This window comes from Polycladidibacter stylochi (assembly GCF_001562055.1).
Classification (GTDB): Bacteria; Pseudomonadota; Alphaproteobacteria; order Rhizobiales; family Stappiaceae; genus Pseudovibrio; species Pseudovibrio stylochi.
This window is the reverse complement of the sequence record NZ_LLWE01000030.1, coordinates 1-57,671: the sequence shown is the minus strand read 5'-3', so window position 1 is coordinate 57,671 and position 57,671 is coordinate 1. Positions and strand designations below refer to the sequence as shown.

General features: G+C 46.9%; 55 protein-coding genes and 2 tRNA genes (1 of these 57 running past the window's edge). 31 read left to right on the top strand and 26 right to left on the bottom strand.

The window, feature by feature from the left end; genetic code table 11:
* The 3 genes in view from AYK67_RS13635 to cysG are tightly spaced (at most 57 nt apart) and all read right to left on the bottom strand, a layout consistent with a single transcriptional unit that may run on beyond the window.
* Positions 1-701: the beginning of a nitrite/sulfite reductase gene (locus AYK67_RS13635; protein WP_068087860.1), read on the bottom strand. It extends 958 nt beyond the left edge of the window; only the first 701 of its 1,659 coding nucleotides appear in the window; its start codon is at positions 699-701; its stop codon lies beyond the left edge, outside the window.
* A gap of 57 nt (positions 702-758) precedes the next feature.
* Positions 759-1,058, bottom strand: coding sequence for a DUF2849 domain-containing protein (locus AYK67_RS13630; RefSeq protein WP_068087857.1), 300 nt, complete (start codon positions 1,056-1,058; stop codon positions 759-761).
* A gap of 11 nt (positions 1,059-1,069) precedes the next feature.
* On the bottom strand, positions 1,070-2,515 hold the full coding sequence (gene cysG / locus AYK67_RS13625; RefSeq protein ID WP_068087991.1) for a siroheme synthase CysG: 1,446 nt from the start codon (positions 2,513-2,515) through the stop codon (positions 1,070-1,072).
* Between the two features lie 577 nt (positions 2,516-3,092).
* Between cysG and AYK67_RS13620 the strand changes: the two genes are divergently transcribed.
* The gene (locus tag AYK67_RS13620) at positions 3,093-3,986 is read left to right on the top strand and encodes a hypothetical protein (RefSeq protein WP_068087854.1); all 894 of its coding nucleotides are present in this window, start codon (positions 3,093-3,095) and stop codon (positions 3,984-3,986) included.
* Between the two features lie 75 nt (positions 3,987-4,061).
* On the opposite strand, the gene AYK67_RS13615 is transcribed toward AYK67_RS13620, so the two are convergent.
* Together AYK67_RS13615 and AYK67_RS13610 are read right to left on the bottom strand one after the other, a co-directional pair.
* Positions 4,062-5,228, bottom strand: a complete 1,167-nt coding sequence (locus AYK67_RS13615) for an acetyl-CoA acetyltransferase (RefSeq protein WP_068087988.1) — start codon at positions 5,226-5,228, stop codon at positions 4,062-4,064.
* A gap of 101 nt (positions 5,229-5,329) precedes the next feature.
* The gene (locus tag AYK67_RS13610) at positions 5,330-6,391 is read right to left on the bottom strand and encodes a substrate-binding domain-containing protein (RefSeq protein ID WP_068087852.1); all 1,062 of its coding nucleotides are present in this window, start codon (positions 6,389-6,391) and stop codon (positions 5,330-5,332) included.
* A 469-nt stretch (positions 6,392-6,860) separates the two neighbouring features.
* Between AYK67_RS13610 and AYK67_RS13605 the strand changes: the two genes are divergently transcribed.
* The 8 genes from AYK67_RS13605 to AYK67_RS13570 all read left to right on the top strand — a co-directional run bounded on the left by AYK67_RS13605 (position 6,861) and on the right by AYK67_RS13570 (position 18,962).
* A complete protein-coding gene (locus AYK67_RS13605) occupies positions 6,861-8,123 on the top strand; it encodes an ABC transporter substrate-binding protein (protein ID WP_068087850.1) in 1,263 nt (420 codons plus the stop codon).
* 144 nt (positions 8,124-8,267) lie between these two features.
* A complete protein-coding gene (locus AYK67_RS13600; protein ID WP_068087848.1) occupies positions 8,268-9,224 on the top strand; it encodes a carbohydrate ABC transporter permease in 957 nt (318 codons plus the stop codon).
* Positions 9,225-9,226: 2 nt separating this feature from the next.
* Positions 9,227-10,054, top strand: coding sequence for a carbohydrate ABC transporter permease (locus tag AYK67_RS13595; RefSeq protein ID WP_068087846.1), 828 nt, complete (start codon positions 9,227-9,229; stop codon positions 10,052-10,054).
* A 5-nt stretch (positions 10,055-10,059) separates the two neighbouring features.
* Entirely contained in the window at positions 10,060-11,730 is a 1,671-nt protein-coding gene (locus AYK67_RS13590; RefSeq protein ID WP_068087844.1) for an alpha-glucosidase family protein, read from the top strand.
* A 16-nt stretch (positions 11,731-11,746) separates the two neighbouring features.
* Positions 11,747-12,868 carry an ABC transporter ATP-binding protein gene (locus AYK67_RS13585; RefSeq protein WP_068087842.1) on the top strand — a complete coding sequence of 374 codons (1,122 nt, stop codon included), beginning with the start codon at positions 11,747-11,749 and terminating at the stop codon, positions 12,866-12,868.
* A 199-nt stretch (positions 12,869-13,067) separates the two neighbouring features.
* Positions 13,068-13,856, top strand: a complete 789-nt coding sequence (locus AYK67_RS13580) for a glycosyltransferase family 2 protein (protein ID WP_068087840.1) — start codon at positions 13,068-13,070, stop codon at positions 13,854-13,856.
* Positions 13,857-14,146: 290 nt separating this feature from the next.
* Complete coding sequence (locus AYK67_RS13575) at positions 14,147-16,279, top strand: GGDEF/EAL-containing response regulator (RefSeq protein ID WP_068087836.1); 2,133 nt, start codon at positions 14,147-14,149, stop codon at positions 16,277-16,279.
* Between the two features lie 379 nt (positions 16,280-16,658).
* A complete protein-coding gene (locus tag AYK67_RS13570) occupies positions 16,659-18,962 on the top strand; it encodes a response regulator (protein ID WP_162265113.1) in 2,304 nt (767 codons plus the stop codon).
* A gap of 75 nt (positions 18,963-19,037) precedes the next feature.
* On the opposite strand, the gene AYK67_RS13565 is transcribed toward AYK67_RS13570, so the two are convergent.
* Positions 19,038-20,015, bottom strand: a complete 978-nt coding sequence (locus AYK67_RS13565) for a crotonase/enoyl-CoA hydratase family protein (RefSeq protein WP_082735824.1) — start codon at positions 20,013-20,015, stop codon at positions 19,038-19,040.
* A 404-nt stretch (positions 20,016-20,419) separates the two neighbouring features.
* Here AYK67_RS13565 and AYK67_RS13560 point away from each other — a divergent pair, with 404 nt between their 5' ends.
* The 8 genes from AYK67_RS13560 (at position 20,420) to rirA (ending at position 26,655) form a co-directional block, all read left to right on the top strand.
* Complete coding sequence (locus AYK67_RS13560; RefSeq protein WP_244266928.1) at positions 20,420-21,625, top strand: FAD-dependent monooxygenase; 1,206 nt, start codon at positions 20,420-20,422, stop codon at positions 21,623-21,625.
* A 378-nt stretch (positions 21,626-22,003) separates the two neighbouring features.
* Positions 22,004-22,216, top strand: coding sequence for a cold-shock protein (locus tag AYK67_RS13555; protein ID WP_068087827.1), 213 nt, complete (start codon positions 22,004-22,006; stop codon positions 22,214-22,216).
* Positions 22,217-22,530: 314 nt separating this feature from the next.
* On the top strand, positions 22,531-23,103 hold the full coding sequence (locus AYK67_RS13550) for a TetR/AcrR family transcriptional regulator (protein ID WP_068087820.1): 573 nt from the start codon (positions 22,531-22,533) through the stop codon (positions 23,101-23,103).
* A gap of 91 nt (positions 23,104-23,194) precedes the next feature.
* On the top strand, positions 23,195-24,373 hold the full coding sequence (locus AYK67_RS13545; RefSeq protein WP_068087817.1) for a BaiN/RdsA family NAD(P)/FAD-dependent oxidoreductase: 1,179 nt from the start codon (positions 23,195-23,197) through the stop codon (positions 24,371-24,373).
* A gap of 328 nt (positions 24,374-24,701) precedes the next feature.
* Positions 24,702-25,022: a DMT family transporter gene (locus AYK67_RS13540; RefSeq protein WP_068087815.1), complete on the top strand. Its 321-nt coding sequence runs from the start codon at positions 24,702-24,704 to the stop codon at positions 25,020-25,022.
* 23 nt (positions 25,023-25,045) lie between these two features.
* Positions 25,046-25,423 (top strand): DMT family transporter, encoded by a 378-nt coding sequence (locus AYK67_RS13535; protein WP_068087814.1) that lies wholly within the window; start codon positions 25,046-25,048, stop codon positions 25,421-25,423.
* A gap of 97 nt (positions 25,424-25,520) precedes the next feature.
* On the top strand, positions 25,521-25,943 hold the full coding sequence (locus AYK67_RS13530) for a MarR family winged helix-turn-helix transcriptional regulator (protein WP_068087812.1): 423 nt from the start codon (positions 25,521-25,523) through the stop codon (positions 25,941-25,943).
* Positions 25,944-26,199: 256 nt separating this feature from the next.
* Complete coding sequence (gene rirA, locus AYK67_RS13525) at positions 26,200-26,655, top strand: iron-responsive transcriptional regulator RirA (protein WP_082735822.1); 456 nt, start codon at positions 26,200-26,202, stop codon at positions 26,653-26,655.
* Between the two features lie 32 nt (positions 26,656-26,687).
* Here the strand turns inward: rirA and AYK67_RS13520 are convergent, their stop codons facing one another.
* From AYK67_RS13520 to AYK67_RS13500, 5 genes are read right to left on the bottom strand one after another with little or no spacing between them, the layout of a single operon-like run.
* Positions 26,688-27,560 carry an energy transducer TonB family protein gene (locus AYK67_RS13520; RefSeq protein ID WP_068087810.1) on the bottom strand — a complete coding sequence of 291 codons (873 nt, stop codon included), beginning with the start codon at positions 27,558-27,560 and terminating at the stop codon, positions 26,688-26,690.
* A 2-nt stretch (positions 27,561-27,562) separates the two neighbouring features.
* Complete coding sequence (locus AYK67_RS13515) at positions 27,563-27,952, bottom strand: ExbD/TolR family protein (RefSeq protein WP_068087809.1); 390 nt, start codon at positions 27,950-27,952, stop codon at positions 27,563-27,565.
* Positions 27,953-27,968: 16 nt separating this feature from the next.
* Positions 27,969-28,349 carry an ExbD/TolR family protein gene (locus tag AYK67_RS13510; RefSeq protein ID WP_068087806.1) on the bottom strand — a complete coding sequence of 127 codons (381 nt, stop codon included), beginning with the start codon at positions 28,347-28,349 and terminating at the stop codon, positions 27,969-27,971.
* Positions 28,339-29,076, bottom strand: coding sequence for a MotA/TolQ/ExbB proton channel family protein (locus AYK67_RS13505; RefSeq protein WP_068087805.1), 738 nt, complete (start codon positions 29,074-29,076; stop codon positions 28,339-28,341). Before AYK67_RS13505 ends, AYK67_RS13510 begins: the two co-directional genes overlap by 11 nt.
* A 38-nt stretch (positions 29,077-29,114) precedes the next feature.
* A complete protein-coding gene (locus tag AYK67_RS13500) occupies positions 29,115-29,546 on the bottom strand; it encodes a hypothetical protein (RefSeq protein ID WP_068087803.1) in 432 nt (143 codons plus the stop codon).
* A 263-nt stretch (positions 29,547-29,809) separates the two neighbouring features.
* Between AYK67_RS13500 and hemP the strand changes: the two genes are divergently transcribed.
* Complete coding sequence (hemP, locus tag AYK67_RS16955) at positions 29,810-29,983, top strand: hemin uptake protein HemP (RefSeq protein ID WP_082735821.1); 174 nt, start codon at positions 29,810-29,812, stop codon at positions 29,981-29,983.
* Positions 29,984-30,121: 138 nt separating this feature from the next.
* On the opposite strand, the gene AYK67_RS13495 is transcribed toward hemP, so the two are convergent.
* The 5 genes from AYK67_RS13495 to AYK67_RS13475 form a co-directional block, all read right to left on the bottom strand.
* Positions 30,122-31,318 carry an ABC transporter substrate-binding protein gene (locus tag AYK67_RS13495; protein ID WP_068087801.1) on the bottom strand — a complete coding sequence of 399 codons (1,197 nt, stop codon included), beginning with the start codon at positions 31,316-31,318 and terminating at the stop codon, positions 30,122-30,124.
* 43 nt (positions 31,319-31,361) lie between these two features.
* Entirely contained in the window at positions 31,362-32,366 is a 1,005-nt protein-coding gene (locus tag AYK67_RS13490) for a branched-chain amino acid ABC transporter permease (protein ID WP_068087798.1), read from the bottom strand.
* 9 nt (positions 32,367-32,375) lie between these two features.
* Positions 32,376-33,248, bottom strand: coding sequence for a branched-chain amino acid ABC transporter permease (locus AYK67_RS13485; RefSeq protein WP_068087797.1), 873 nt, complete (start codon positions 33,246-33,248; stop codon positions 32,376-32,378).
* A gap of 1 nt (position 33,249) precedes the next feature.
* On the bottom strand, positions 33,250-33,939 hold the full coding sequence (locus tag AYK67_RS13480) for an ABC transporter ATP-binding protein (RefSeq protein ID WP_068087978.1): 690 nt from the start codon (positions 33,937-33,939) through the stop codon (positions 33,250-33,252).
* A gap of 76 nt (positions 33,940-34,015) precedes the next feature.
* Positions 34,016-34,789, bottom strand: a complete 774-nt coding sequence (locus tag AYK67_RS13475; RefSeq protein ID WP_068087794.1) for an ABC transporter ATP-binding protein — start codon at positions 34,787-34,789, stop codon at positions 34,016-34,018.
* An 806-nt stretch (positions 34,790-35,595) separates the two neighbouring features.
* Between AYK67_RS13475 and AYK67_RS13470 the strand changes: the two genes are divergently transcribed.
* Positions 35,596-35,979: an NUDIX hydrolase gene (locus AYK67_RS13470; RefSeq protein ID WP_244266927.1), complete on the top strand. Its 384-nt coding sequence runs from the start codon at positions 35,596-35,598 to the stop codon at positions 35,977-35,979.
* A 120-nt stretch (positions 35,980-36,099) separates the two neighbouring features.
* On the top strand, positions 36,100-36,624 hold the full coding sequence (gene mog, locus AYK67_RS13465; RefSeq protein WP_068087792.1) for a molybdopterin adenylyltransferase: 525 nt from the start codon (positions 36,100-36,102) through the stop codon (positions 36,622-36,624).
* 55 nt (positions 36,625-36,679) lie between these two features.
* Here mog and AYK67_RS13460 read toward each other — a convergent pair whose 3' ends face one another.
* A complete protein-coding gene (locus tag AYK67_RS13460) occupies positions 36,680-37,270 on the bottom strand; it encodes a nitroreductase family protein (RefSeq protein WP_068087789.1) in 591 nt (196 codons plus the stop codon).
* Positions 37,271-37,429: 159 nt separating this feature from the next.
* On the opposite strand from AYK67_RS13460, the gene AYK67_RS13455 reads away from it, so the two are divergent.
* Positions 37,430-38,251 carry a M55 family metallopeptidase gene (locus AYK67_RS13455; protein ID WP_068087975.1) on the top strand — a complete coding sequence of 274 codons (822 nt, stop codon included), beginning with the start codon at positions 37,430-37,432 and terminating at the stop codon, positions 38,249-38,251.
* A 144-nt stretch (positions 38,252-38,395) separates the two neighbouring features.
* Here AYK67_RS13455 and AYK67_RS13450 read toward each other — a convergent pair.
* The 5 genes from AYK67_RS13450 to AYK67_RS13430 form a co-directional block, all read right to left on the bottom strand.
* Positions 38,396-38,472, bottom strand: a tRNA-Arg gene (locus AYK67_RS13450).
* A gap of 56 nt (positions 38,473-38,528) precedes the next feature.
* Positions 38,529-38,605, bottom strand: a tRNA-Arg gene (locus AYK67_RS13445).
* A 162-nt stretch (positions 38,606-38,767) separates the two neighbouring features.
* Positions 38,768-40,228: a sensor histidine kinase gene (locus AYK67_RS13440; protein WP_162265112.1), complete on the bottom strand. Its 1,461-nt coding sequence runs from the start codon at positions 40,226-40,228 to the stop codon at positions 38,768-38,770.
* A gap of 138 nt (positions 40,229-40,366) precedes the next feature.
* Positions 40,367-41,839 (bottom strand): dihydrolipoyl dehydrogenase family protein, encoded by a 1,473-nt coding sequence (locus AYK67_RS13435; RefSeq protein WP_068087784.1) that lies wholly within the window; start codon positions 41,837-41,839, stop codon positions 40,367-40,369.
* Positions 41,840-41,842: 3 nt separating this feature from the next.
* Entirely contained in the window at positions 41,843-42,610 is a 768-nt protein-coding gene (locus AYK67_RS13430) for a TVP38/TMEM64 family protein (protein WP_208976303.1), read from the bottom strand.
* Between the two features lie 552 nt (positions 42,611-43,162).
* Here AYK67_RS13430 and rpmH point away from each other — a divergent pair.
* From rpmH to argB, 5 genes are all read left to right on the top strand, one after another.
* Positions 43,163-43,297, top strand: coding sequence for a 50S ribosomal protein L34 (rpmH, locus tag AYK67_RS13425; protein ID WP_068087778.1), 135 nt, complete (start codon positions 43,163-43,165; stop codon positions 43,295-43,297).
* Positions 43,290-43,805 carry a ribonuclease P protein component gene (rnpA, locus tag AYK67_RS13420; RefSeq protein ID WP_208976302.1) on the top strand — a complete coding sequence of 172 codons (516 nt, stop codon included), beginning with the start codon at positions 43,290-43,292 and terminating at the stop codon, positions 43,803-43,805. The genes rpmH and rnpA overlap by 8 nt, the downstream gene beginning before the upstream one ends.
* Positions 43,795-45,594: a membrane protein insertase YidC gene (gene yidC / locus AYK67_RS13415; RefSeq protein WP_068087776.1), complete on the top strand. Its 1,800-nt coding sequence runs from the start codon at positions 43,795-43,797 to the stop codon at positions 45,592-45,594. Before rnpA ends, yidC begins: the two co-directional genes overlap by 11 nt.
* A 169-nt stretch (positions 45,595-45,763) precedes the next feature.
* A complete protein-coding gene (gene yihA / locus AYK67_RS13410) occupies positions 45,764-46,414 on the top strand; it encodes a ribosome biogenesis GTP-binding protein YihA/YsxC (RefSeq protein ID WP_068087773.1) in 651 nt (216 codons plus the stop codon).
* 253 nt (positions 46,415-46,667) lie between these two features.
* Complete coding sequence (argB, locus tag AYK67_RS13405) at positions 46,668-47,555, top strand: acetylglutamate kinase (RefSeq protein ID WP_173645122.1); 888 nt, start codon at positions 46,668-46,670, stop codon at positions 47,553-47,555.
* A 164-nt stretch (positions 47,556-47,719) separates the two neighbouring features.
* Here the strand turns inward: argB and AYK67_RS13400 are convergent, their stop codons facing one another.
* Entirely contained in the window at positions 47,720-48,496 is a 777-nt protein-coding gene (locus tag AYK67_RS13400) for a pentapeptide repeat-containing protein (RefSeq protein ID WP_068087772.1), read from the bottom strand.
* Between the two features lie 277 nt (positions 48,497-48,773).
* Between AYK67_RS13400 and AYK67_RS13395 the strand changes: the two genes are divergently transcribed.
* Positions 48,774-49,466 carry a pyrimidine 5'-nucleotidase gene (locus AYK67_RS13395; RefSeq protein ID WP_068087769.1) on the top strand — a complete coding sequence of 231 codons (693 nt, stop codon included), beginning with the start codon at positions 48,774-48,776 and terminating at the stop codon, positions 49,464-49,466.
* A 65-nt stretch (positions 49,467-49,531) separates the two neighbouring features.
* On the opposite strand, the gene AYK67_RS13390 is transcribed toward AYK67_RS13395, so the two are convergent.
* Positions 49,532-50,776, bottom strand: a complete 1,245-nt coding sequence (locus AYK67_RS13390) for a calcium-binding protein (RefSeq protein ID WP_068087766.1) — start codon at positions 50,774-50,776, stop codon at positions 49,532-49,534.
* A 464-nt stretch (positions 50,777-51,240) separates the two neighbouring features.
* Between AYK67_RS13390 and AYK67_RS13385 the strand changes: the two genes are divergently transcribed.
* The 3 genes from AYK67_RS13385 (at position 51,241) to AYK67_RS13375 (ending at position 53,833) form a co-directional block, all read left to right on the top strand.
* The gene (locus AYK67_RS13385) at positions 51,241-52,137 is read left to right on the top strand and encodes a LysR substrate-binding domain-containing protein (protein ID WP_068087763.1); all 897 of its coding nucleotides are present in this window, start codon (positions 51,241-51,243) and stop codon (positions 52,135-52,137) included.
* 285 nt (positions 52,138-52,422) lie between these two features.
* A complete protein-coding gene (gene dapD / locus AYK67_RS13380) occupies positions 52,423-53,274 on the top strand; it encodes a 2,3,4,5-tetrahydropyridine-2,6-dicarboxylate N-succinyltransferase (protein WP_068087761.1) in 852 nt (283 codons plus the stop codon).
* 130 nt (positions 53,275-53,404) lie between these two features.
* Positions 53,405-53,833: a DUF4265 domain-containing protein gene (locus AYK67_RS13375; RefSeq protein WP_068087758.1), complete on the top strand. Its 429-nt coding sequence runs from the start codon at positions 53,405-53,407 to the stop codon at positions 53,831-53,833.
* A 44-nt stretch (positions 53,834-53,877) separates the two neighbouring features.
* Here AYK67_RS13375 and AYK67_RS13370 read toward each other — a convergent pair whose 3' ends face one another.
* A complete protein-coding gene (locus tag AYK67_RS13370; protein ID WP_068087757.1) occupies positions 53,878-54,495 on the bottom strand; it encodes an HAD family hydrolase in 618 nt (205 codons plus the stop codon).
* A 382-nt stretch (positions 54,496-54,877) separates the two neighbouring features.
* Between AYK67_RS13370 and AYK67_RS13365 the strand changes: the two genes are divergently transcribed.
* Positions 54,878-56,308 (top strand): MATE family efflux transporter, encoded by a 1,431-nt coding sequence (locus AYK67_RS13365; protein WP_068087756.1) that lies wholly within the window; start codon positions 54,878-54,880, stop codon positions 56,306-56,308.
* A gap of 79 nt (positions 56,309-56,387) precedes the next feature.
* Here the strand turns inward: AYK67_RS13365 and AYK67_RS13360 are convergent, their stop codons facing one another.
* A complete protein-coding gene (locus AYK67_RS13360) occupies positions 56,388-57,584 on the bottom strand; it encodes a hypothetical protein (RefSeq protein ID WP_068087754.1) in 1,197 nt (398 codons plus the stop codon).
* Between the last annotated feature and the right edge of the window lie 87 nt (positions 57,585-57,671).

The window sequence follows — 57,671 nt, the reverse complement described above, 5'->3', positions numbered from 1 at the left end:
ACAATGGCCTCGCAATAGGCCAGCAGGTGCTCTTGTGGCAAAAATTCGCGCACCAAGCGGCCAATCATTGGCGTGCGACCCAAACCGCCACCGACAAACACCTTAAAGCCAACTTCACCCTGCGCATTTTTGGCAAGTTGTAGGCCGATATCGTGCACTTGTACGGCGGCGCGGTCGTGCACGGCACCGGTAATGGCAATTTTAAACTTGCGCGGCAGGAACGAGAATTCGGGATGCAGTGATGACCATTGCCGCAAGATTTCGGCATAGACGCGCGGGTCGGCAATTTCATCGCCCGCAGCACCTGCGAAATGATCGGAGGTAACGTTGCGAATGCAGTTGCCCGAGGTCTGGATGGCGTGCATTTCCACCCCCGCCAGTTCTTTCAAGATTTGCGGGGTTTGTTCCAGCGTCGGCCAGTTGAACTGGACGTTTTGGCGGGTGGTGAAGTGGGCATAGCCTTGATCGTACTCACGGGCAATATGAGCCAGCTTATGCATTTGGCGTGCGTTGAGGCTGCCATAGGGGATTGCCACCCGCAGCATGTAGGCATGGAGTTGCAAGTACAGCCCATTCATGAGGCGCAGCGGTTTAAACTCGTCTTCGCTCAATTCGCCGGATAGACGGCGGCTTACCTGGTCTTCAAATTGTTTTACCCGCTGATCTACAAAGTCGCGGTCGAATTCATCATAACGATACATTTTTTATAACCTTCCAGATTAAAGCTTGCTGCCTTATCGCCACTTAAAGGCTCGGCTTTACAGCTGGTGGGATGATGCCTGTTTGCCCAAATCTAAACGGGTGGTGGGGCCTTGGGCGCGTATTACTTCTTTCAGTTGAACCGGCTTGAACTCGCCCGCTTCCATACAGACCTCAATGGAGTATGCACCGAGCACCAGTTGATTGTCGCTATCGGCTTGTGCCCGTTTTTCGGCTGCTTCCAACTGCTCTGCGGTTTCTAGCGGGGTGGCCTTTGTGAAGCTTGAAACCCACTGCCCCTCTGCGCCTAACCAGACGACTTCGCCATTTAATAAACGATTGGCTGTGATTAATTTCATGGCTTGTCTCCCTAGGCAGCAACGGCATTTGTGCTGCCTGTAATTGGCGATTGTTGTTGTGCTGTTGCCGGCACTATTTCTTGATTGAGCGGTAAGGCGTTTTCGATGTGCGCATGCGCGACAGCTTCTCCGATAATGATTAAGCTGGGGCCGGTGACGCTTTCGTTACCTGCAAAGATTGGTAGATCAGCCAGTGTGCCGGTAAAAATACGTTCGTTGTGCTGCGAGGCATTTTCTACAGCCATGGCTGGTGTATGGGCCGCGACACCGCCCTTGATGAGCTTTTGCGCGATTTGCGCCCCTTTGGTTTTACCCATGTAAATGGCCAGTGTGGCACCGCTTAGCAGCTGCGCCTGCCAATTTTTCAAGGTTTCGCCGTTTTGATCGTGACCTGTGACCGTAATAATCGAGCTGGAAACGCCGCGCAGTGTTAGAGGCAAGTTGGCGCTACTGGCTGCTGCTGCCATGGCCGTGATACCAGGTACAACGCTGTAGGTGATTTGGGCTGCTTGAAGGGCTGCCATTTCTTCACCAGCACGGCCAAATATGAGTGGATCGCCTGCCTTGAGGCGCACGACGTTAAGACCCTTTAGGGCTTTTTCAACCAGTAATTCATTGATTTGTTGTTGTGACAGCGCGTGGTTGCCCTTGCGCTTACCCACATAAACGCGGGTGGCATCGCGCCGCCCCATAGCAACGACGGCTTGCGGCACCAAGGCGTCATACAAAATAACATCGGCCTCTTGCAGCACCCGTTGGGCGCGTAGTGTGAGCAAGTCTTCGGCCCCCGGCCCCGCGCCGACAAGATAGACATGGCCTGTTTGTTGTTGTTCGCCATTAAGCAGGCGCTGTGCTTGTGATCTTGCGGTATTTTCATCCCCCGCCAACATGGCCTGAGCCACAGCACCTTTAAAGAAGCGCGCCCAGAAATGGCGACGGGCTTTTGCTGTGCCGATAACTTTGCCCACAGTATCGCGCAGGCTATGGGCCAGTGTTGCCAGACGACCGGCCGCGGGCGGTAACAGTGCTTCGATTTGTGCGCGAATGTGGCGGGCATATACAGGCCCGACACCCGTTGAGGTGATGGCAACCGCAACCGGTGCCCGATTGACCAAGGCACCCACATAAAAATCGCAGAGGTGGGGACGGTCCACCACATTTACTGGAATATGCATGGCTTTGGCTGTTGCGGCGATGTGAATATCTTGCGCTTCATCTTCTGTTACCACGATCACCAGAACAGCGCCTTGCAATTGGGCGGCTGTGAAGTTTTGCGGGTGAATTTTCTGGATATCTGCGGAGGTTTCACCCAGTAACCTTACTTTCGCCGCAGCTTCATCGCCATGGCCAACAACAACGACTTTTTTCCCGCGTACCAGCGGGAAGATGGGGAACACGTCGAGCTTATCTTGCTTTATCGCTGATTGGGCTGCATTTTTCGTGGGGGCACAATTCATGGCTGGCTGCACGGCATTTTGAGCGTGCTTTAGTGCGCTATTGCTGTTTTCGGCCTTGCCAACTTGCATTTTCTTTTCTCCTGCCCAACCTGCTTCGCGATGCGCTGTTTCAAGATACAGCTGTCATGCTCCTTCTCAGGTGCGGGCAGAATAACCAAATTGAGCAGAGAACTCGTGATAAGGTTTTCCAAAGCAATCCAGAAGTATAGAAAAGAATTTCAGTTACCCGTTGACCGGTGTTTTAAGGGGCTTTTTTCTAACCAAATGGTCTGGAAGAAAATATAAGTTTAAGAAAACCTCAGGAAAACAACCAGCAAAGCGGCTCATAGCCAAAACAAGGTCATTGTTTATAATTTTAAACAAAAAACTAATAATTTCAGATAAATATTAGGTCATATAAATAGTTTTGCAATATCAATTTAGTTTGCATAAGAATGTAACTTGTTGATTCAAGCTGATTGCCTTTTATAATTTAAGGTAATCACATTTTAACTGTAAATTATCTCTAATTTTGGCGGGGCGCCTAGTAACTTAGAGAGATACGATATTGTTATCGATAGTCATTTAGAGGGTTTACATGGGTGCACAGGTTTTTGCTTTAGATCATGAACGGTTTCGTGACATGGATGGCAATTTGGATCTGGGTGAAGTGCCTTCTTTTTTAATGCGCAGCCTTGAGCCTAGCTTTGAAGCCTTAGCAGAAACCGAAAAGGCGATTGCCGCAACTATTAAATCGCTTATTCAGCTCGACGGCGTGCTTGAGCCATACATTGAATTGCACAAGCAATTTTTACAGGACAGAAAGCGCATTGGGCTGCACCGGGCAAAGGTTAAAAAGTCGAATAAACGCCAGGCAATCAAAGCTCAGAAAAAGCTATTGCAGCAACAGCAGCTCACAGCCAATGACCGGCATTCGCCTGAAGATAAGTCGCTTGCTGTCATTGAGCAGCGCTTGCAGAATTTGCGTAGTCTTTCCAAGGGCGGACAACATTTATCCGATAAATTTCAAGAAAGGGCCGAGGCTCTTATCTCTCACATAGAAGAAGCGGATATGAACCACACAGTAAAAACAAATAACCGCTTTTTATGGGGCAGCATGGCAGCCGTAAGCGTTGCGATTGCGCTTTCGCTGGGGCAGTTTTTATACAGCCAGTATTATTCCACCGATTATTCTACAGAGGCGGATGCTGGACGCATTGAGGAACTGCAAGTGACCCTTGCCAATTTGCAGGAAAAACTGGATGCACAAAACACACTTCCCGCAAAGAACAACCAAGAACTTGCGGATATGGAAGAAAGCATCGCAATTATTAAAAGAAACCAGCTTTCTATTGCCTATCAACTCGCCTTTGCCATTAACAACAATAATCGAGATACCCAAAAGACGCTTGATAAGATTGAAGAATTAATCCGTCAACAAGGAGGCGGCACTAGCTTTGATATTCGTGAAGCTGAGGAGTCGCGCCGCTAAAAGACACCTGCATTTCATGGGGGAAGCTTATTCCCCCATTTTATTTAGGTTTATGCAGCTCAAGAAGTCACAGGCCTAACGCAAGCGCTGTAGGATCGACACATAGTTGGCCACCGCTGCACCGCCCATGTTAAAAATACCTGCCAGTTCGGCATTGGGCACCTGAATACCGTTGGCTGTACCGGTGAGTTGCATCGCTGCAAGCACATGCATGGAAACACCTGTTGCACCTATGGGGTGGCCCTTGGCTTTGAGGCCGCCGGAAGGGTTGACCGGTAATTTACCGCCCATTTGTGTCCAGCCTTCAAGTGCGGCAACCGCGCCCTGCCCCTCTGGTGTTAGCCCCATCGCTTCGTATTCAATCAACTCGGCAATTGTGAAGCAATCATGGGTTTCGACAAGGGAGAGATCGGTTATTTCAAGGCCTGCTGCACTGAGCGCCTCATGCCATGCCGCTTTGCAGCCTTCAAACTGCAGGATATCGCGCTTGGAGAGCGGGAGAAAATCTTGCTTGTGGGCACGAGCGCGGAAAGCAACCGCCTTTTGCGCGGCCAGTGCCGTTTGATCGTCACTTAACACCAGCGCTGCGGCACCATCTGAGACCAGCGAGCAATCGGAGCGCTTCAAAGGCCCAGCCACGAACGGGTTTTTTTCACTTTCATTAAGGCAAAAATCAACGCTCAACTCTTTGCGCATTTGTGCGTACGGATTGTTCATGCCGTTTTTATGCGCTTTACTGGCGATGTGGGCCAGGGCCTCGCTTTGGTCGCCATATTTTTGGAAATACAGCCCTGCAATTTTGCCAAATACACCCGCAAAGCCAGCGGGCGTGTCGCCATCTTCTGGCAGGTAGGAGGCTTTGAGCAGATTTTCGCCGATTTGCGGTCCCGGAGTTGTGGTCATTTGCTCAACACCCACCACCAGTACATGGCGAGCCGAACCCGAATCGACTGCACGCGCCCCTTGGTGGACCGCAGCGGAACCGGTAGCACATGCATTTTCGACCCGTGTCGCCGGTTTGAAACGTAGTGCATCACTGGCCTGCAATACAAGGGATGCGGTAAAGTCCTGCTTGGAAAAGCCCGCATTAAAGTGGCCCAAGATAATTTCGTCGATCTCTTGCGGCTCTAAGCCCGCGTCGGCAATTGCCTCACGCGTGACCTTTGTGATTAGGGTTTCAACGGTTTCTTCGGCATGCTTGCCAAAGGGGGTATGCGCCCAACCGGTTATTGCGGCCATGATATCCTCCCACTGCCAGGAATTAGGTGATATTCCATAGTGACGCAATGGTTTCACTGCTTGCTTGCAAGTGCAATAGGATACTAGTTGAAGTGTATCTGCCGCTACACTTTATAGGGCACCGCAGCTATGGAGGGTCGATAAACGAATTCAACCCTCCACTTTTGTTGCAATTCCTCTATTGGCGCACCGTCCAGCATACGTTGCGCCATTTGCGCGACCTCTTTACCCGCCTCACGCAAGGATGACCTTGTGGTGGCTAAGGGAGGTTCAAATTGCTCGACATCAAATGTGGGTAGGACATCATCGTGAGCAAAAACGGAAATATCGCGACCAACCACCTTACCCGCCTTGCTACAGGCTCTATAGACCCCCTTTGCCATAAGTACATGGGAGCAAAGAACCGCAGTTGGCGGCTCTTTGAGAGCGAGTAGCTTTTTCATATGCGCGTAACCAAAGGATTCGGACATTTCCGAATGATATTGCAGCTCCGGATCGGGCTGGATATCGCGCTCTTCCAAAGCGCTTTGGTAGCCATTACGACGGTCAATCGCAAAGGTTCTATCGCGCTCACCATTGAGTATGGCAATGCGCTTGTGCCCGAGCCCGAGCAGTAGTTTTGTGGGCTCATAGAAAACACTATAATTATCGATATCAAGATAAGCATAGCTATAGCTTGAAGGTGCCGTACCATGAACAATAAAGGGCAAGCCAAGCTGTTTAAGCCGGCCAATGCGCTCCTCTGATAGGTAAATATTGGAAAGCACGACCAGATCTACCGAGCCTCGCAGAGCAAAACGTTCGTAAACATCGCTTTCAAAACCGGTGGTGGCCGAGATCATAATATCAGCATCATTAGCGGCAGCATTTTCTGAAAGCCCTGCTAAAAACTCCATAAAATTGGGTTCTACCAACAAGCTATGCTCGGTCGGAAAGGCAATACCGATCACATTGGAACGCCCTGTAGCCAAACGCCGGGCACTTGCATTGGGGCGATAGCCTAGCTCTTCGGCCGCTTTGCGCACTCTTTCCTTTGTGGCTATGGAAACATCGGAATACCCATTCAATGCTCGTGACACGGTTGTTTGCGATAGGCCCAAATGGTTGGCAAGCGACTTTAAATTAGTCACTTTTGGTTGGGAACTTTTACGCTGTTGTGTCTGCATTGATATTTATCCAAAATCTTCAGGAGCTAGATATACCAAACGCGGCGGGTTGTCCTGCAACTTTCTGCGAAAGTTGTTAGCCAGTGTAAAACTTTCGGGCAAATACCCAAAGCGCTTCGGATTATGAGCCAACTTCAACAACACGTCTAGATAATTCTTAGGCTGCACCATTACTTGTCAACACTAATATATCATAGTGATACTACTTATTAAAATTGAAATACCCTATTGATTAGTAGGTTTTATCACATATTCTCTGCGCATATTTCACTCAGTAAGCGACAGTTTCCCCCTTGACAGCTTGTAGTTGCTGAGTCAAAGATTGTTTCCGAAGCGCTTTGGATATTACAGATGACAATATTTTTTGCCGCTTAAAGTGCCCCTGTGTTAAGCAGGGATTTGCAATGATATCGCTGCCACCGGAGGACAGCTGGCAGTGAAAATTGAGTTACTAAAGGGAGGTATCTCGATGAAGATTCGCGCAACACTTCTAGGTACAGTATTTGCCGTTGCAGGCTTTGGCGCAGCCAATGCTGCCGAGGTTTCAGTAACCTGTGATACTGTTGGCCAAGGTCACGACCTGTGCGTTAAACAAGTAAAAATGTGGGAAGAAAAAACTGGCAATACTGCAAAGATCGTCAGCGTTCCCCAGTCTTCGACAGAACGCTTGGCCCTATACCAACAGATTTTGAGCTCCGGTTCTAACGATATTGATGTTTTCCAGATTGATGTGATTTGGCCTGGTATTTTAGGCAGTCACTTGTTGGACCTGAAGCCTTACTCCAAAGGCATTGAAAAAGATTACTTCCAGCCGATTGTTGCCAACAACACCTACAAGGGCAAGCTGGTTGCCATGCCGCAATACACCGACGCCGGTTTGTTGTTCTACCGTAAAGACTTGCTCGAAAAATACGGCAAGGAAGCTCCGAAATCCTGGGAAGAACTGACTGCAACTGCAAAAGAAGTTCAAGATGGCGAGCGCAAAGCAGGTAACGATAAAATTTGGGGTTTTGTTTACCAAGCAAAAGCCTATGAGGGATTAACATGTGACGCCATTGAGTGGGTTGACAGCTTTGGCGGTGGCGGCATCGTGAACCCAGAGGGTGACATAACCATTAACAACCCGAATGCGAAAAAAGCTCTTGAGCTGGCAGCCAGCTGGGTTGGTAATATTGCCCCTGAAGGCGTATTGAACTACATGGAAGAAGATGCACGCGGCGTTTTCCAGTCTGGCAATGCCGTATTCATGCGTAACTGGCCATATGCTTGGTCTCTAGCACAGGGCGCGGATTCTCCTATTAAAGGTAAAGTTGGTGTTGCTGCACTTCCCAAAGGCGGTGACAACGGTAAGCAAACCGGTGCCTTGGGCGGCTGGCAGATTGCTGTTTCCAAATACAGCAAAAATAAAGATGCCGCAGCCTCTTTGGCATTGTGGCTGACTTCAAAAGAAGTTCAGAAAATGAACGCACTTGAAGGTTCCTATAACCCGACTATCCCTAGTCTTTATGCCGATAAGGATGTTTTGAAAGCCAACCCATTCATGGGCGAGTTGCTGGATACCTTTAGTAATGCGGTTGCCCGACCATCTCGCGCAACAGGGGCCAACTACAATAAAGTTTCCAACGCATTCTACAACGCTGTGCACACCGTTATCAGCGGTAAAGCAACTGCTAATGCCTCACTGACCAAACTTGAAAAAGACCTGAAGCGCATTAAGCGCAAATCCTGGTAAATAAATACCTCCAGACTTCCCGTCGGAGTGATCTGGCGGGGAGTTGGCTATAACAATTGACTTGAACAGAACTATTGCTGTTTCGAACGCAGTTTGAATTAGTGTTAATATATCTTCACTATTCACTCTGCCAGGATTGATAGTATGTCAACTGCACCCAACTCTTCCCCCCCGTTGACCAAAGTCAAGCGCTCAAATTTGACTGCGAGCCGATTACGCGCCGCGCTTCTCTTTCTGGCACCTATGCTTATTGTGCTTGCCGCTGTTGCCGGCTGGCCTTTAATACGCACAATTTACCTGGCTTTCACCGATGCGAACCTGACGGATTTATCTTCAGCGCAATTCATCGGATTTGAAAACTTTTACGCTGTTTATGATGGCGAGACCTACGGCTTGCTCGTAGACCCCGAATGGTGGAATGCTGTTTGGAATACCGTTAAATTCTCGCTGATATCTGTTAGCCTTGAAACCATATTTGGTATGGCCGTGGCGCTTGTTCTCCATGCCAGCTTTAAGGGCCGTGGAATTGTGCGGGCTGCTGTACTTATTCCATGGGGTATTCCAACAATCGTTTCGGCCAAGATGTGGGGCTGGATGCTGCATGACCAGCTGGGCATTATCAATGGTATGCTCATGAGTGTTGGGCTTATTCATGAGCCAATTGCCTGGACCGCCAACCCCGACACGGCCATGTGGTCGGTGATTATGGTGGATGTTTGGAAAACCACTCCATTCATGGCACTGCTGATTTTGGCGGGCTTGCAAATGTTGCCAAGCGACATTTACGAGGCGGCGAAGGTTGATGGTGTACATCCTGTGAAGGTTTTCTTCAAAATAACCCTACCGCTCATTCGTCCGGCCTTAATGGTGGCGATCGTTTTCCGCGCTCTAGATGCACTGCGAATTTTCGACTTGATTTACGTACTCACTTCCAGCTCGACCAATACCATGTCGATGTCGGTATATGCCCGCCAGCAACTGGTGGATTTCCAAGAGGTTGGTTATGGCTCTGCGGCCGCAACACTGCTGTTCCTCATTATTGCCCTGTTCACTGCTGTGACCTTGACAGCTGGCAAAGTCAAGCTCTCTGAGGAGGCATAGGGATGCATAAGAAAATTAAAACATCATTGTTCTATGCGCTGGTTGCTCTGATTGTGGTGGTTTCGGTATTTCCGTTCTACTACGCTATTATCACCTCGTTTCGCGGCGGCACAGAGTTGTTTAGCGCTTCAGTCTTGCCCAATTCGGTTAACATTCGAAACTACATTTCGATTTTTGAAGAGCAGCCGTTTGGCACCAACATTCTCAACTCTATTCTTGTTGCAACGACTGTGGTGACTATTTCGCTAGCTCTTGCTGTGACCGCTTCCTATGCCTTGGCGCGTATCCACTTTAAAGGGCGCGGCCTGCTGCTGATGACCATTCTTTCGGTATCCATGTTCCCGCAGGTAGCGATTTTGTCGGGCATGTTCGAGCTGATCCGTGCGCTGGGGATTTATAACTCCCTGCCGGGCCTGATTGTACCAAACACCGTGTTGACCTTGCCGTTTACGGTTTGGGTGCTGACCACTTTCATGAAGGAACTTCCAAAAGAGCTTGAAGAAGCTGCGATTGTTGATGGCGCTTCCCCGTTTGTGATTGTGCGCCGGGTTTTCTTGCCCCTGATGTGGCCTGCACTGGTTACCACAGGCTTGCTTGCCTTCATTAGTGCCTGGAACGAGTTCCTGTTTGCACTCACTTTCACCCTTGTGAATGAAGTACGCACCGTACCTGTGGCAATTGCCCTGATGTCTGGTGCCAGCAAATACGAATTGCCATGGGGTAATATTATGGCGGCATCTGTGGTGGTGACCGTGCCGATTGTTGCTCTTGTGCTCATTTTCCAACGTAAAATCGTTGCCGGTCTGACTGCCGGCGCTGTTAAAGGATAATAATAATGACTGTCGCTGCAAAGATTGATGCTCCTGAAATGGAAACACGGCTGGTTAATGACCCTGATTGGTGGCGCGGTGCTGTGCTCTACCAGATTTACCCACGCTCTTTTGCCGATAGTAATGGCGATGGGGTTGGCGACTTACCTGGTATTATCGAGCGCCTGCCCTACATTGCCAACTTGGGTGCAGATGCTATTTGGATTTCACCTTTTATGAAATCGCCAATGGACGACTTTGGCTATGACGTTTCGGATTACCGTGATGTTGACCCGATGTTTGGCACACTGGATGATTTCAAGCAATTGCTGCAAGAAGCTCACAAACAAGGGCTGCGGGTGCTGATTGACTTGGTCATTTCACATACTTCTGAACAGCACGAATGGTTTGTTGAAAGTCGCCGCGACCGCACCAATGACAAGGCCGACTGGTATGTTTGGGCAAACGCAAAGGCTGATGGCAGCCCCCCCAATAACTGGCTTTCTATTTTTGGCGGCTCAGCTTGGCAGTGGGATACCCGCCGCTTACAATATTACTTGCACAACTTCTTGCGCTCGCAGCCTGATTTGAACTTCCACAATGAAGAAGTGCAAGCTGCTGTGTTGGATGCTGCTCGTTTTTGGCTGGAGTTGGGCGTGGACGGTTTCCGCCTTGATACTGTGAATTTTTACTTCCACGACCAGGAACTGCGTGACAATGGCCCCAATGAAGATTTAAGCCAGCTGAACACAGCGCCGCTCTCCAACCCTTATTCCTACCAGTACCATACCTATGATAAGTCACGCCCTGAAAACCTTGCTTTCCTAGAAAAGCTACGGGCGGTGATGGATGAGTACGATAACCGCATGTTGGTGGGCGAAATCGGCTCTGAAGAAGACCCTTACGGGTTGTTGAAGGAGTATACCGAGGGCGACAAGCGTCTTCATATGTCTTATGTGTTTGATTTGCTCTCCAACGAGCCGACACCTGATTACATTACACAGGGCGTGCGCAACCTATATGAACAAGCCCCAGGTGGTTGGCCTTGCTGGGCGATGTCGAACCACGATGTGAAACGCGTGGTTTCGCGTTTGTCTCCTGAAGCTGACAAGCGGGCTGCTGCCTCTTGTTTGCTGGCCTTGACTTCATCGCTAAAAGGCAGCCCTTGCCTTTACCAGGGGGAAGAGTTGGGCTGGAGCGAATCCGAGGTTCCCTATGAGTTGCTGCAGGATCCTTATGGCATTGAAATGTGGCCGGACTTTAAAGGTCGTGATGGTTGTCGTACTCCTATGGCATGGCGTTACACCGAGCATGGCGGCTTTACTTCTGGCACGCCCTGGTTGCCTGTTGATGAACAACACATTGCGGAAAACGTTGAAAAGCAACAACAAGACCCACATTCACCACTGCAAAAAAGCATCGCCTTTTTAAACTGGCGTAAAGAGATTAAAGCCCTGCAAAAAGGCGCGTTTGAACTGATTGAAACCGGACATGATAAAGTTTTCGGCTTTAAACGCGAATTAGACAGTGAAACCGTTGTTTGCCTGTTCAATTTGAGCAACGATTTAGCAGAGGTACACCTTGAGTTGCTTGATGGATGTGAAGTTCTTAGCGATAACGGTTTCTCATGCAGCTTGAACGGTTCCACTGCACAACTGCCCGCTTGGCAAGCTGGCTACTTTCGGCTGAACAAGTAATTTCGGGGGCAATATAATGGCTGATGTCAACTTAAGAAACGCCATAAAAGAGTTCGGTAAAACCCGCATTATCCATGGGGTTGATCTGGACATCAAAGACGGTGAGTTTGTGGTATTTGTGGGGCCTTCGGGCTGTGGCAAGTCTACCCTGTTGCGGTTGATTGCCGGACTGGAAGACATTACCGCTGGCGAGCTTTATATCGATGGTGAACTGGTAAACCAGAAAAGCCCGAAAGAGCGCCAGATTGCTATGGTGTTCCAGTCTTATGCGCTGTACCCGCATATGAACGTTTATGAGAACATGGCTTTTGGTCTTGAGCTATCCGGTGGTAGCAAAGAAGAAGTCAAGCAAAAGGTCATGGAAGCTGCGCGTATTCTCGAGCTGGAACCGTTGCTTGAACGCAAACCCAAGCAGCTTTCCGGTGGGCAGCGGCAGCGTGTGGCCATTGGCCGGGCAATTGTTCGCAATCCGAAAGTGTTCTTGTTTGATGAGCCGCTTTCTAACCTTGATGCAGCATTGCGCGTACAGATGCGTATTGAAATTGCTAAGCTGCACAAGGACATGCAAGCCACTATGGTGTATGTGACCCACGATCAAGTGGAGGCCATGACCCTGGCGGATCGGATTGTTGTGTTGAATGCGGGACGGGTTGAGCAAGTGGGATCTCCGCTTGAGTTGTACCACAAGCCCCGTAACAAATTTGTAGCCGGTTTTATTGGTTCTCCCAAGATGAACTTTTTGGAAGGGACGGTTGTAGACGCCAGTGCCACATCAATTACTGTGCAGCTGATTGACGGGGCAAGCGTGTGTGCCAATGTGGACGGCAGCAAAGCGGAAGTTGGCCAAAAAGTAAGCCTTGGCATACGCCCTGAGCACTTGAGTGTGACTGAAAGTGGCGGCTTTAGCGGCCATGTTGATGTGATTGAAGAGCTGGGCGAGAGCCACTTTCTTTATGTGCGTACCCAAAGCGGTGAGGTTATTACCGTTCAAGGCACGGGTGATGCCAAAGCAAAAAGAGGCAGTACATGCCAGCTCGCTGTGCCAAGTGATTTGGCACATGTTTTCGATGAAAACGGCTTGGCGTTTTCGCGCCACTTGAAAGACCTTGCAGCAGAGAAACTTGCAGCGCAGGCATAAATATCTGGGCGTGAAGCATTTGCTCACGTAGACTTGGGGAAGGCTCTGCTTTCCCCTTTTTTTGCCTTAGTTACTATACGTTATTTAAAATTTAACCAGCATAAATTCTTAGTGCATAATTGGTGCCCATTTAGCAAGAATTTACTGCAAACCCATTCTCTCGATATTGATTATGAAACATAACAGGTGACACCAGTAAATGGTACATTTACCTATTTCTGTATTCATAATTGCCTTGAATGAAGCCGATAGAATTGGGCGTTGCATCGAGAGCGTTCGCGGTTGGGTTGACGAGATCATCGTTGTTGATAGCGGCTCAACGGATGGTACGCCTGCCGTTGCCGAAGCCAAAGGCGCAAAAGTCATCTTTAACGCGTGGCCCGGCTATGGAGAACAAAAGCGCTTTGGCGAAGATCTGTGCCGAAATGACTGGATTTTGAATATTGATGCCGACGAAGCCGTTTCCCTTGAGCTTGCTCTTGAAATACAAAAACTCTTTGACGCAGGAGTTATTACCGCCTGCGATTTTTGGACTGTTGATATTCGCGATGTTTGGGCACATGAAGTGACCCCTGCCAAGCACGCATATGGTTATAAGCAAATTCGTTTGTATAACAGGACAATTGGCCGTTTCTCAAAGAGCACTGTACACGATACAGTTCGCCCCCCTAAGGGTGCCCAAGAAAGGCATTTAGAGGGAATAATCGAGCACCGTTCTATTCGCTCTATAGAATTCCAAGTAAACAAAATGAACCGCTACTCCACGATGCAGGTCGCAGACTTAAGAAAGCGTGGCCGTGTATTGCCTAGGTTCCGCCTTCTTAGCGAGTTCCCAATAGCTTTCTTGAAGGCCTATTTTATACGTAAATATTGTTTGTATGGCTGGTGGGGTATCGTTATCTCCACCAATTATGCCTTTTCCAGATTTTTACGTGTGGCGAAGGCACTTGAGGCCGAATTAATTGCAAGTAAAAATAAGTCAATTTAACAAAAGCAGTAGTTTTTCTTTAGCTTTAAACTGCTTCTCCAACGCACTGAATTTATTTAATTAGTTTTATTTCAAATTTGTTTTATGTTTTTAAAAAGAACGCGTATTATTGCAAAATACTTCTTGTGTTCTTAGCAATCAATACAAAGGGGTTAAAAGTTGTTCAATTGTCTTACTTTAAGTGAATTATTTTCATTCTATCACTAGATTTACTAAGGGTAACCCATTTATTCTCTTGGAAAAGAATCTCGCATTTCGTTAATGATGCGTACTAGGGGGACGGGGCAAATATGTCGCTCATCGTTGTTATCGATGACCGGGCTATAAATCGAGCGATACTTAATAAACTCGCACTTTCGGTTGAAGACGGGATTGAAACACATTGCTTTGCCAGCCCTGTTAAAGCGCTGCAGTTTATGCAGGAGGTTACGCCTGACCTCGTTGTGAGCGATTACAGCATGCCCGAAATGGATGGAGCAGAAGTTGCGAAATCTATCCGGGAAATCTCTGGCTGCCTTCATGTCCCGATTATTGTGATAACTGCGTTTTCCGACCAGACTTTTCGAATGCGCGCCCTTGAGGCAGGGGCCACAGATTTTATTCAAAGTCCGCTCGACCATAACGAGTTTTTACGCCGCGCCCGTAACCATTTAATGTGCTACAAACTCAAAAAGCAGCACAAAGCCTACAGCACCCAAATAACAGGAAACCTAGCAGAAACATCGCCCTTTATGTTTGAAGGGAATGTTGAGCAAATGTTGCAAATTCTTGACAGCGTCCCCTCGATGATTACAGCTATTGACCGGGATAATAATAGTGTGTTTGTGAATAATGCTTTTGCGCGATTTGTCGGCAAATCCAAAAGCGAAATCATTGGTCGCAATTTATATTCATTGCTTGCTTTTGGCGGCGTAAGAACCCATCAACTGCTTAACGAAAAAGTCTTTAAAACCGGCTCTGCTTTACCCCCCTTTGAAATGGAACTTCGGCTACCAAATGGTGGTAACGGACATTTCTGGGTTTCAAAGCAACCACTAGTAAACCAAAGTGGCCAAACAACACATGTGGTTACGACTGCAACAGATATAACTGATCGAAAACGTGTTGAATCCCACCTCCTGCACATCGCCCATCATGACAGCCTAACCGATTTACCGAACAGAGCATTGCTGAGCGAACGCATTGATGCGGAAATTCAGAGTTGTCGTCGTAATGGCAGCTTTTTTGCCTTACATTTTCTGGACCTGGACCGCTTTAAATCCATTAATGATGCACTTGGACACCGCGCTGGCGACCGATTGTTAGAGGTGATTGCAGAGCGGCTTAAACGGTGTATTGGCGAAAATGACCTTGTCGCCCGCCTAGGCGGTGATGAATTTGCCATTTTGCAAGCAAATCTAACTAGTAGTGAAAGCGCATTGGTTCTTGCTAACGAAGTTGTTGACCTTATTACCGAACCATTCAGCCTTGAAGGGCAACAACTACATATCGGCACCAGTATTGGCATCACTTGCTATCCTGATGACGGGTTGTCCAGCGATGAGTTGTTGCGCCATGCGGATTTGGCCATGTATCAATCGAAAGCCGAAGGGGGGAACACTTTCAGGCTTTTCTCGCAAACTATGGGGCGCAAAGCACGAGAGAATATGGCGCTTGAAGCCGAATTGCGACAAGCACTACACTGCAATCAATTCCAATTGTATTTTCAACCGCAAGTCAATCTCAAGACACGTCAAATTATCGGGGCCGAAGCGTTACTGCGCTGGAAGCGCCCCGGTCATGGCATCGTTTCACCTCAAGTTTTTTTAGCTATGGCCGAGGAAACCGGATTGATAATGGAGATTGGGGAGTGGGTTTTATTCGAGGCCTGCCGGCAAGCCCATAAGTGGCATCAAGCCGGGCTCGACCATTTGCATGTTGCCGTGAACTTTTCTCCCTCGCAATTTAGAAAACAAAATATCCCATCGCTTGTTGAGGCCGCATTACATGCTAGCAACTTACCGGCAGAAGCATTGGAAATTGAAATAACCGAGCAAATTGTGATGCATGGCGCGGATACAATTGCCCCCTCCCTGCTAGAAATACAAGGGCTTGGAGCGCGGATTTTAATTGACGATTTCGGGACGGGTTATTCATCCTTGGCTTATTTAAGCAAACTGCCAATTGATGGACTTAAAATTGACCATTGCTTTGTTAGTGACTTATTGCGCGATAAAAATAACGAGGTTATTGCCAAAGCGATTATAAGCCTTGGTCAAAGCCTTGGCCTTACAGTTTTAGCGGAAGGAATTGAAGAGCCGGAACAGGCAGCCTGGCTACGGCAAGCAGGCTGTACCAACGGGCAAGGCTATTATTTTGGCCGCCCGATGAGTGCTGATGACTTCTTCTTGCAGGTTATCCAAAACGGCCAAGTTTTTGCCTAGATTTGGTCGGTGATACTTGAAAGTAATTGCTCACATAAAACAGCAGGTCCTTGACACAATAAATGAGGTTCGTTCAGTACTGACAATAAGGTTCTTGCATTTACGTAGCCTGATTACAGCTTCTGGTGGAGAGGCGGAGATGGCACTTAACCGTGTCATTATATCATTTTGTCTCATACCTGTTGTCTATTATAGCCAAAATGCGCTCGACGACACTTATCAGCAAATTGCAACAATTCTTGGCATATTCCTTGGCACTAGCCTTATATTGTTTATTGAAGCAATTATACACCCGCACACTAGTAAAATCAGGAGAATGTTTGCACTTTTATTTGATTGTAGCACTCTTTCAATTACTCTATACTTAGGCGGCGCTACAATGGCAGCACTTTATCCAGTATTTTTCTGGGTAATATTCGGAAATGGGTTTCGCTTTGGGCAGCGCTATTTACTTCTTGCCTGTATTATATCGCTTATCGGTTTTGGTATAGTTATGCATACCCGTTATTGGGCAGAACACAGCTACCTCTCCTGGGGATTGGGCCTAAGCCTCATTATCATCCCGCTATATGCAAGTAAGCTTATTCGTGCACTGGCGGTAGCCAAGCAAAAAGCCGAGGAAGCCAACCACGCCAAAACTTTGTTTTTGGCATCAGTAAGCCATGAGTTGCGGACACCTCTGAATGCCATTATTGGAATGAGCCACTTACTTGAAGACCACTTAAGCTCGCGCGAGCAAGCGGAGATGGTTTATAGTATTCAAAACTCCGGCGAGACATTATTGAACCTGATTGACAGAGTGCTTCAATATTCCAAGCTGGAAGCAAATGAGACGGCCATTCAAGAAAAACCTTTTGATTTGAGTGTATTACTTTATGAAGTTCTCACGATATGCCAATCGGAGGCCAAAAGAAAAGGACTGCGGCTTACAACACACATTGATACCGATCTGCCAATACAACTCATAGCCGACCCACGCTACATCAAAGAGATTTTGATCAACCTAACCAGCAATGCAATTAAATTTACCGAGCATGGTTTTATTGGTGTTTACGCTCGGGCGAAGCAAATGAAGGGCGGCAAGCTCAACCTTGTGCTAGAGGTAGAAGATAGCGGCATTGGTATTAGCCCCAAGGCACAAAAACACATATTCTCGCGATTTACCCAAGCTGATGCCACAATTGTCGACCGTTTCGGGGGAAGTGGGCTCGGCCTTGCCATTGTGCAACAAATCTGCGGTTTGCTGGGGGGCACTGTTGAGGTTCAAAGCCGTGTCCAAATTGGTTCAGTTTTCCGCGTTGAACTTCCCATTCATCGTGCTGTGCCCTCACCAAGCTGGACAAACTTTACCAAAAACCGCTGCCTCTATGTTCATGAACGGTCATCGGATATTGAAGCGATCTCCCAACGGCTGGGACAGTGGAATATGCAAATACTGAACTTCCACAGTCTGCAAGATGCGGTCAATGTGTATTTGCAGCTGCCACCTGACCACATTCTGCCCCTTCTCCTTATCGAGCTGCCTTTCGGGAATACTCTTAAAAAACGGCAGTATATTGAGAAGGTACACCGACTACACAATACTTTGCATGGACTTATCATATCGCGGCGACTTAATCCTGAAAACATATTGCTTGTTGGCGACCAGCAGTTTTTTCGAATTAAAAGTCGCGGTGTCAGGTTTATGGAGCGCTACGGCTTACCAGCACTACGGCATTTGTGCCATGCTATTATCAACCGCGATGACATATACTCCATGCAGTTTCACAGAGCCTTATACAGTATAAGTGTGCGCGGTGAAGGGCCAAAAGAAAAGCTTGCCAATAGCGAACCTTATACCTCGCAATATCGGGATTTAAAAATACTTGCGGCCGACGATAATATTACGAACCAACAGGTAATAACGAAAATACTTGAAAAGGGTGGGCACAGTTGCGACTTGGCCCAAAACGGCGAAGAAGCCTTGGAGCTTTTAGGACGTAAAGCCTATGATCTACTATTGTTAGATATGAATATGCCGGTGATGAATGGCCTTGAGACGATTAAACTCCAACGTTACAGCGAGATAACCGGAACAAGGTTACCCATTATAGCCATTACCGCAGATACCACAGCGCAAGCCAAAACAAATGCACTAAACGCTGGCGCTGACCAATGTACCGCCAAGCCAATAGCCCCTAACGAGCTTTTACGACTAATTGATGAGACATTGCGCGCTCTTGGGCGCCCTTTTGACGGGGGCGAAGCGCGCTCGATTGAAGGAAAGCTCATTAACCTACAAGAGCACATGAACAGCGGTCTTGGGCCTGTTAGAAACATGGCTTTCGCGAGTGATAAGCTCTTGAATAATGCGACACTGATTGAACTAGTTGAGCTGGGGGGGGCAGCATTTGTGCAAAAACTTGCCGACGACTACTTGCAAGAAGCGCAAGAACTTATTGAGCAAATAGAAGGGGCAATGAGTGCAAAAGACAATAGCAAAGTGCGCAGCCTGGCACATGCTCTTAAATCAATCTCCGGTAATTTGGGAGTGAAGGCTATCGAAAAAATATGCCGTCAGCTTGAAAACATGTCAGCGCATAAACTTGGTACCCAAGGTGGGGACGCGTTACTGGCTTTAAAGAACTCGCTCCCACTTATTCGCGAAGCTATATTTGAAGTGGTTGAAACAGCTTGCGAATAGAAAGACGCATGGATACCCTTGCGCCTTCTATCAAACTTATAATTTTGCCTTTGAATTACATGCACGCTAAAAACTTTAACGGCGCAGCGCCTGTGCGGGCTGTGGAGCAAATTTATCTTGTGCGCTCACCAACCGCTGCATTTTGCGAAGGTCTTGCGGGCTTAAGCGCAGTGCAGCCTCTACCCAAATATCTACCACAGATTTGAGTTCTTCATAGGATACTGGCTGAACCTGCTTGCCTGCTTGAAAGATTGCTGAATATGCATTGTGCTTGCGGTGATGATTCTTGATATAGGCGTGCGTTGTCGAGCGCCCCTCACCTTCATTGGCAAGAACATCTACCAGCCCCATGTCGAAAAGCTCTTGTGCGCTGTAGAGTATGCCAGAAGAAATTATTTTCTCTGCCAGCTTCCCCCCTAATTTGCGCGAGAGGAAGCTATAAGCTCCCATGCCCGGAAACAAATTAAACAATATCTCTGGAAGCCCCATTTTGACTTGCTTCTCGGCAATAATAACATCGCAAGACAATGCTGTTTCAAAGCCGCCACCCAAGGCATCGCCCTGTAACATTGCTATGGTGATTACTGGCTGGTTCGATGCAATTGCATTGCGGTGAATGACATCAATGCAAGCAGTTGCATAAGCTGTGAGCTGGGCTTTGTTAGCACTTGCGATAAGTTGTTGGAATAAATTCAAATCCCCACCTAAATTGAATACGCCATCGCAATCGGAACCAATGACTTTGTACTTCACCGGCATTTGTGCACCTGAGCTGTAAGCCTGATTAAGGCGTTTCATGGTATACTGCGCCTCGGCGAGTTCATGTAATAGCTCCGGTGTAAAACATGGTCTTGTTTCAGCAAGCATTGTGAGCCAGAGCGTGTTGATATTCGCATCAAATTCCAGATCAACCTGACTGCTTGAAGACGCAATAAACTGTTGTTCAAGTGATACTTCGGTTACCTTTTTTGTAAGGTCGTTATTTGCTTTTGTAACTTTAGAGCCAATTGATTTGATTTTTGGATTTATTTGTAGGTCTGTTGCAAAAGACATGTTATTCCCCATTTTCCGGCGTGTTGCCGTCTGCGCTTTTAAAAATGGCGACCGATGACTTCATTCACCCTTTGATTTAGAAACAAGGGGTTTTTAAGCTTTTTTCTGTCGCCGCATTAACTACAACCCAAGAGAAAATGTGATCGACTATTAGAAAAATTCATTTCATTTATAGATTCCCTAGATGTAGTTTGAATAAATAAACATATACTTCATTAACATAAAAGCTATATTCGGAAACCGGTACTTACTTTAGATTTTAATCTAATTTTTATTATTATAGTTATCTCAGCACTGAAGAAGCTAAGCAAACACACAGGTACTAGGCTTGATGTGCCTTATTCATAGCGATACAAGCAAGTCTCAACGGACTTATGCTTCACGCTAGATATTTTGGAGTTTTTGTGGGTAAACAGGTGGTTATCATTGGTGCCGGGCCTGCCGGACTAATCGCGGCTCAAATGCTAGCAGAGCAAGGAATTGATGTTGCTATCTATGACCAGAAAAAGACTGCAGCCCGCAAATTTCTCATGGCCGGGCATGGGGGCCTGAACTTAACACATAGTGAAGACCTCAGCTCTTTTATAGAAAAATACCGCCCTTTCGAGCCGAAGCTCATTCAAGCTATTCAAACCTTCACGCCGGAAAAACTCTGCGCCTGGAGCTCTGATCTCGGAATTGATTGTTTCACGGGCTCAAGTGGGCGCATTTTTCCTCAAACTTTCAAGGCCTCACCACTTCTACGCGCCTGGTTGTTGCGCTTAGAAGCGTTGGGCGTGCGCTTGTTGAGTGAACATCGGTGGATAGGTTTTGGCGAGGCCGCGCAATTACTCTTTGAAACCCCAACAAAAGACATTGTTCATGTAAAGGCTGATTGCACACTTTTGGCATTGGGCGGAGCCTCTTGGCCCAAGCTTGGCTCAACCGGTGACTGGAGCACAATATTGCAAAAGCACCATATTGAGCTCGCACCGTTTTTACCAAGCAACTGCGGTCTTCAAATCCCCTTTTCATCATATTTTATCGAGAAGTTCAAAGGTCAGCCCCTTAAGCGAATTGCACTTACGCATGACGGCAGACGTATTGAGGGGGAAGCGCTCATTGATAAAAGCGGGCTTGAGGGCGGTGCGATATATGCACTCTCATCTTTTGTTCGTGATGATGTTCTTCAACACGGCTTTGCTATGATAAATGTAGATCTGCGCCCTGATCAAACTTTGGCGCAGCTTCAGCAAAGGCTGTTGCGACCAAGAGGCAAACAATCATTAAGTAACTATCTGCGTAAAGCAGTGGGCTTATCGCCTATTGCCATAGCCCTATTGCGTGAAGCGGGGCCGGTACCAAGCAATGCAACAGAACTTGCAGTACAAATCAAAGCTTTACCATTTAAAGTGAATGGATACCGCGGCCTTGAGCGCGCAATTTCCTCGGCAGGTGGCCTTCGTTTTTCTGAACTGGACGACCAGTGGATGATTAAAAAAATACCCGGTATTTTTGCTGCTGGAGAAATGCTTGACTGGGAAGCGCCAACCGGCGGCTATTTGCTGCAAGGTACATTTGCAAGTGGTGTTGCGGCGGCTAAAGGTATGATGAAATTTTTAGGCCAATAAAGGCTAAAAAATGAAATGCCCTTAATGAACATAAACAAGGCTAGTATTTAGGCTAAGAATTGTGTAATGAAAGTTATAGGTAGCAAATGCCCAGTACTTTTGGAGCTTGAGTCCTGCAAAGGAAACGGCTAGTGCTACTGATGATATCCCAGGGGGTAGCACCCTCACGGCTTTTGGTGTTTTGGTGTCTGCCACGGTAGGTCCAGACAGCACAGGAGCAGGTAACTGCTATATCAACGGGCTGTTGTTTAAGACCCGGCTGAGACTGCGACTATGCCATGTGGCCAAACGCCAGACTTACCCGACTAAATTGACTGCTCGTCCCTTCATGCACCTTACGGGGTGTGCCTAATAACGGGTTAAGAGGACGTTTGTAACATGCGCCAGAATGGTACCCTTAAATTCTTCAATCACGATCGTGGTTTCGGCTTCATTACACCTAGCGAAGGTGGCAAAGACATCTTTGTTCATATTACAGCTTTTGAGCGCTCCGGCGTTGCTGTTCCTGCTGAAGGTGCTGCTTTGACCTTCATCGCAGAAGAAGACCGCCGTGGCCGTGGCCAGCAGGCAGCTCAAATTGAACTGAGCTAATTTTTTTGCCCCTCACCTACCTGTTAGGTTGAGGGGCATTTTTTATTGTCTGAATACAACTTTTTTTTATTTCCGCATTAATTAACAACTATGTAACGCAACGTTACAATCAGGTTGCGCAAGTAATAATACATACACATTCAAGTCTGAACCTTAAGAAATAAACGATCGTTACAGTTGTGCGATTCGAAGCTCTGCCAATTATTTATTGGAATGGCTTTTATTAATCGGTTATTTTTGCTAGGCTTTTATATCTTGTCGCGTAATTATTAAAACAAAGACAAAAACTAAATTGCTTGAATCAGGAAAAGCCAGTGAAGATTAGTAATCGCTCCGCCAGAACTCGTGAACGCATACTTGAGGCAGCAGTTAACTATATTGACGAAGGTGGTACCAGCTTCTCACTTGACGAAATAGCGCGATTAGCGAGCATTTCAAAAGGAGGACTGCTTTATAACTTCCCGACTAAAAATGCCCTGATTAAAGCAATTATTGAGTATTATATTAATGACCTAGAACAAGGGGTTGCGGATGCAGAAGCCGAGCTGGCAGATGACCCTTACCCGAATAAGCTGGCACGTGCATTGCTGATTGGAATCAAGCAGCGGGTGAGCTGCAAAGAGCAAGTGCATTCAGGTATTCTTGTGGCCATTGGTGAGGACAACTCTTTACTTGATGCCATGCGCCGCTTTAATCAAAATCTATACAGCCGGATTTTAGAGGAAAGCGAAAACCCGGAACTTGCCAGCCTTGTTTATATGGCTATTGAAGGTGTGCGTGCGCAAAAGCTCTTTGATATCTTACCTGCCACTTTTGACCAAACCATCGAGAAGTTCGACTATTTAATCGAATTACTCAAAAGGGATGTCTCTTTAAAAATTGCCTAGGATATCGATTATATCTTGGGCTGGCTTTATCCCTTGCCTGCTTTGAGTTGTTCATGCTTGACATTTTGAAGTGGGATTCTATGAGAAATTTATGCAGAAAACAGATGTAGTAATTATCGGCGGTGGTGCAGCAGGGCTCATGTGTGCCATTGAAGCGGGAAAACGCGGCCGCAGTGTTGTGGTGTTGGACCATAGTAATAAACTTGCCGAGAAAATTCGTATTTCTGGTGGCGGTCGGTGTAACTTCACCAACTTACATTGTAACCCTGCCAACTACCTTGGCGAAAATCCCCGGTTTTGTGTTTCTGCTCTTAAGCGCTTTTCCCAGCACGACTTTATTGAGCTCGTTGAGAGCTATGGGATTGGCTGGCACGAAAAAACGCTTGGCCAGTTATTTTGTAATGAGAGTGCTACTGACATCATAAACATGCTGCTGCATTTATTAGAGCCACTTGATGCCAGCATTAAGCTGGAATGCCATATTCAGGAGATTAGAGCTCAAGACCAGGGGTTCACGGTTACGAGTAGTGCGGGCACCTTAGAGTGCCAAAGCCTTGTTATTGCAACCGGTGGCCCATCAATACCTAAAATTGGTGCCACTAGTTTTGGTTATAATGTGGCTAAAAAGTTTGGTATTGCGGTTATTCCGCCGCGCCCTGCTCTGGTGCCCTTGGTATTTGACCAAGATATGCGCGAGAAGAGTAAACACCTTTCCGGACTTAGTGTGGACGCCATAGTAAAGTATGGCAGCATCTCTTTTCGTGAGGGCTTGCTGTTTACGCATCGCGGTTTATCGGGGCCATCTATTTTGCAAATATCGTCTTATTGGCGCGAAGGTGGCTTATTGCAAATTAACCTATTCCCTGATGGAAATTGCTATGAGAGCCTGCGGCAAGCGCGTAGCGACACGCCTCGGCGGGAGATTTCCACCCTCGTTGCGGAACTTCTTCCTAAGCGTTTGGCTACATTTATATGCGAGCAGCATCGCTTTAATGGCAAAATAGCTGACTTTAGTGATAAGAAACTGCGGCTTTTACATGAAGCCATTCACAACTGGCAGGTAAAGCCCGTCGGCACGGAAGGCTATAGAACAGCCGAGGTTACCGCAGGCGGTGTTGATACCAATGCACTTTCATCAAAAACAATGGCTGCCAAAGTTAATTCTAATTTGTACTTTATCGGGGAAGTGGTTGACATAACCGGCCATCTTGGTGGCTTCAACTTTCAATGGGCTTGGTCTTCCGGCTATGCAGCCGGGCAGTATGTTTAGTGATACAAATATTAATCAATGTTCAATTCTTAATTTTTACCTCATTTTAGATTTCAATTTATGAGTTCATTACCCAACATCTTCTTACTGACTAATTATAGTTGTATGCGCAAGCATATTGTGTTAGATATTATATATGCATGAACATGCATTTATAAAGAAAAGTATTTATTGTACAATTTCAGCATCTTATAAGACATTCCAATAAATATCATAAAGGAATATCGAACAGGATAAGAGAATTTGGCAACGAAAATACGATGATAACAAATTCACTTTGTTACATCGAAACCTCTGAAGTTAACTTATAACTGGAGTAGGAGATATCATGAGCTGGGTATATTTAGGAATAGCAGTGATTTTTGAGATCGCTGTCGCAATATCTGCCGGTAATGCAAATGGTTTTAAAAACCTAAAATGGACACTTCTAACCTTAATGAGTGGCGCAGTTGCAACATTTTTTTTAAGCCTCGCCTTACTTACGTTCGATGTCGGCGTTGGGTATGCCATTTGGACGTCCATTTCAGGTGTCGGGATTGTTATCCTAGGTAGTTTATTCTTTAATCAACACCTAGACTGGAGAAAAATACTAGGCATTCTAGTAATTATTATTGGTGTAGTTGGACTAAGAATAACTGGTGCTGCGTAACCATTCCCAGAAAGGAAACGACTATGTCTACTAATGTAAATTCTGAAATTTCATCTATTAATCACAACAGAGCTTGGCTTATGTTAATATTAGCTGGTTTTTTTGAAATTGGATATGCACTTTGCGTTGGTGCTAGCCAAGCTTTTACTGTATTTACTTGGTCCATATTTGCCGTATTTTTCTTTTTGCTGACGCTTTACGCTCTCAGCGTTGCCCTAAAAGCGATAGATGTAGGCATTGGATATGCTGTTTGGGCTGGAATTGGTGCTGTGGGAGCCGCAGTGTTAGGACCATACTTCTTAGACCAAAAATTAGAGCTTAATCAAGCAATCTGGCTAGCTGTAATAATCATCGGAGTAATCTGGCTGAAGCTCGCCGATAGCGTGAAACTACGCTCTTAATCTAAATAATATTAAAAGTTTAGACCAATATTAATATTTGCTTCATTTACTTGCATATGCATATTATAAACCCCTTGTTACGGGGAGCACACAACAAATGGTATCTGATAGCTTGGTTTGGGACAAGCTAAAACAAATAGTTACGGCTGTTGAAGCTGATGTTGCTAAGGAAATGCAACGCAAACACAATATTGGTCTTTCTGAGTTTCACGCACTTAGGTTTTTAGCAGCTGCTAAAAACTCTGAGTTACGTATGCAACAATTAGCTGATTTGATTGGTTTAAATCAAAGTTCAGTAACCAGACTCGTTAGTAGATTAGAGGCTAATGGCTTTACGATCCGGGATAATTGCCCAAAAGACAAACGCGGTATATATACTATATTAACAGACCGTGGCCGGAAACATTATGACACAGCCTTTGTTGACTATGAAAATATATTAAGCAAATCACTTCGTGAAACTAAACGCGAATACAGCAATGAAGAGATATTGGGGATTGTTACTCTGCTTACAACATAATTACAAACACCGATGCCTTTAACCAACGACTTTATGTTCACCAGATGACAATGAATTCGCACATAAGTTTTTCAGTGTCCCCCTATCGTATTTGTCAATCCTAAGAGATATCTTGTTCATCGGCATAGATAAATGTAGCAAAAACACTAGGTATGGCATAATTTATAATGATTCTAAATTACTCCTGTGTTATAGTTGAGTATAAGAGCCATATTTTCATTTGACGTGGAGGCGCTTTTTAGCGCATTGTCGAGCAATGAGACTAACACAACAAACAAATTATGCTGTTCGTGCACTTATGTATTGTGCGGCTAATCCGGATAAGCCCAGTAAGGTAGCCGATATTGCTGCCACTTTCACCATGTCTGAAACACACCTTTTTAAAATCATGAAGGTGCTTGTTGATGCTGGACTTATGAAGACTATTCGTGGACGTAACGGCGGCATTACATTGCCCCGGCCGGCTGAAGAAATTACAGTTGGTCAGGTGGTTCGTGCCACAGAAGAGAACTTTTTGCTGGCAGAGTGTTTTGATGGTGGCAAGCCGGATTGTCCCCTTGTGAATCATTGTGGCTTCAACAGCATCCTACATAAAGCGCTCGATGCTTTTTTAGGGGTCCTTGATACCTGCACAATTGCCGACTTGGCGGATAATCGCAACAATATTCGGCACCTTTTACATATGGAGCCCAGCGAAACAACAGCCGCCTAATTCTTAGAGGGCTGTTGTTGCCTTTAATAGTTTTATTTAAAGCCTAAGGGGACCCGAATAGAAATGGGTAAACCAAAGCCAGCTGGTGGTTTGGCAAAAGGAGCGGCTTTGTTGACCACTTTAAGGGCAGCCTTATCCAGTATTTCTCTACCGCTAGAGCGCACTACCCTAACGTTTTGCACCTTCCCGCTGGCCAGAATCGTAAAACCAACCGTTACCGTACCTTTCCAATTTCTGCTTTGGGCTTTTCGCGGATAATAACGTGGCAAATACCGACGTAATTTCTTTGATACTTTGCCGTAATAATTGGATTTAAGAGCGTTTCCTTTGATATCACCATCTTTGGCGCGCCCCCCACTTCCTTTGGGCTGGTTACTTTTCTTCTTTGAGGAAGAACCTTTTCGCGCCGTTATATTCGCCCCTTTAACCATTGCACTGCGTTTTTTGGGTGCAATTGCTTTAACGGGCGTTTTCGTTGGTTCAATCGGCTTGCTTTTTGCGGCAACCTTTACCTTTTCCGGCCTCTTTTGCACCACTTTATGCGGCTTGCTCGGTACTTTAGGTTTAACCTTGCTTGGTTTTACCTTGCTTTGCCGCGGTTTTAAAATGACGCCTGTTGCCTGTGGTTTTAAGGCCTTCAATGGTTCGATTTGCTCAAGCGTTTGTGGCTTCACTTCAAGCTCTTCAAGAGGCTTTGGCTCTGCCGCATTTTGTGTGGCCGTTGAGCCTTGTACCATATCTTCTAGCGAGCCTGTTACACTAAGTGCCGACCCAGCCTTTGCAGCAATCTCAATTTTCGCAGTCGGTTTTGTAAAAAAAGCAAGGGCACTTAGGTGAACTGCGAGTGAGAGGAGCGTGACTAACAAGAGCTTATAAACAAGTGGCGTTTTGCTAAGGCGCTGCATGATTACCCCACTGCCATCTTGGTCAAAAGCAAGATCTCGGTAATTCCTGATTTTTTCAGCTCATTGATGATCTTTAATAGATTAATGGCCTGCATATCTTTTGATGCGACTACTACGAGCGGCTCTTCCTTACTATAAAGCTCCTTATTTATCTGCTCCAGTTCAATAGCGGTTTCATTCATTTGCAGGCTGCCATCTTGAGCAACAACCAATGCACCACTTGCTGAAATCTGCTCTGTCTTCTCACTCTTTTCCGGCACGCGAACAGACTTGGCGTCATCACGATCTATTGTGCCGGCAAATATGAAGAAAATGAGCATTAGAAAAACGATATTGATAAGCGGAATCGTATTTTCTAAGGACTGCTTTTTTTTGGGTACTGATAAACGCATGTGACCTTATTTATAATCATTCAGCTATTAGTATTGGAGAATAACCATCGGCCGACAGTTTGGCAGAAAGAGTCACCACATCTTGTAGATTGGTTTCTTTAGCTGGCAGAATAACCAGTTTGCGAGACTTTGGCTGTTGGCTTAGCTCTTGTCGTAATTGATCAAAGTTAAGCTCTTTTCCAAAAGCAAAGTAGTTTTCTTCTGACTTTACTCGAACCAAAAGAGGTCTTTCATTACCTTGGGTTGTTTGCCCACTATTGCCTGTAGCAACTGGCAAACGCTGGTATTTAGAAAACGTCGAGGCCAACATGAAAAACATAAGAAGCAGAAAAATAACATCAATAAGCGATGTCAGACCTAATGGCTTGGCTTTGGCAGTTACATTTTTAAGATGCATCTTTAACCAGTCCGAAGCTTTTCTGATCTCTTATTTTTGTGTCTGCTGCTCTTATCACTTGTGCGGGCTGGCCGGTGGCAATAGGTGCTGACGTAAATAGCATGGTTATGCAGTCTTCCATCACCAACTGAAGCTTTTCAACTCTAGCTTCAAAATAGGCCTGCAGAACGGATGTGGGTATGGCCACCGCCAAGCCAACAGCTGTTGTGAGCAGCGCGACCCATATTCCACCCGCAAGTGCTGCCGGATCAACTTGTGCCCCTGCTGATGCCATAGACTGAAAGGCTTCAATCATACCCAAAACGGTACCAAACAAGCCTAGAAGTGGTGCTATTTGCGCAATCATATCCATAGCGCGATGGCCCAAGCGCACTTCGTCAAGCTTCACCATACAAAAACGTTCAATTTCTTCACGTTGTTGTTGCTCTGTTAACTGCCCATGAAGACGTAAGCGCATTAAGGCTGCAAGGCACTGGCCCATGAGACTTTTTTCATTCTCTGCTTCTTGCAGGGCAATTTCTTTATTACCTGCACACCAAAGTTTTGCCAGTCCTCGCGCCCGTTTGTTTTTGGCAACACCAACTCGTTTGAATTGCCAAATTTTATAGAGTGTGATGGCAAGGGAAAGAACGCTCAATACAAGCAGAATCGCAACAACAAACCCACCCTTGGTAAGTAAGTCGACAAGTGGCTGTAAGTACTGGTTTAAAAGTGATGTTTCTAACAATGGTTTATTCCTAGAGGCTCATAATCTGCGGATTTGGATTACAAAATCAATTTTGTCGCGATACGTGAATTGATTGATAAAAGGTCAAGGCACGTTGTTGGCTCTAAACCCTTACCCTCACAGAGTGAGACATCATTTACCAATACGCTGGAGATACTATCGCAGCTGGTCTGTGGTAAATCATATTGCTGTACGCGTGTTTTGCCCTTTGGCAAACGCCCCGATTCCAATGTCAGTAAATCACCAACGCCACCTTCGGCGTCGATTAGAATTAAATCTACAGCCATGTCTGTGATTTCGGTGCCGGTTTTATTCACCAGCATCAAAGACATGCGGCAGGCGCTTTCAACCTGCTGAGTATTGTTGAGCTGAAACACAATTGCGGACTTGGTAGCTTGCTCTGATGCGAATACTGCTGTTGGTAGCAGTACTGTGAGTATGGCTGGCATCCTGCGCAAAGATTTGAACATTACTTTCCCTTAGTAACTGCAGCTAGTTTCTCATCTAAAATCTAGTGCTGGCTAATCACTGAGGGAGAGAGACGTGATGTGGCTTGCATTAAGATATTACTGATATTCACAATCAACAGTGGTGGACGCGATCACCAAATTATGAACATCAGGCATTGCACTTTTACCCAAAGTTGAATATGTAAGTCAAGTTATAAGATTCTGCAGTTGATTATTATTCTCAATTGCGTTGACTTCGAGCCATACAGCTATTGGAGATAATTATGGAGCTAAATCCGGGACAAGGCACTCAGAAATCACAGTTTTCCATGGCAATGAACAAAACAGTTAATAGTAAGGAGCTGTTCGAGGGCGCTAAAGAGATTCAAATATCTCATAACGATGATACTTATAGGCTAACGATTACGAAGTTGGGCAAGCTGATTCTCACCAAATAAATTGTCGGGCCTTTGCTTAATCGCTTTTATTGGTTGTAAAATTAATAAAACTAAAAATTGTAAAGCTATTGCGCCTTTTAAAATATTTGCGCAATGCCAATAGCCCACCGCAGTTTGAAACTGCGATGGGCTTTTTTGTTATTTCATAGTCGTTTTTACGGAGAAGCTATCGCCATCGACTTTAAACAGTGCATAAGAGCCTGGAACGTCACCTTTGGCATTGAAATCAAGCGATCCGGAAGCGCCCTGATAATCAATTGCCTTACCCGCTTTAATTAATTCCAGAGCCTTTTTCCATTCACCGGCTTCGACTTTCTCACCTTCACCATTAGATGCGCTGGCGATTGCAGCGGCAACTTTTGCTTTATCACCACCAGCAATTTCGACACCCAGTGCCATCAGGAAAGCCGCATCATAAGATGTTGTGGCGAAAATAGCATCTGCGCTACCACCTGCCTCAGTAAATGCCTTGGTGAATTTTGCATTACTATCGGATGCTTCACCAACTGGAGATGAGGATGTGAAGGTGGTGAGGTTCTCTGCGCCCAGCTCCTTAATAATCGCTTCAGACTTCATGCCGTCGCCGCCAACGAAGTTTTCAAAGAAGCCATTTTCCAATGATTGACGAAGGATGGTAAGACCTGTGCCGTCACCGTAGTCGAAAATAACCAGAGTGTCTGCACCGCCACTTGCCAACTCGGCCAAGTTGGAGCGGTAAGAGGCTTTCCCCTCTTCATGTGCAGCATAGCCTGCTACTTCACCGCCCTTGCTGGTGAATTCGGCTTTAAATGCACCGGCAAGGCCAGAGCCGTAATCGTTGTTCAAGTAGGCGACTGCAACTTTCTTGGTTCCTTGTGCCAATAAAGTACGAGCGAGAGCACGGCCTTGGTAGTCGTCGGATGGAACTGTACGGAATACTTTATCACCATCATCCAACCCAGTAATTTCTGGGGAAGTGCCTGAAGGCGTGATGAGCGCAACACCTGCTGGAATAGTTACCGAGTTTGCTACTGCCAAAACGGCACCCGAACAATGGGGACCTATGAGGCCAACAATTTGCTCAACATTAACAAGTTTGGTCGCTGCATCAACACCGTTTTGCGGGTTACATGCGCTATCGCCCAAAATTGCTTCAAGCTTTTGGCCACCCAGAACACCACCTTGAGCGTTAACCTGTGCGATTGCCAGTTTTGAAGCTGCAATCATTGAAGGCGACATGGCGGCAATTGGCCCTGAGATACCGCCTAATAGGCCAACTTTGACATCTGCCATTGCCGCCGTTGTTAGCGCTGTGGTTGCCAATGCACCTGCCATAAGAATTTTAGCTAGTTTCATATTCCCCTCCAGAAGGTTCTTTGAATAGCGGACAATTGTCCGTTTATGCTGATTGCGCGGGAGATGGTTCAGCCTCTCCCTTGTTGTTATTGCTTGTTTGTTGGTCTGATGTGCTAGTGCTGCTCTTTGCTGTTTCCGGCAGAATTCCTTCCGGTCGGAAACGCAACACCAATTGCAACAATAAACCAATAATGAAAATACGAAGGTACTTGGCTTTGATCGCATATTCTGCTGGTAAGCTATCTGTTACAAACTCAGACATGGACCAAATAATCCATACAACCACGACACCAAGTATCGCGCCCTTGTTATTGCCGGACCCACCTAAAATGAGCATGATCCATACGAGGAATGTTGCAATCATCGGATCAATGGCTTCCGGGGTAATGGAGCGGTAATAGTGGGCGAGCATCGCCCCGCCGAGACCCATAATCGCAGAGCCGAAAACAAACGCCTGCAAGCGCCGAGCTTCAATATTTTTACCCATAGCATTGGCTGCAGCTTCGTTATCACGAATGGCACGCATCATGCGGCCCCAAGGTGCTTTAAGCTGTCGCTCAATCATGTAATAAACTAGGAACAGGGCAATCATCACCAACGCCAAGTAGGAGAGCTGGGTATATAAGTACTCAAAATCTGAGAACGGTCGCGGGATTTTAGAAATGCCCCTCGCCCCACCTGTTAGCCACCCTTCAGACTTAATAACGAGGCGAATGATCTCGGCAATACCGATTGTAGCGATAGCCAGATAATCGGATCTAAAGCGTAGGCAAATTTTGCCTATCGGCCATGCTATTGCCCCTGCTGCAAGCATTGAAGCCAGCCAACCAACAATAACTGGAAGCTCATAACCGCCCAAGCGCCCCTCGGCAGCAGCACTGGTCAAGATCGCCGATGTGTAGGCGCCAACAGCAAAAAAGCCTGCAACACCTGCATTAAACAGGCCGGTAAAACCCCATTGTATATTCAAGGCCAACGCCAATATCGCATAGATACCGATGAAAATTGCCATATATACGGCGTAGTTAAGATATCCAAGTAATTCCATCAGGACCTCCTATAGCAGCTTGCCTTTTAGAAGGCCCGTTGGACGAACCAGCAATATGACGATCAATATGGCAAATGCCATTGCGGCTTTGTATTCGCTTGGTAACACCAGTACCGAGAGTTCTTCGGCAACACCAACGACGAGCCCTCCAAGGACAGCGCCTTCCACACGGCCCACGCCGCCCAGAATAGCCGCTGCAAACATTGGCAGCAGCATGGTCCAGCCCATCATAGATTTCAGCTCGGTATTTAGCCCCAAGAAGAAACCCGAGGCGGCACAAAGAGCGCCAACAATTGCCCATGTTAACATGGTGGTCAGGCGATTATCGACACCGGATAGCAAGGCAAGATCCGGGTTATCCGACATGGCACGCATGGCTTTGCCCCACTTGGTTTTTTGCAGGAACAGCCACAGCGCCCCGGTGATGGCAAACATTGCTAGCAGTGTGTAGAGCTCGCGGTCTCGTATTCGAAAGCCCCAGTAGTTATCGGGCCGTACAATACCACGGGTATAAGTCTCGGTATCAACGCCCCAGATCACTTGAATGAGCGAGCGGAGCATTAATGCAATACCCAGTGAAGCCATAACAGTGATTATCTTGGGCCGCTCCGAAAGATAATCGTAGAAAACCTTATCAATTCCAACAGCCAAAGCTGCGCAGATAACCATTGCAACCGGCAAAGCTATCCACGGGTTAACACCTGTCGTGGCAACAACGGCAAGAGCGGTAAAAGCGCCAAATGTGGCCAAGTCCCCATGGGCCAAATGCGCAAACCGTAAAATACCAAATACCAGAGTAATACCCACTGCACCAAGTGCATAGATGGAGCCAAGCACCAAACCGGGAATGACATAAAAGTTAATAAGTTCGTAGATTCCCATATCACCCACCGAGAAACATTTCTGCTACTTCTTGATCAGCAAGTAGCGCTGCACCTGTGCCTTCGTGCCGGTTATGGCCACTTGCCAGAACATAGCCACGATCAGCAAATGCCAGCGCTTGCTTGGCGTGTTGTTCGACCAACAGTACGGCCAAACCCTCTTCACGCAGGTTGCAGGTTATTTCGAATATTTGATCCATGTATTTGGGGGAAAGGCCCGCTGTGGGCTCATCAAGTAAAATCAAGCTCGGGTCCAACATCAAGGCGCGGCCCATTGCTACCATTTGGCGTTGACCACCTGAAAGATTTCCCGCGTGCGCATAACGGCGTTCTTTCAAATCCGGGAAAAGCTGAAAAACCTTATCGAATGCGGCCGAGCAATCGCCCTTTCGCAAAAAGGCCCCCATCTCCAGGTTTTCCAAAATGGTCATATCGCGAAAGATGTTATTCACTTGCGGAACATAGCAAACACCATGCTTGACGATATTGTTAGGTTTCCAGCCTGCAATATCGGTATTTGCAACGTTTATTTGTCCACCGCGCACATTAAGTAGCCCGAATATCGCTTTCATTGCTGTGGACTTACCCGCCCCGTTGGGACCAATAATAGCCACCAACTCACCGGCATGGACTTGCATACTGACGCCATGCAGAATATCGGCATCGCCATAACCGCCACGCACATCTTGCATATCCAGAACGAGCTGTTTATTCACAGGATTACCAGCAACCTGGCTTGGGGGAGCGCTTTCTAGCACACTTGTCATTTTATGCTTCCCCGTGTGTAACGACTTCACCCAAATATGCTTCCAGCACACGCGGGTCTTGACGCACTTTTTGGAAGTCGCCTTCAATTAATACAGTGCCTTCTGCCATACAGATGACTGGCTGGCAGAGTTTTTCTATCATTTCCATATCATGCTCAATCAGGATGAAAGTATAGCCGCGCTGTTGATTGAGAATTTGAATTTTCTCTTCCAACTTACGCAGTAGTGTGCGGTTCACACCTGCGGCCGGCTCATCCAGTAAAACAAGCTTTGCGTCTGTCATCATGGTGCGACCCAGCTCAAGCAGCTTCTTCTGTCCTCCAGAAAGTGCACCGGCCAGTTGACTGGCAACATGGGTCATTTCCAAGAATTCGAGTGTCTGCCAAGCTTTTTCACGCAAAGCTTTTTCCTGGCGCGCAACTGCATTTGGCTGAAACCAGTTTGCCCAAAGGTTTTCACCTGCTTGTTTTGGCGGCACCATCATCAAATTCTCAAGAACCGTGAGGCGATGGAACTCATGCGGTATTTGAAAAGTTCTCACCAAACCACGGTGAAATAACTGATCGGAAGACAGCTTGGTAACATCTTTACCCAAAAAACGTATTTTGCCTGCAGTGGGCTGGAATGCGCCTGCCACCAAATTAAAAAGCGTCGTTTTGCCTGCGCCATTAGGGCCAACCAAACCCGTTATTGTTCCTTCTTGTACTTTAAAACTGCAATCACACACGGCCTTAAAGCCACCAAAGCTCATTGTGAGCTGATCAACTTCGAGCATGTTCCTCCTCAGGGGCGCCTATTATTGTTTTTTTATTGCCCACCTACACTACGCAGTTATGCCATTTAGCATTTCATGCTTCAATTTTGTAGTTTTACTAGGTTGAGATACAGCCTATTTTCATAGGATTTCAATAGAATTTTTGCATTTAAGTGTAAAATAAGGGATTTTTTATTTGGATATCCCCGTTAACAGCCTTTATTGCACCAAATTCAATAGTTTTTGCCAATTTATTGGATACAAGCCCTATGCAAGGGTACGGTGATAGTTCCCATCGAAATAATCATGGCGAAGATGCGCAGAAATCACTCTGCTCATATCCAAAGAATGCATATATATTCCCGCTAAATATTAGCCTTGCATTTTGGGGGTACTTAGGAAACAATATTTTTAATATACTTTTGCTAAGTAATCTATGAGTAGACATCAAATACCACTGTGTTTGTTTGATGTAGAAGTATGCGTAGAACTGTTTGAGGATTTTGTTCATACACAAGCTGAGTGATTTACCCAATCCAAGTTCCTCAAAAATGTCATAGATTTAGTTTAGAGAGCACAGTAAGTTATTGTGCTGACCACCCCATAATAAAACTCAGCCTTTAAAAAATGGAACAAGAGGGCACCCCTCGCAATAAGTAATAAAGAAGAAAATAATGATTGTTACGAAGCTCGCACAAAAGTCCCCATACGGGAGAGCGCGTCAATACGCTGCCCTCCCTTTCAGGAAATTGCCAAATGGTACAGTAGAAGTGTTACTTATCACTTCTCGTGAAACCAAACGGTGGATTATACCCAAAGGCTGGCCCATGAAAAATAAAAGTGGCGCTGAGACTGCCGAGCTAGAAGCCTATGAAGAGGCTGGTGTTAAAGGGCAAGTACAAGAGCACCCTATTGGGTATTATGGCTACCTCAAACAACGCGAAGGCAAAGAACCACTTGCTTGTGAGGTTGAAGTCTACGGGCTAAAAGTACGCGAGCTGGTACAAGAATGGCCAGAGAAACATGAGCGTGAGCGTAAGTGGTTTTCTCTAAAAGAAGCAAGTCAGTTGGTCCATGAGGGCGAGTTGAAAAAAATTCTGTTAGGCATGCACGGCATACAAGGACCGCAAGTTTCTAAACGATATCCACGTGGCGTCACGAGGCTTGCCGCTAAAAGAGCTGGGAAGTTTCTAGAGCGTATCGGTATCTAGCTGGTTATTTCTCAAGCAACGTATTACTCTGGTGCTATGTTTGTATTGTGGGCCGTTGATTACCTTGCCCATAATTGCATTTGCATGTCGATCATTGAGTAAAGCGAGTGAGAGCAATAAATGAAAATTGCAGCTGTAACAATTTCTGACCGAGCTAGCACAGGCGAATACGAAGATAAAAGTGGTCCCGCCATTTTGGAGTATATCCAAAACGCAGTTGTTACCCCCTATGAGCCTTTGCATATAATCATAGCCGATGGCGTGGAGAGCGTTCGTGATTGCTTGGTTAAACTTGCAGACGAAGACGAAGTAGACCTTATTCTTACCACTGGTGGTACAGGCCCCTCCCCTCGGGATTTAACCCCAGAAGCCATGCAACAAGTTTTAGAAAAGGAATTACTTGGCTTTGGTGAGTTAATGCGCCAAGTGAGCCTGCGTGAAGTTCCTACTGCGATTTTGTCCCGTCAAACAGCAGGAATTCGCAATAAGTCCCTGATCATTAACCTACCTGGCAAGCCAGCTGCGATCAAAACATGCCTTGATGCTGTTTTTCCTGCCGTACCGTATTGCCTCGATTTAATTGAAGCTGGTCGGATTGAAACCGACCCGAAGGTGATTGAAGTATTTCGGCCTAAAAAGAAATAATAATAATATGGGCGGCGCTATCGTCGCCCTCACCTGTTTGTTTGAGGCTGTTTACTTAACTTTCGCCCCAGATGCTATGAAGGTCACTCATTAGCGGACGTCCCGTTGTCAAACGTGGCTCTTCTACAGTGCCTAGCGAGATAAAGCAGAGGAACTGCTCGTTCTCTTGCAGCCCCAATCCATCGTGAAAGCTTTTAAGTTGAACACTACGCCCGCTTGTAACCCGGCTAGCCAGACCTTGCGCTTCGGCCATGAGCAAGAGATTTTGCAGGCCGGCACCAGCACTTACCCATTGCTCTTGAGTGGGTATAGCGCATTCTTTACTTTCATCTAACGTTACAATCATCATAAGCAGCATTGGACCTTTAAATGCTTTGGAGCGTGCCCTTTCTATTGCTGCCTCATCTGCATTTGGTTCCAGTTCCCTATGACATTTCGCAAATAGCTGTGCCAGCTTCTCACGCCCTTTATCACTCACCTCCATAAAGCGAAAGGGGCGTAGTTTGCCATGATCCGGTGCTGTTCCAGCCGCTTCTATCATGTTTTGCAGCTGAACACTCGTCGGCGCGGGGCCTTGCATTTTTTTCAGGGAGGCCGAATTACGTCCTTCCAATAAGGCCGCAAGGGAAAACTCTAATTTATTCATTGTATTAACCCTATAATCCCTCCCAACAACTCGGGAAGTCTAGCACCCTTTCTAGTTTGCTGCATCATCGATGCACTTCGCTAGAATACTTATTGTTATTAGCCCATATCTTGGGCAAGTTGAAACCCAATGTAATCAATAATTACAATGGAGAATGCTTTGCGCATTACGATTAGCGTTGATATTGAAGGTGTTGCCGGCGTTTGCGAGGCGGCGCAAGGGGTCCGTGGCAATAGCGAATACGAAAGTGCACGCCGGCTTATGAGCGAAGAGGCCAACGCTGCAATCCGCGGTGCATTTTCAGGTGGTGCCAGCGAGGTCGTCGTGGCAGATTCTCACGGGATGATGCGCAATTTATTGGCCGAAGAACTCGACCCGCGCGCACGCATTATTTCAGGCAAGCCACGTCCTCTTTCTATGATTGAGGGCGTGCAAGCAACAGATGCCGGAATTGTATTGATTGGGTACCATGCCGGTGCCAATCATCGTGGCGTTTTGGCACACACGATATCAGGGCAGGCTTTCCGTCAAATCACAATTAATGATGTGCATGCCAGTGAGACAACTCTTTTTGCCGGTTATGCCAGCGAAATTGGTGTGCCGCTTTTGGCTGTTAGCGGTGATGATGCGCTTGCATGTGAAGTTGGCTCGCAGTTTCCCAGCTGCCAATGTATTGTCGTTAAGCAAGCCCTTGGGGCTGCTATGTGCAACAGCCTTTCGCCGGTTAAGGCGCGCGAACTGATTGAAAAGAAGGTAAAACAAGCCGTTAGTAATGCAGCTGGGATGAAGGCAGATGCCCCAACCAAACCACCGCTTCATGTTAAAGTTGACCTCAACAAACAGATCTTTGCAGATGCCGCTGAGCTGGTGCCAACCCTGCACCGAAGCGGTGCACAGCAGATTGAGTTCACAGCCGATTCCCATAAAAGTGCCATAGGTATTTTAAGTACACTGGCACTGCTCGCAAAAGCGCTTGCATAACAATTAACCTTATAAACGGCTTCGCAATAATGCCATTATCTGGGGTGTGTTCATTTTGCGGGCACATCTCAGTTTGAGTTGAAATCAACTAACGAAGATAACCGCACTTTTGCAGCCAATTTTATGAAATCAATTTTAGGATAATGGCGCACCGGGGAGGATTCGAACCCCCGACCCCCAGATTCGTAGTCTGGTGCTCTATCCAGCTGAGCTACCGGTGCATATATAGGCGCTTTGGCCAATTTCACTAGAGCGTCATATTACGCTACTAGGATAATGGCGCACCGGGGAGGATTCGAACCCCCGACCCCCAGATTCGTAGTCTGGTGCTCTATCCAGCTGAGCTACCGGTGCAGGTTTAGTGTTCCATCGGGAACGGAGGCTTATGTACCCAGCTCTTGTGCAGTTGGCAAGCAAAACCTGATAATTTTTGTTTTTTTTTATCGCATTGGGGATAAAGCCATTGATTGGTTTTGCTTTTTTCAATGGATGGGCAAGTAGTCTAGTAAGGAGCTTTTAGGGAGATTCAGAAAGTGGCAAGCTGATTTGAAAGCATGCTCCTTGGCTGTTTTCATTGACCAAAGCAATTTTTCCTCCGTGAGCCGATATTATTTCATGAGCTATTGCCAAGCCTAATCCCGTACCTCCTGCCTTACCATGGGTGGCAAAGGCTTTAAAAAGCTTTTCTCTTTGCAGCTCTGACAGCCCCGGCCCCGTGTCGGATACAATAATATCCAGTGCGCTGTCCTTTTTTTGGGCCGATATGCTTAATTGCTTGGGTCGTACGCTTTGCCTATCGTTTTGCATGGCCTGCACCGAATTGCGCGCTAGATTCAGCAAAACTCTTAATAACTGCTCTGGATCCGCCTCTAGTCGCTGCTCTTTTGACACCTCATTGAAATATCGAATTTGATTTTGTTGCGGTAAGCCAAGTATTTCAAATAGATCATCAACAAGTGGTCGCAATTGAACCTGTCGCAATTGCGGTGTTGCCTCTTCAGCCTTGCCATAAGATAACACCGAGGTTGTGTATTGAATTGCCCTATCCAACGTACCTAAAAGCTTGGGCGTGATACGCTGAACTGTGGGGTCTGGCAGCGTTTCCAAGCGTTCCATAAGCAATTGAGCGGATGCGAGCAAATTTCGTAGGTCATGATTAATTTTCGAAACGGCAAGTCCTAAGTCGGCCATACGTTTTTGCTGATGAAGTGTTCTGTTTAATTTGTTTTGCATGTCCAGCAATTGCAGCTCCGCTTCACCAAGCTCATCTCGTCGGCCACTGGGTTTTATTTTTTGCCGCAAATCTTCTGGTGCCTTTGCAAAGCTTTGCATTGAGGTCGAAAGTTGTTGGAGAGGACGCACCAAGAGCCAACGTAGGCTGAGGTACACAAGAGATGCTGTTATGATTGAAATGACAAGTGATAGTAAAAGTATATTAAATCCATAGGCCAGCATCGCACTTCGCAATTTGGAATAGGGAATGAGCATTTCTACGCTTTTGTTCATGGGCGAACTGAGCTGGCCGTAAACACGCATATTGCCTGTATCAAGGCCAATCAAAACCCTCAGTGCCAACCAAATATCTTGAATTGGTGCCATCCTCGTAATGTCGATTTTCGTTGCTTGGTGGCTTTCCGGCATCGCACTTGCAATTAACCTCGCCTCACCACCTTCGATGAGCCGTATCTCTAAGGCACCGGTTGCCGTTAGTAGGCTGTTTTGCATGGACCGGTCTAACTGGCTGCTTTGCTGTAATAAGCTGGCAGCCACACCGGCAACATTGAGCTTGTCTTGCAACCAGGTAATGCGATAGTTGGCGATGGAAGGAATAAATATTAGTACCTCACTGAGCATTACGAACAAAAGTGTCAGCACAAGTAGCTTGAATGAAAGGCCATTTGCGCGAAGTGGCCACCTATGGTTAGCTCCTCCTGTCATTGCTAGGCTATTTTGCTGTTTACGGCTTTGTCTGCTCAATAGATCGTCCTTGCAAATTTAACGTAAAGTCAGCCTAACAAGTTTTACATGGCAAGCAAGAAGAAAGGCGAACTCACCTCGTTGGGCAGGCTTAAAAACAAAGGGGCCAAAACCTATTTAGTTTTCCATAGGAAACACTTAGCGCAAAAATCTAAGTACACGAACCAACCAACGTACCCAGGTTTTTGAAGGGTAATCACGATAAAAATCGATGGCTGTTTTAGCTATGATTTCATTCCAGCTGGGATAGGGAAATGTGTAGGCTAGCAGACTGGAGAGCTTTTCTTTTCTTGCAATGGATTTCGATAGCAAACCTATCAGTTCTCCTGCATTCTCCCCAACGGCTTGCGCCCCGAGCAACTGACCGCGCTTGTTGACAATAAGGCGAAGGAAGCCATTTGTTTTGCCGCTCGCAACTGCTCTGTCGCATTTACTAAAAGACGTTTGGAGCTGTTTACAGTCTTTTTTATATTTTTGACGTGCCTCTTGCAGACTCAAACCAGCTTTTGCCAAAGGTGGGTCCGTATAAACCACTTGAGGTACAAGCATTTTATGATGCGATATCGGCAGGGAAAACAAAAGATGCCGTAACAACATTGACGCCTGTGCACCTGCTGAGTGGGTAAACTGTGAGATCCCATTTACATCGCCAAGCGCATAAACGCGGCTGTTTGTCGTTCTGAAACGATGGTCAACCGCAATAGCACCCCCGTTGAGTGCGATACCCGCTGCCTCCAGCTCTAAGCCGTGGATTGCAGGTTTACGCCCTGCTGCGACCAGTAAATGACTGCCTTTAATACTTCGCATCTCTCCTTGTGCACTTTGCGCGTGAACCCGAACGCCTACATGCTCGTCGTTATCATCCAGACACTTGCTGATGCCAGTTACGCTATGTCCTGTTAAAATAACAACTCCCTCGCTTTCAAGCTGTTCCATCAGAGGCTGCTTCAAGTCTTGCTCAAAATTAGCAAGTGGTTCTTTAGCTTCGATAATTGTCAACTCAGCACCAAGGCGTCTTTGTGCTTGACCTAACTCCAACGCAATGACCCCACCACCGATGATAATAAGATGCGCCGGGCACTGGTTGAGAGAAAAAATGGTTTCATTGGTTAGATATGGCTGCTCTTCCAGCCCTTTTATTGCTGGGATGCTGGGCGACGAGCCTGTCGCAATGACAAATCTTTTTGCTTTGATTGTTACATCACCCGCCATAAGCTGGGTTGGGGTGCGAAAGTAAGCGGCCTCTCTTAAGACCATAACGCCAAGCTTTTCAAAGCGTTCCTGCGAGTCGTGCGGGGCAATTTGTGCGATTGCGCTTTGAATATGTGCATGAACTGCTTCGTATTCCACTTGGACAGCGGAAGCGTGAACACCCAACTGATCACCGCGCTTACACTCGGCCACAATGTGAGCTACTGCCAACATTGCCTTTGATGGAACACAGCCATAGTTGAGGCAATCTCCCCCCATAGCTCCCTTTTCAACCAGAACAACGTTTTGGCCAAATGCAGCGGCACCTGCGGCAATGGTTAACCCTGCCGCACCTGCGCCAATGATGCAAATATCAGGGCAAAGGATTTTTTTTTGAGGGGTGTCGTTGTCCTGTTTCATTATTCACTGCCTTACAACAGATTTGTAATAGTGATAGAACACGGGGATAAGTGATACGAAGGCCAAAAACAGCAGCCCCCAAACAAGGTGTGGTGTTACCAGTGCCTCTAATTCTATGTGACAACTATTATCTGTCAGGCATCCTTCATTGGCCGCCTCTTGCGCCAGAATAACACTTTCTAAACCCGTACCAATAAAAACATAGGCAAATGAGCCTGGTATGATGCCGAGGAAAGTTGTTATCAAAAATGTTCTTAACGGTACTTTTAATAGTGCGGGAGCAATATTAACCGCCCAAAACGGAAAAATCGGACACAAACGTAGAAATAACAGATAGTTAAAGGCGTTATTCTCAAACCCTTTTGCCATCTTTTGGGCTAGCGGTCCTGCTCTTTTTGCCAGTGTTTGCCCGAACGCTGTCTGTGCAGCCCAAAAAACTATCGTTGCCCCCAAACTGGCTGAAACCACTGATAGTGTAACTCCCAGCACCAAACCAAAAAAGAAGCCGCCAACAATCGTTAAGAATGCAGCGCCGGGGAATGATAGTGCCGTTAATAAAATATATATCACCATATAGGCCGTGATGAAGTAAAGCGGCGATCTGGCTAGTTCCGCGTTGAGATCATTACGGTTTCGTATGAGTTCTTCCAAGCTTATGTGTTGATACCATCCGAGCGCGTAGGCCATAACCGCCAGTGCTGCGATAACAAGCAAGGGGATCCAGCGCTTCATTGTGCTGATCCGGTGTCTTGGTTGTTGTTTCGCGCTCATTGAGGTTTTCATATTGCCTGTTATCTGTTCCCACGTGAATAGACATGGTAATTACAATGGGATTGCAGCTTATCATTGAGACAAAACTGCGCTGCACACACCGGTTATGGGATAACTATTCTCTCATTCCGTTGATAGTTTCATATAACCAGAGGTCGTTTGGCCTTTGCTCTTCATCGCGATTATTGATGCAAACAGTTCTAGCAGTTGCTTCAAGCGATTCTCGCTCATTGCCTAGTCCATTTATAGGGCATGATTTCTTCAAGTAATAATCACAGGTTCGTGGGTACTTTGTTACAATTTTTCTTTGTTCTCCAGATTCCGACCCAATTGCAGGGATTGACAGCATTTATTTCGCTAAAAATATGGGTTTGTCTGCATATTCGAGCAGCGTAATTATTGACTTGTTTGCCTGTGACGCATATAAGCCGCTCGACTAGGAATGCCGTTAGTGACCTTGCTTGGACAGGGTCCCATGTGAAAATATGGTTGAAACGGTAGATCCACCCACTATTTAAATAGCAGAGTTTGCTCTGCGTACAGGTAGATGAAATGAAGCGTACATTCCAACCGAGCAATCTTGTTCGCAAGCGCCGCCACGGTTTTCGTGCTCGCATGGCAACAAAGAACGGCCGTCTTGTTCTTGCACGTCGTCGTGCCAAAGGCCGTAAGCGTCTGAGTGCCTAATATCGATGGTTGCTTGGCGGCTACTTGTTTTTTAACCCAAACTGGACACCGCCGTAAAACCATGGAAACTTTAAGAAAGCGCTCCGAGTTCCTTGCCGTTGCTAAAGGCGGCCGGACACCTCGGCGCGCTTTTTTACTTCAAGCGGCCGTAACCCGCGCTGAAGGCCCGCCACGAATGGGTTATACTGTTACGAAAAAAACCGGAAACTCGGTGGAACGCAGCCGAATTAAGCGACGGTTACGGGCAGCTGTTGCCCAACTCGACCCCACGCTTGCCAAATCCGGTGCTGATTATGTGCTAATCGGACGACGCGCCGCATTGAACTTACCCTTCGACATGTTATTGGCTGATTTGCAAAAAAGCGTAAAAAACGCTTTCAAGCCAAAGCAAGCGCGTTATAACAAAGCAAAGTCAAACCCCAAAGCTTTTGCCCAGACTGTAGCAGGGAATGGCTCTACTAATACTTTTAAACAAGACAAGATGAGTGATCCAGTCGATGAACGATAATCGCAATATGATCCTAGCCATCGTCCTATCGCTGGCCGTACTGCTTGGTTGGCGGTATTTTGTCGCCAAGCCTGAGCTGGACGCACAACAGGCTGCACAGCAGGCCCAGCAAGACCAGAGCGTGGCAGATGGCACGAAACCGCGTCCTAACGTTGATAGTGCGCAAAGTCCGGCCCAAGCCAACGTGGCGGGTGACAAACGCCAAGTGGTGAGCCGTGATGCAGCGCTGCAACAAAGTGCGCGGGTGGCGATTGATAGCCCTAGCCTTTCTGGTTCCATTAACTTGGTGGGCGGCAAATTCGATGATCTTCGATTGAAGAAGTATCGGGAAACGCTGGATGAAGACAGCCCAACCGTTGTTTTGTTATCACCTAAAAACAGTCCGAACCCATATTATGCAGATTATGGCTGGGTTGCGAATACAGGTGCCGATATCAAGCTGCCTAAAGCAGATACGCTTTGGAGCCTTAAAGGCAATGCAACCTTAAGCCCGAACAAACCAGTTACGCTGACTTGGGATAATGGCGAAGGGCTTGTTTTTGAACGTAACTTGACGGTTGACGAGAACTATATGTTCCATGTCGACCAAAAAGTTACCAACAATAGCGGCAAGGAAATTACGCTTTACCCATATGGTATGATTGTTCGTACTGGCGAACCAAAAACCTCTGGTTATTTTGTGCTGCACGAAGGCTTGATCGGCTTTGTAGGCGAAGAAGGCCTTCAGGAAATCAAGTATAATGACCTTGTTGAAGATGGCCCTGTACGCCCTAAAAAGGCATCAAGCGGCTGGGTTGGTATTACCGATAAGTACTGGGCAACGGCACTTATTCCCACTCAAGGTAAAGAGTACCAGCCAAGCTTTAGCTACCAGCAAGCTAGCAATAACTTCCAAAGCGATTTCCTGGGGGAAGCTGTTAAGGTTGCCGACGGCAGTAGCGGGGAAAACAAATCCATGCTGTTTGCAGGTGCGAAGGTTTCCAGCCTGTTAACCGCGTACCAAAATGCTGACAACATTCAAAGCTTCGAGCTGATGATTGATTGGGGCTGGTTCTACTTCATTACCAAGTTTATGTTCTGGCTTCTCGACCTGCTCTACGGTGTTGTTGGGAACTTCGGTATTTCCATTTTGCTGGTTACTGTGATTGTTAAGGCGTTGTTCTTCCCGCTGGCGAACAAGTCTTACGTATCCATGAGTAAGATGAAGCTTGTACAGCCGAAAATGCAGGATATCCGCGAGAAGTACAAGGATGATCGTGCCAAGCAACAACAAGCGATGATGGAGCTTTACAAGACCGAGAAGATTAATCCGATGGCAGGGTGCCTGCCGATGTTGATCCAGATTCCGGTGTTTTTCTCGCTTTATAAGGTGTTGTTTGTAACCATTGAAATGCGTCAGGCACCATTCTTTGGCTGGATTCAGGATTTGTCTATGCCTGATCCGACAAACTTGTTCACCTTGTTTGGGCTGATTCCTTGGGATCCACCTAGCATTATGGTGTTGGGCATATGGCCGTTGATAATGGGTATCACCATGTTCTTACAAATGAAGATGAACCCGGCACCAGCAGAGCCTGCACAGCAAATGATTTTTACCTGGATGCCCGTCCTATTTACTTTCATGTTGGCATCTTTCCCCGCTGGCCTTGTAATTTACTGGGCATGGAACAACTCGCTTTCCATTCTCCAGCAAGGAATTATCATGAAACGTCAAGGGGTTAAGTTTGAGTTGTTTGATAATGTGAAGGCAACTTTCAAACGGAAACCAAAAGAAAAAGCCGAAAAGTAAAAACCGCTTTTTAACAATAACCCCGCCTGATGCCCGTCAGGCGGGGTTTTCTTTTCGCCCTTTGCGGGGATAAAGTGACTGAATTAGCGTGAATAAAAGCAGATGCCGGGCTTGGTTTCGTGCTAGAGAGCCCTTCACTCAAGACCATTTGCAGGCTAGAAAGCGCAGTATGACAAACGAAAATGAATTCACCGCAGAAGAAGTTGAACAAGGCCGCCTGATGTTTGCCGAGCGCTGGGAATTTGATACCAGTGTTGCCGAAATCGCCAAATTGCCGCCACTTGATAAACTGGAAATTGCTTTTTGTGGCCGCTCCAACGTTGGTAAATCTAGCCTTATCAATGCCTTAACAGGCCGCAAGGGGCTTGCGCGCACCTCGAATACCCCAGGTCGCACGCAAATGCTCAATTTCTTTTCTGCCCAGTCCAGCCCTATTACTTTGGTTGACATGCCCGGCTATGGTTATGCCGAGGCTCCTAAAGGTATGGTCGATGCTTGGACCGAATTGGTTTTTGATTACCTGCGGGGCCGCTCCACGTTAAGAAGAGTTTTTGCATTGGTGGATAGCCGCCACGGCATTAAGAAGAATGATATGGAAGCCTATGCAATTTTGAACAAGGCGGCGGTGCCCTACCAGATTGTTTTGACAAAAGCGGACAAGATCAAGCCCGGTCAACTGGAACGTGTTAAAGCAGAAACCCTTGAAAAAATTGCGAAAAGTCCTGCAGCTCATCCTGAAGTTTTAACAAGTTCCTCTGAGAAAAACTTAGGACTTGAGGAAATTCGCGCTACTTTCTACCGGCTGGCACAGCAGGGTTAAATACTTGTTTTTTATAGCCTTAATCCTAACGGGATCAAGTGCGACCAAGGCAATAGCGAGATAGCTGGCAAACTCCTTGAAATCGTGTTTGGCAGCTTTATCCACGCCTTGGCTCTTTTGTCGTTTTTTTAATCTGGTATATTGGCGGTTGCCGACATTTTTAGTGCTTTACTTAAGGTGTTGGTTGCGCTGAGTTTCTTGGGCCGAATAATCACTTGGCCTTTTATTGATATCTATTTTTGGTGAAATCTCCATGAGCAGCTGTGATAGTAATAACCGTGCCCACGTGATCGCCCAGGCTTTGCCTTATATGCAGCGATACGATGACCGCAAAGTTGTGGTGAAGTATGGCGGCAATGCCATGGGGGATGATAGTTTATCCGAGGCTTTTGCACGCGATATTACCCTGCTCCGGCAATCTGGTGTGCACCCTGTTGTGGTGCATGGGGGCGGGCCGCAAATTGGTGCAATGCTAGACCGCTTGCAGATAAAAAGCGAGTTCAAGGGCGGTTTACGCGTCACCACCAAGGCAACCGTTGAAGTGGTTGAAATGGTGCTATGTGGCTCAATAAATAAGAATATTGTCCAGAATATCAATGCTGTAGGTGGCCGCGCAATTGGCCTTTGCGGCAAGGATGGCGGCATGGTGCGGGCACGAAAACTACACCGTACCCACCGTGACCCTGATTCTAAAATTGAAGAAGTTCTGGACCTCGGATTTGTGGGTGAGCCGGATTTTGTGAATCCGACAGTGCTGAATATGATTTTAGAGCAAGACCTTATCCCCGTTGTTGCACCGGTTGCACCTGGGCAGGACAGCGAAACCTACAACATTAATGCCGATACTTTTGCCGGTGCTATTGCCGGTTCGCTCAATGCCAAGCGCCTGCTGTTTTTAACAGATGTCCCCGGCGTTCTTGGGCGTGATGGCAAGCTGATTAAGCATCTCACCGTTGCCGAAGCGCGGGCTATGATTATCGACGGTACTATTTCTGGCGGCATGATTCCAAAAGTGGAGACGTGCATAGAAGCGCTTGATCGCGGTGTTGAAGGCGTTGTTATTGTGGATGGAAAAGTACCACATTCGGTATTGCTTGAACTGTTTACCGACCACGGCGCAGGTACTTTGATTGTAAAGTAGCCTTTGTTGGTGCGGGTATGAGTGGTACTTATACCCGCTTTTGAGCCGTATTTACTTTGTGAGCTGTTTTGTGTGCAAATGCTACGCATACCTGCTTCAAATCGGCTCAATAACGGTTCGAAAATGGTGCAATCGACACCAAAAGGGGTTTGGCCGCCCTTTTGCTAGCGCACCAGCTTTAGCCCCATCGCATTTAGAATATCGGACTGCGCTTTTTGTGAGATGCGCATATTACGATAGGCCTTGCTGGCATTGAGGTTGAAACCGGCCAATGAGCTTTTGGTTAAATCGGCCAGCGTGAAGTCGGCATTTTGAATATCGGCAAAATCAAGCACACATGCGGTAAAGCATGCTTCATGAAAAGATGAGCCTGACAGGTCCGCTTCTTTCATATCGCAGTTACGAAATTCGCATGAATTCAAGTTATGATTAGCCAGATTACTAAAACGCATATCACAGTTAGTAACTGTCAACTCATTCAAGCTGGCCTTTCCTGCAAAGACGCGGGAGAACTGGCAATCCTTCCATGTAATGCCTTGCATTTTGCTTTCCTCAAAATGCGCAGCGCATAAAGTGCAGCCATGCATTGTGCCAATTTGCAGATCGCAGTTTTTAAAGCTGGTTTCTTTCAGATCGCAAAAGCGGAACTTACTGCCCTGTTTGCTTTGCGGGTCGTAAAAGCGGCAATTGTTGAACTGGGTGCCGGTTAAATCGCAGGAAGCGAAAACAACGGCTGGAAAAACACAGTTTTCAAACTGGCAATCTAACAGTTGAACTGCTGATAGCTGCTGAGCTGGGGCAAAAGTACAATCCTCGAATTCTACGGCTTCCAGTTGGAGTTGGTCCATCTCCACTGCGGATAAATCAGCCCCTTTGATATGTGTGGTGGTTTTCAATAGTTCTTGTAGTTTTTCATTGTCCAGTACAAAAGACTCTGACATTTCACGCACCTAGGTTCGTTATGATCGCCCTATCAATACCAAGCATATTGTTTTGTTATTATCCTAACTATGGACTATGTGTGCAAGTAACAACTAAGCAGCAAATATCGCATTCATTGGTTGGCAAGGGATAGTGCACCTATTCTGGCATGAATAAACGCTTTTCAACCAGCCTGAATGTGTATATCTATGGGCGCGTCCTGCTTGCCATTGCGCCCTGCCCTATTGTTTTTACGCATCTTTTAACATGGTAATGCGCTAACATTGTTGGAGACTTATGCCCTACTCTGCTTTTAAGAGAACTGATTGCTGGATTTTTGACCTCGACAACACACTTTATCCGGCACGTACCAACTTGTTTGCGCAGATTAACAAGAAGATTGCCGAGTATGTGCAAAGGGTAACCGGGCATGCGGCTGAAGAAGCGCAGCTGCTTAAAAAGCGTTATTATTTGACTTATGGCACCACGCTGAACGGCTTGATGAAAGAGCACGACGTGGACCCTTTTGATTACCTTGAATATGTGCATGACATTGACCACTCGGCACTGGAGCGCAACGAAAAGCTTGGTGAAGCTATCGCTAAGCTACCCGGTCGGCGGTTTATCCTCACCAACGGCACACGCCGTCATGCGGAAGCGGTGGCCGGATGCCTTGGGATTACCCATCATTTTGACGAGATTTTCGGCATTATTGAAGCGGACTTTGTGCCCAAACCATCGCGCCAGACCTACGAAAAGTTTTTAGCAACTTATGATGTTGTCCCTGAAAAAGCCGCTATGTTTGAGGATTTAGCACGTAATTTGCTTGTACCGCATGATATGGGTATGCGAACCATTTTAATTGAACCTTGTGCCATTGGCCGTGAATTGCACAAGGGCTGGGATGGTGAACAGGTTGACTTGGGCCATGTTGAGCACAAGACCCAAGAGCTTGATGTGTTTTTAGAGCGGGTGCTTACCCAACTATAAGCAATGAATTTTTGCAGGACGTTTTACCGTTTGCGATGCCACGCCCTGCTGAAAATCTCTTCGCCTTACAAGCTGATTGTTTTGTCAGCAAACTTCAATTTTTCGATATTCGTTAGGGTGTCGACCCCATCACGGCCGCTCTTATGATCGCGAACGACAACTTTGTTTGCGTTCTTTTCGATTGTGTATTGTGAGGCCTTGCCACGGAACACGACAGTGTCTAAGCCTTTGTTACCATTGATTTGATTGTTACCTGCATTACCCCAGAAAGTGTTGTTGTATTTATTGCCAATAATTCCAGCGTTTTCACGGCCCGAGAGCGCAACCTTTAATAAATGTTGTGATTTGTGGCTATAGGCGACCCCTTCTTGCTCAACCATCAAGAATTGCCCCTTGAAGCTGGCGGGCAAAGTGGCCTTATAGGTTAAGTAAGGTGGAAAGAAGTCTTTGATTATTGCATAGCCTGCCGGGTCGTTTTTCTTTAAATCCTGACGATTGGTTGCAAAGGGATAAGCCCCGAAATGGGTCGTACCCTCAGGAACCTCGCCCACAATATCTTCACCTTCATATACAGTTGGTAGTTGTTTCCATAGATCGAGATAAACATCATAAACTGCGGCAAAGTACTCGTTATTATGGTTTTCGGGCTCATCTTCTGGCCAACCCTGGAAACCTTTTGCTGAAGCAGCATCTGTCGCTGCTTCAATTTCCTTTTGGAAGTCAGGCAATACTTTTTTAATACCGTAGTCATGTACGAAATGGAGAATCTCTTCAAAAGCGGCATCACGCGTTTTATGCTGAAGATAATCGGGAGAGCCTTCTACTGTTATCTCATTTTCTCGTAGATCTTGCAGTTTAGTTACCGTTCCGTGAAGCATAATTTCTTCCAGATTTGGATCTTCCAAGCCACTGCTATCATTTAGGAATATCATTGCAGCTTGCTGGTTAGCCAAACTATTGGCAACCGCTACTTTATTTGCTCCGTATTTAGTCCCAGGCGCATTCGTCAGTATATGTTTTAAAACATTTCTGCCTTTAATGATTTTTTCACGCGACCATTTATCCTGAATAAGAATATGGATCGGCTTGCCATTCGGTGCTGTTACACTGGTGTAGTATTTAAACATTTCCTTATATGGACCAGGTACAGTTTCCGGCAGTACTACAATTCCGTCCTCTGAGGCCTTAGTATTAATTGTTTCGGGAAAGACAATAGTACCGTCACTTTCTGGAAAAGTCCGAAAGCTATCGCTGCAGGAGGCAAGCACAGCTGTCGATAAAAACGCGGCTATTTTAATGTATTTCTTCATTTGATATTACTCGGAATTCTATTTTCGTTTTTGTCTTTCATGAAAGGTCTGCTGTAGCTTTAGGCTTTGCGGATATAGTGCATGCCATTCATTAAGTTCATTAGTTTTACGCACGCAAACCTGTCACATTTTCATGTGTGCGAAGAATGTAGCTGTTCTTATTCAACTATCATATTGTTTTATATGGTTATTTACACTTGCCGTTCGCACTCCATCTTTGTAAGAGACAAATAATATAGAATCTGTCATGACCAACACAGCTAATAGTTTAATTTCGTAAAATGTTCCATTTTATGGCGAACTTAAAAAATTAAGTACAATTATTAAAGATCTGGGATTTACTGCTTAAACTGCGAAAAAAACGCGGTGGAAATCTGGACGTTTTTCTTTCAAGGCTTTATTGAGTATTATTCAATCATAGAAAACCTGTCTTGAAACAGGTACCAAACAGAAGGACGTAACTCATGGTGTCATTGCGCGCCCTACATGCGTTTTCGCTGCTCGCCAAACATGGCCGGGCTGCTCGTGCCGCAGAAGATTTGGGAGTGACACCCTCTGCCCTCACTCATTTGTTGCGCTCGCTAGAAAGCGAGCTGGGCGCTGCACTTGTGGTTCGAGATGGCCGCGGGTTGGCGTTAACCGAAGAAGGGCAACGGCTCTCTTCCAACCTTGGCACCTCATTTGACCAAATTGAACATGCGGTTGAGGCTTTCCGACGACGTAGCCGAACCGAGCTACGCATTTCAACACTATCAACAGTCGCCACCCGATGGCTTATTCCACGCCTGCCTGATTTTCAGGCCAAACACCCAGATATTGAATTGCTGATTTCGACCAGTATGCGGCTTGTGGATCTGGACCGCGAGTCTTACGACTGTGCCATTCGGCTTGGCGACGGGGCCTGGCCGCATGTGGAACGGCAAATGCTTTGGAAAGAGGATTTGGCCGTAGCGTTTGCGCCGCAACTGACCGTGAGCAAAAACCCCGACATTTCGTTTTTGCACGAACTGAAACTTCTGCACACTTCCTCGCGCCGTGAAGACTGGCCGGAGTGGTTGAAAATGGCTGAAATCGAGCACCCCGATATGACTGCCGGTGCCATGTTTGAAAGCCGCAATATGGCTATTCAAGCAGCTGTGGCCGGTATGGGCGCAATTGCCATTGATACCCACTTTGTGGAACAGGAAGTGGCGGCAGGGCATTTGGTAATGCCGGAATGGCCCAAGTTTACCCAAGAAACCGGCTATTGGTTTGTGCGTAATGCCAACCGGCCTCTCACCCGCCCAGTTGCGGCTTTTCGTGACTGGTTGATTGAACAAGCGGATGCCGACGTACCGCCCGTGCAAAGCGAACAAGGCTAGCACGCACGGCAACTGGCACAGCTGACACAGTAATTGTGAAAAAGGAGGGTCCAAGCTCTCCTTTTTGTTATTTTGCCTGATGCTACTTAATAATTTCGGCAAATTGCACCCTTTGACGAAATAATGGGCAGCACTTTAACATGGCAGGTGTGCAGTTGCGCCATATTGACAGAAGGCTTTTGCTGGCTTACCTGCTTAGCAACATATTATTGGTGCATTGCCTATGTTTTCTCTAGTTTTTAGGGATGCGCCCAAGCCTTATGACCATGAGGGGTTTTTTACCAAATGAGCCAAGCCGACCTTGCTGCCTTAGAAGCCACCATCAACGCTGCGTTTGATGCCCGCGATAATATCACCACCGAAACCACCGGCGATGTGCGCGACGCTGTTGTAAAAACGCTAGACCTGCTCGACAAGGGCATTTTGCGTGTTGCCGAGCGTAAGGGCAACGACTGGAGCGTCAACCAGTGGGCAAAAAAGGCCGTGCTGCTTTCTTTCCGTCTGAACCCGATGGAAATCATCAAGGGCGGCCCTGATGGCGCAACTTGGTGGGACAAAGTGCCTTCCAAATTCCTTGGCTGGGGCGCAGAAGAATTCACCGAAGCCGGTTTTCGCGCCGTGCCGGGCGCTGTTGTGCGCAAGTCCGCATTTATCGGCAAATCAGCAGTGTTGATGCCTTCCTTCGTCAACCTTGGTGCGTATGTTGACGAAGGCACTATGGTTGATACATGGGTGACTGTTGGCTCTTGTGCGCAGATTGGTAAAAACGTGCATCTTTCTGGCGGTGTTGGCATTGGCGGCGTTCTGGAGCCATTGCAGGCTGGTCCGGTTATCATTGAAGACAACTGCTTTATCGGTGCCCGTTCTGAAGTGGTTGAGGGTGTGATTGTTCGCGAAGGCGCTGTACTGGCGATGGGTGTGTTCATATCTGCAACCACCAAAATTATCGACCGCACCACTGGCGAAGTGTTTGTGGGTGAAGTCCCTGCCTACTCGGTTGTGGTGCCTGGCAGCCTGCCTGGAAAACCACTACCAGATGGTACCCCCGGCCCAAGCCTTGCCTGTGCAGTGATTGTAAAACGCGTCGACGCCCAAACCCGCGCCAAAACGTCGGTCAACGATTTGCTACGCGATTAATTTCGCCCAATATAGCAATTTGATGCTGGAAAGCCGGGGACCACTCCGGCTTTTAATTTGTTTTATGGCATAGTATCGCTATAACGCGATGACTGGCATAGGCATGCCCAAGACCCGATAGTGAGGCAGCATGAGCATTGAAAAAATGCAAATCCCGCTTAACCCGAATGATTGGCACGGGTTTTCCTATGAAACCCTGTTCGTTAGCAAGGCCGGGAATGGGCTTTACAAAGTTGAAAATACCCCGTTTTTTGCCCGTGGTGTACATTATCTGGACTTGGTAGAAGCGCGGCCTGCCAAAAAGGCACTTATGTTCAAAGGCGTTAGCAAGCGCTCTGGCTACAGCACTTACCGCATTATTGTTGAGACAACGGCATGCGAGAACGAATTCGCCGCCGAGTGGGAAAAACTACGCCAAATGGGATGCACCTGCGAAGACCTTGAAGGCGAATTGCCGCTGTTTTCGGTCATGGTACCGCCCAGTTGCGATCTTCCACAGGTGGAGGCCATACTTATTGAGGCCGAGGATATGGGCATTTGGTCCTTTGAGAAAGCCTAGCATGCTCCTATAGCAAACAACAATTCCCACCCGTTGTGATCGTATTATAGCGGGAAACCAAGTGCTTTAAGCTCCGCACGTACTTGTGACGGACTTTTAAAGTGTATGGCACCCATACCTACACCACGTGCGGCCTCTACATTGCTTAAGTTATCATCGATAAAGATCAACTCGCCGGCCTTGAGATTATTACGCGAAATCAGAGATTGATAAATGGCCGGGTCTGGCTTGAGCAGCTTTTCTTCTGCCGATACCACTGTGTCGATAAAGCTCTCTGCCAAATAGGGGTAGATCTTTTTCGCCTCCTCAAACTTCTCGCTAGAAAAGTTGGTAATAGCGTAGAGCGGCACCCCTTCTTGCTTGAGGGTGAACATCATTTCGCGGGTTTCGATAATCTCGCCGCCCAGCATTTCTTCCCAGCGGCTATCATAGGCCTGAATAAGTTCGGCATACTGCGGAAATTCCGAGGTTTTTTCGGCAACAGCAACGCTCCAGGGCCGCCCTCTATCTTGCTCCAGGTTCCACTCCATCGGGCACACCGTGGATAAGAACCATTGGCGCTTTTCATCGTCGGGAATTAGTTTTTTATAGAGGTTCTCCGGATCCCAGCGGATAAACACATTACCTATATCAAATACAACTGCTTTAAATTCGCTTTTCATGCAAAGGACCTTCTTGATAATATACCATCAGCATGCTGTTTTATTTGCTGTAGCCACCTAGAAATATAGCGTAAAAGCTACCACATATCTTCTAGAGTTTTTTGAAGACAGCTTTTTAACAACTGCCCTGTGAGGCATGCTTTCAAAAAGATTTGTCAATATAACGACTTACAAATGACCCGCCCTTAAATGATTATAGGTATTATTAGATTTCCACCTGTGACAACTTGTAGGTTTACCTTAATTTTTAAAGGGGGGATAACATAGTAGTCTTTTGGAAGACTTCATTCATTGTTGATTGCCGAAGTACTTATGTAACCGGTAATTATTTTTTGTTTCTTGGCCTTATATTGGCCTTTAACTAATAAGCTAGGTAATCATTATGCCCCATACTCAGCCGGGCGATAACCCCTATTTAACCGAGCCGTTAGGAAAACTATTCGTTAGTAATGGCCTCCCCCTTGTGATTGTGATGGTTTTAAATGCATCAGCTATTCTTGTTGATGCGATATTCTTGGGCCGCTTTGCGGGTGCCGAGGCCATTCAAGCTGTCACGCTGGTATTTCCGCTCTTCATGTTCATCATTGCTATCAATACGCTCGTTGGCGCAGGAACGGGCAGTATTCTGGCACGCCGTCTCGGCGCTAAAGACTTTACCGGAGCTGAGCGGATTTATTTCCACGCTCACGCGCTGGTTGGCGTCATTTCGCTAATCCTCATGGTGAGCTATTTCGCCAGCTATCAAGATGTGTTGTTGGCGCTGTCTGAAGGAGATCAGGGCCTTGCCGACTTAAGCAGCACATACATTACCCCAATTGTAGCCGCTGTATTACTACCTGCCATACTGACTTTGCAATCTGACTGTTTGCGCAGTGAGGGACACGTGAAACAAATGTCTTTGCTGTTTATCATTAGCATTTTCAGTAATATGGCATTCAACTATTTGTTGATTGTGGTTATGGGCCTTGGTGTCTTTGGCTCTGCGTTGGGCACTATTTTAGCGCAGGCTGTGAGTGTGTGCGTGGTTGTTGGCTTCCGCTTTAGCAAGCGCTCTAAATTACAGCTCAAGTTTTACGGACGGGCACAGTTGTGGGAAGAATGGAAAGATATCATTTTTCTTGGGCTACCGGGCGCGCTTAGCTATATCGGCGTCAGCCTTATGGCTGCCTTTGTTCTATTTGCGATCCAGACCCATGGCACAGCTGAAAGTGCAGCGACGACAACGGCCTATGGTATCTATAACCGCTTGGTAACTTTTTACTTTTTACCTCTTCTTGGTTTTGCAATGGCAGCTCAAAGCATTATCGGGAATAATGTAGGGGCAAAGCAATATCACCGTGCCAACCAATCCCTGCGCATTTTGATTGTCACGACAACGCTTTATTCACTCATCATGCAGGCATTATTCATGCTGGCACCAGAAGCATTGGCAGCACTATTTGTTGATGATGTAGCAGTCATTGCTGAAACCAAACGCATTATGCTTTTGGGGTGTGGTTTGATGGTTATCTCTAACATCTCGGTCGTGATTTCCGGTTATTTTCAGGCAATCGGAAACGCCACCATGGCGGGGCTGCTTGGGGTGTGCAAGATTTACTTTTTCTTCCTGCCGCTTGTACTTGTGGTGCCCTATATCAGCGGAGAAGCCGGTATCTGGCTTTCATTGCCGCTGAGCGATGGCTTGAGCCTTATCTTTACTTTTGGACTGTTGTGGGCGATGCGCGGGAAGACCGACCTGCGTTACGGGCTTTTCTTTGTTGAAGAAGAAGCTGTGCTTTCTCCCGAGAACCAAGAGCCAGCGTTAGCGGAATAACAAGCAGATGCAATAGCAATGCAAAGCCCCCAGAGCGACAGCTCCGGGGGCTTGTTTTATAGAGTACTTTGTTATTTTCCTAAAACTTATGTGTTAGGCGGCCCATGAGGGTGGAGCCGTATTCGCCTTTTTCATGGCCTTCGTTGAGCGAGAAGACACCGCCCATGCGTAGCGCTGTTTGCGCGCCCCAGTTCAGCTGATAGTCAGCGCCAAAGTCAAGCTGGCGGGCCTGTGCTGCCAAATCCACATCGAGATGGTCAAAGCTCACATTGCCTTGCAGATCACGCGCACCGGATAAGCGCAGCTGCGCCCCGCCTTGTTCCATCAAAAGTGGCTGGCTGAAGCTTAGTGTGAGACGGTCGTTCTGGGTCAAGAGGCTTTGGGTGCTGAGACCGAAGGAAAAGCCTGTAAAGACGCCTTGATCAAACCCGGTGACAACTCCTGCACCTTGGGCTTGGCTGAGGCCCAGCTCGGCGCTGGCAAACAGATCGAATGCCCCCAGTGGCAGGGCTGCACTGGCATTAAACAAACCGCTTATGGCGTTGAACTGGTCGACCTCGGTATTTCCCATCGTATTCATGGCAAGGCCAAGGTAGGAACCACTTTCGCGCAGCATAGAGGCACCTAGGGCGAGTTTCGCGCCACCTTCAAAGCTGTAACCGGAGGCAAAGCCGAGGCCATAGTTTTGGGCCCCTGCGTTTTGCAGATCACCAAAAGCGAAGAGGCTGGTGGTTTTCTGACCCTGTTTGTTGACAAACGCAAAACCCCTGCCGTTTTGGGCTAAGGCAAAGGCGCTGGATTGCTGAGCTGCAAGGGTGCTGAAGCCAGTGGTGAGCCCAAGTTTTTGGGTAAGCGTGCCGGTTGAACCAAAGCCAAGGATCCAATCGCCCATGGGCAGAGCACCCTCTTCCTTGGCAAAGCTGAAGCTGGCCAGCTGGGCGGCGGTGCTGCCTTGTGCTGTGCTTGCTGGAATGAACTTGGCCAAGCGCTGGTCGAAATTACTTGCCTTTTTCGTGGTGAGTGCTTCGCCCGACACGGTGAACGGGGTGGCAAGCGCATCGTACGCTGTGAAGCTTTTGCCCCTCAAGGCGGCTTGCATGGCGTTACCGCTGGCTGTAGAGGTTTGCATAACCACGTCGTCAAGGTTCATACGCGGGCCGCTGGCCTTAGTTGTGGTGGCAACACCCACATTCCCGATGGGCTTGAACACGGCTTCCATGTCGAGCAGGCCATGGCCGAAGCGCTCATCATAAGCATGTTTTATGCCGTTGCCCACAGTACACGACTCTTTAGTTTATTGAGCGCTTGGGGCAGTTTTTTCGCCATGCCTTAGATGCTCTATCAGGTTTATGGGTAATCCAGT

Bases quoted from the DNA above. Each gene is read 5' to 3' on its own strand.
- AYK67_RS13480 (WP_068087978.1), bottom strand. From the start codon at position 33,939: ATGCAAGATGTGCGTGGCGGTTATGGCGATGCCGATATTCTGCATGGC.
- AYK67_RS13400 (WP_068087772.1), bottom strand. From the start codon at position 48,496: ATGTCAGAGTCTTTTGTACTGGACAATGAAAAACTACAAGAACTATTG.
- AYK67_RS13520 (WP_068087810.1), bottom strand. From the start codon at position 27,560: ATGCAGCGCCTTAGCAAAACGCCACTTGTTTATAAGCTCTTGTTAGTC.
- AYK67_RS13470 (WP_244266927.1), top strand. From the start codon at position 35,596: ATGAAAAATAAAAGTGGCGCTGAGACTGCCGAGCTAGAAGCCTATGAA.
- mog (WP_068087792.1), top strand. From the start codon at position 36,100: ATGAAAATTGCAGCTGTAACAATTTCTGACCGAGCTAGCACAGGCGAA.
- AYK67_RS13610 (WP_068087852.1), bottom strand. From the start codon at position 6,391: ATGCAGACACAACAGCGTAAAAGTTCCCAACCAAAAGTGACTAATTTA.
- AYK67_RS13600 (WP_068087848.1), top strand. From the start codon at position 8,268: ATGTCAACTGCACCCAACTCTTCCCCCCCGTTGACCAAAGTCAAGCGC.
- AYK67_RS13575 (WP_068087836.1), top strand. From the start codon at position 14,147: ATGTCGCTCATCGTTGTTATCGATGACCGGGCTATAAATCGAGCGATA.
- hemP (WP_082735821.1), top strand. From the start codon at position 29,810: ATGGAGCTAAATCCGGGACAAGGCACTCAGAAATCACAGTTTTCCATG.
- AYK67_RS13540 (WP_068087815.1), top strand. From the start codon at position 24,702: ATGAGCTGGGTATATTTAGGAATAGCAGTGATTTTTGAGATCGCTGTC.
- rpmH (WP_068087778.1), top strand. From the start codon at position 43,163: ATGAAGCGTACATTCCAACCGAGCAATCTTGTTCGCAAGCGCCGCCAC.
- AYK67_RS13595 (WP_068087846.1), top strand. From the start codon at position 9,227: ATGCATAAGAAAATTAAAACATCATTGTTCTATGCGCTGGTTGCTCTG.
- cysG (WP_068087991.1), bottom strand. From the start codon at position 2,515: ATGAATTGTGCCCCCACGAAAAATGCAGCCCAATCAGCGATAAAGCAA.
- AYK67_RS13510 (WP_068087806.1), bottom strand. From the start codon at position 28,349: ATGCATCTTAAAAATGTAACTGCCAAAGCCAAGCCATTAGGTCTGACA.
- AYK67_RS13530 (WP_068087812.1), top strand. From the start codon at position 25,521: ATGGTATCTGATAGCTTGGTTTGGGACAAGCTAAAACAAATAGTTACG.
- AYK67_RS13590 (WP_068087844.1), top strand. From the start codon at position 10,060: ATGACTGTCGCTGCAAAGATTGATGCTCCTGAAATGGAAACACGGCTG.
- AYK67_RS13620 (WP_068087854.1), top strand. From the start codon at position 3,093: ATGGGTGCACAGGTTTTTGCTTTAGATCATGAACGGTTTCGTGACATG.
- AYK67_RS13385 (WP_068087763.1), top strand. From the start codon at position 51,241: ATGGTGTCATTGCGCGCCCTACATGCGTTTTCGCTGCTCGCCAAACAT.
- yidC (WP_068087776.1), top strand. From the start codon at position 43,795: ATGAACGATAATCGCAATATGATCCTAGCCATCGTCCTATCGCTGGCC.
- AYK67_RS13460 (WP_068087789.1), bottom strand. From the start codon at position 37,270: ATGAATAAATTAGAGTTTTCCCTTGCGGCCTTATTGGAAGGACGTAAT.
- rirA (WP_082735822.1), top strand. From the start codon at position 26,200: ATGAGACTAACACAACAAACAAATTATGCTGTTCGTGCACTTATGTAT.
- AYK67_RS13605 (WP_068087850.1), top strand. From the start codon at position 6,861: ATGAAGATTCGCGCAACACTTCTAGGTACAGTATTTGCCGTTGCAGGC.
- AYK67_RS13555 (WP_068087827.1), top strand. From the start codon at position 22,004: ATGCGCCAGAATGGTACCCTTAAATTCTTCAATCACGATCGTGGTTTC.
- AYK67_RS13495 (WP_068087801.1), bottom strand. From the start codon at position 31,318: ATGAAACTAGCTAAAATTCTTATGGCAGGTGCATTGGCAACCACAGCG.
- AYK67_RS13390 (WP_068087766.1), bottom strand. From the start codon at position 50,776: ATGAAGAAATACATTAAAATAGCCGCGTTTTTATCGACAGCTGTGCTT.
- AYK67_RS13585 (WP_068087842.1), top strand. From the start codon at position 11,747: ATGGCTGATGTCAACTTAAGAAACGCCATAAAAGAGTTCGGTAAAACC.
- AYK67_RS13545 (WP_068087817.1), top strand. From the start codon at position 23,195: ATGCAGAAAACAGATGTAGTAATTATCGGCGGTGGTGCAGCAGGGCTC.
- AYK67_RS13365 (WP_068087756.1), top strand. From the start codon at position 54,878: ATGCCCCATACTCAGCCGGGCGATAACCCCTATTTAACCGAGCCGTTA.
- yihA (WP_068087773.1), top strand. From the start codon at position 45,764: ATGACAAACGAAAATGAATTCACCGCAGAAGAAGTTGAACAAGGCCGC.
- AYK67_RS13570 (WP_162265113.1), top strand. From the start codon at position 16,659: ATGGCAGCACTTTATCCAGTATTTTTCTGGGTAATATTCGGAAATGGG.
- AYK67_RS13485 (WP_068087797.1), bottom strand. From the start codon at position 33,248: ATGGGAATCTACGAACTTATTAACTTTTATGTCATTCCCGGTTTGGTG.
- AYK67_RS13475 (WP_068087794.1), bottom strand. From the start codon at position 34,789: ATGCTCGAAGTTGATCAGCTCACAATGAGCTTTGGTGGCTTTAAGGCC.
- AYK67_RS13370 (WP_068087757.1), bottom strand. From the start codon at position 54,495: ATGAAAAGCGAATTTAAAGCAGTTGTATTTGATATAGGTAATGTGTTT.
- AYK67_RS13490 (WP_068087798.1), bottom strand. From the start codon at position 32,366: ATGGAATTACTTGGATATCTTAACTACGCCGTATATATGGCAATTTTC.
- AYK67_RS13430 (WP_208976303.1), bottom strand. From the start codon at position 42,610: ATGAGCGCGAAACAACAACCAAGACACCGGATCAGCACAATGAAGCGC.
- dapD (WP_068087761.1), top strand. From the start codon at position 52,423: ATGAGCCAAGCCGACCTTGCTGCCTTAGAAGCCACCATCAACGCTGCG.
- AYK67_RS13435 (WP_068087784.1), bottom strand. From the start codon at position 41,839: ATGAAACAGGACAACGACACCCCTCAAAAAAAAATCCTTTGCCCTGAT.
- AYK67_RS13375 (WP_068087758.1), top strand. From the start codon at position 53,405: ATGAGCATTGAAAAAATGCAAATCCCGCTTAACCCGAATGATTGGCAC.
- AYK67_RS13580 (WP_068087840.1), top strand. From the start codon at position 13,068: ATGGTACATTTACCTATTTCTGTATTCATAATTGCCTTGAATGAAGCC.
- AYK67_RS13535 (WP_068087814.1), top strand. From the start codon at position 25,046: ATGTCTACTAATGTAAATTCTGAAATTTCATCTATTAATCACAACAGA.
- AYK67_RS13515 (WP_068087809.1), bottom strand. From the start codon at position 27,952: ATGCGTTTATCAGTACCCAAAAAAAAGCAGTCCTTAGAAAATACGATT.
- AYK67_RS13565 (WP_082735824.1), bottom strand. From the start codon at position 20,015: ATGTCTTTTGCAACAGACCTACAAATAAATCCAAAAATCAAATCAATT.
- argB (WP_173645122.1), top strand. From the start codon at position 46,668: ATGAGCAGCTGTGATAGTAATAACCGTGCCCACGTGATCGCCCAGGCT.
- AYK67_RS13395 (WP_068087769.1), top strand. From the start codon at position 48,774: ATGCCCTACTCTGCTTTTAAGAGAACTGATTGCTGGATTTTTGACCTC.
- AYK67_RS13500 (WP_068087803.1), bottom strand. From the start codon at position 29,546: ATGTTCAAATCTTTGCGCAGGATGCCAGCCATACTCACAGTACTGCTA.
- AYK67_RS13630 (WP_068087857.1), bottom strand. From the start codon at position 1,058: ATGAAATTAATCACAGCCAATCGTTTATTAAATGGCGAAGTCGTCTGG.